This window comes from Sinorhizobium sp. KGO-5, from assembly GCF_036245905.1.
GTDB lineage: Bacteria > Pseudomonadota > Alphaproteobacteria > Rhizobiales > Rhizobiaceae > Sinorhizobium > Sinorhizobium meliloti_A.
In genome coordinates this window covers 55,689-111,705 of sequence record NZ_BDIZ01000011.1, presented here as the reverse complement: position 1 = coordinate 111,705, position 56,017 = coordinate 55,689, and the positions used below count along the sequence as shown (strand labels likewise).

Here is a 56,017-nt window from a genome sequence, read left to right as displayed (position 1 = left end):
ATGTTAGCGTCCATGGCGAAGCCGGGCCCCGATCCCCACAGCGCCAGCGCAGTCTGCTTGCCGTAGTGATAGACCATCACGCCGTGGCCCCCATCGAGCGTTCCTTCGGAAACCGCGTCGAGCAGTCCGAATGCCGGCACGACGGCACCGGCCGGAAGCACCTCTATCTTGAGGTCGCCACCAGTCATATCGTTGACCTTCTTTGCGAAGTCGAGCGCGAACTCGTGAAAGATGTCCTTGGACGGCCACGTGCTTTGCCAGCGCATGCTGACCGGCCCTTGTGCCCTCACGATGCTCGGCGCTGCAGCCATGGCCGCCCCGGCCGCTGCGGCGCCGCGGAGAAATTTGCGGCGCGATGGCCCCCCGCTTTCGGCTTTGTGTTTCATGCTTTCCTCCCAAGGCTGCGCGCGAACTCCCTCCCCTTTTGGGAGCGGACTTTTTCGCGGGCATTCACAATCGCTGAAGAGGCACAAGCATCGTCTGGAGACGCGCTGCGCCCCGATTTTTTTCTTGCTGCAGGAGAGAATACTCCCGAATGCGCCCCTCGCAAAGATTGCAGGGAACGAGCGGAGAACGCTGCCAGTCGGATGCGGAAGGGAATAGTATGGCACAGCGTTCTGTCTCACTGCGAGAGCGGCCGATCTCTTCGGGAGGGCATGGCATGACTACCGTTCCGCGAAACCTGATCGTCATCACCATGGCCGGTGCGCTTATGGCCGGCTGCGCCGGCGTTTCGGCCCGAAATGCGGCTCGCACGACGGGCCTGGTCGGCTACGGCCCGAATCCGACTTTGCCGAAGCCGAACCCCACGGTGATCCCGACCGTCAACATCGCCGACGCAAAAGGCTGGCAGGAAGGCGCCACGCCGACACCCGCAAAAGGGCTGAAGGTGAACGCCTTCGCTGCGGGCCTCGATCACCCGCGCTGGCTGCATGTACTGCCGAACGGCGACGTGCTGGTGGCCGAAACCAATGCACCGGCCAAGCACGACGAAGGCTTCAGCCTCAAAAAGGCATTCATGAAGCTGGCGATGAAACGAGCGGGTGCCGCACCGCCAAGCGCCAACCGGATCACGCTTCTGCGCGATACCGACGGCGACGGTATCGCCGATCTTCGCAGAACCTTCGCGGAAGGCCTCAATTCTCCCTTCGGCATGACGCTTTCCAAGGGCAAGCTCTATGTCGCCAATACCGACGCGCTCGTCGCATTCCCCTATTCCCGCGGTCAGACTCGCCTGGGCACGCCGGAAAAGATCATCGACCTGCCGTCGGGAAATCTCAATCACCATTGGACGAAAGACGTGATCGCGAGCCCGGACGGACGAAAGCTCTATGTCACCGTCGGCTCCAACAGCAATGTCGGGGAAAACGGCATGGCTGCGGAAAAATATCGCGCGGCCGTTCTGGAGGTGGACAAGGCAAGCCGCCGCACCCGGGTCTTCGCTTCGGGCCTGCGCAATCCCAACGGCCTGTCCTGGAACCCGGAAAGCGGCGAGCTCTGGGTCGCCGTCAACGAGCGTGACGAGCTCGGCGACGATCTCGTTCCGGACTACATGACCTCCGTCAGGGACGGCGCCTTCTATGGCTGGCCCTACAGCTACTTCGGTCAGAATGTCGATACGCGCGTCAAGCCGCCGCGCCCGGATCTCGTGGCGAAGGCGGTAAAACCCGACTACGCTCTTGGTTCGCACACCGCTTCGCTGGGGCTGACATTCTCCGAAGGCGCATCGCTCGGGCGCGCCTATGCCAACGGTGCCTTCGTAGGCCAGCACGGCTCCTGGAACCGCAGCGTGCACAGCGGGTACAAGGTGATCTTCGTTCCCTTTTCCAAGGGCAAGCCGAACGGCCGACCGAGAGACGTCCTCGCCGGCTTTGTCAGCCGGAGCGGGAAGGCGATGGGCCGGCCGGTCGGCGTTGCGATCGACGAGCAGGGCGCCCTACTCGTCGCCGACGATGTCGGCAATGTCATCTGGCGCGTCAGCCGTAGATAGCGGTCTTCGCCCCGATAGACTTGCCGCTTCCCCATTGCTACTCTCCCACTCGAGGCGATCGCAATGCGATTTTTCATGGAGTCCGCGGCTCTTTGGAGCGGACCGGAAAGTACGCACGAATTACCGCTCACACATGTTCAACCGATCGGTATTTTCGCTCACGACATCGCCGGGAGACGGACGGCATGAGGCGGCTGGCAGCGATCATGGACGCGGACGTCGTCGGCTATAGCCGGCTGATGGGGCTGGATGAAGCAGGCACGTACCGGGCGGTCAAGCAATGCCGTGATGCCTTCATTCTACCTTTGGTCGCGGCCCATGGCGGAAGGATCGTCAAGCAGGCGGGAGACGGGACGCTCGCGGAATTCGCAAGCGTTCTCGATGCGGTCGCCTGCGCGGTCGCGATCCAGCGAACGATGCATGATCACGCCGGAGGCGCCGAAGCGGAGCGTCTGGAGTTGCGCATCGGCGTCCATCTCGGCGATATCGTCGCTGACGATGGCGACATCCATGGCGAAGGCATTGCCGTTGCCGAGCACCTGCAGGAAATGGCGCCGCCCGGCGGCGTGTGCGTGTCGCAGCAGGTCTATGACCAGATCGGCTTGAAGGTGGATTTCCCCTTGACCGAAATCGGCTGCAGGACATTCGCCGATCTTCCCGGTCCGCTGCGCGCCTGGCGCTGGCAGCCGGGCGGCGCGGCAGGGGAAGTGCCGCCGGCGCCGGCGCAAACCGACCCCCTGCCCGGTAAGAAGCGCCCATCGATCGCGGTCCTGCCCTTCGTGAATCTTTCGAGCGCCGACGAACAGGAACATTTCTCCGACGGCTTTACCGAAGAGTTGATCGCCACGCTCGCCCGATGCCGGTGGCTGCGCGTCGTCGCTCGCAACTCCTCCTTCACCTTCAAGGGGAAGGCGGTCGACGCGAGGAGAGTGGCGGAAGACCTGGGTGTCAAATATGTGATCGAAGGCAGCATACGTCGCGCGGCCAACCGCATCCGCATCACGGCGCAATTGCTGAGCGGCGAAACCGGCATGCTGCTCTGGGCAGAACGCTACGACCGCATGCTGGACGATGTTTTCGTGCTCCAGGACGAGATCGCGGGGCAGATCACCGGCACCGTGGAGCCGGAACTCGGCTTCATCGAATTCGCTGCGCTGCGCGGCCACACCGCGACGGACATGGATGCCTGGAACATTTACCTGAAGGCGCTATGGCATCTTTACAAGTTCGATCTGGAAAATCTGAGGATATCCAAGACGCTCTTCGAGCGGGCGGTCGATCTCGAGCCCGCCTTTGCCCAGGCCCATGCGCGGCTTGCCTATGTCCATATACAGCTCGGCTGGTACGGCCCTCTGGAAGAGCGGGCCGAGCGGATCGCCGACGCGACGGCGCTCGCGGAACGCGCAATCGCGCTCGACGACCGTGAGCCGGCCGCCCATCTTGCCCTCGGCCGGGCACGGGCGCTCGGCGGCCAGCCGCAGCGTGGCATAGACCACCTGCGGAATGCGCTGAGGCTCGATGCAAGCTTCGCCCAGGGCCACTTCGCCCTCGGGCAAGCGCTTTGCTATGTCGGCCGCCCGGAGGAAGGCATTGCCGCGATCAACGAAGCCTTCCGGTTGAGCCCCCGTGATCCGCATTTGTGGACCTTTTACAATATGGTGGCTATCGCCCACTATCAGTCGGGTCGCTTCGCGCAAGCCGCCGAAGCGGCCCGTGCCTCCCTGCGCCAGGAGAACGCCACCTTCTGGCCGGCAATGGTCCTGGCGGCCTCGCTCGGCGCCATCGACCGGACCGACGAAACCAGTTCGGCCGTGGCGAACCTTCTTCGCCGTCGCCCGGACATGACCGTGAAAACGGCCCGCGCCGAATTCTACTTCGGCAGCGTGCCGGTCATGCCGGAAGATTTCATCGCCCGTTTCGTCAGCGATCTGCGCCGCGCCGGCCTGCCTGACTGATATCCAGCTGCTGCCGAATGGCCCGCTCGAAGGGACATGCGGCGGCGCCTGTCCACCACAGCGTAACCGCAAATAAAATCGCCCACGTGGTGCACGTCCCCTCTCCCCGCTTGCGGGTAGAGGGCCAGCGTGAGGGGCAAACTGCAGCAGGGTTGTGTTCCCTGAAACCCCGCCCCCGTTCGTCACTTTCGTGACATCTCCCCCGTACGGGGTATCCCCCGGGTCGCCCTATCCTATTGCAGCGTGCGCGAAGGAACGGCGGCCGCCTGGCCGTTCATGGCCTCCGGCGCCGTCGCCTGAGTTCCGCGGTTGCTGTCGAGGCCGGTCGCGACGACGGACACGCGGAAAGTGCCGTCCAGGCTCCGGTCGAAGATCGCACCGACGACGATGTCGGCTTCGTCGTAAACTTCCTCGCGGATTCGGGTCGCCGCCTCGTCCACCTCGAAAAGCGTCATGTCCATTCCGCCGGAGATCGACACGAGCACGCCTTTGGCACCGCGCATGGAGACTTCGTCGAGCAGCGGGTTGGCGATCGCCGCCTCCGCCGCCAGCATCGCGCGGTTCTCGCCGGTCGCTTCGCCCGTGCCCATCATCGCCCGGCCCATGCCCTTCATCACCGTCTTGACGTCGGCGAAGTCGAGATTCATCAGCCCCTCCTTGACGATCAGGTCGGTGATGCAGCTGACGCCCGAATAGAGGACCCGGTCGGCAATCATGAATGCGTCGGCGAAGGTCGTCTTGGCATCGGCGATGCGAAAGAGGTTCTGGTTGGGGATGACGATGACCGTGTCTGCACTCTCCCGCAGCCGCTCGACGCCGAGCTCCGCCGTCTGCATGCGCCGCTGTCCCTCGAAGCTGAAGGGCTTGGTGACGACCGCGACCGTCAGGATTCCGGCCCGCCGCGCCGCTTCCGCGATCACCGGCGCCGCTCCCGTACCGGTACCGCCGCCCATGCCTGCCGTGACGAAGCACATATGCGTGCCGCCGAGGTGGTCCATGATCTCGTCGATCGATTCCTGCGCGGCCGCATTGCCGATGTCGGGCACCGAACCGGCGCCGAGACCCTCGGTGATGGCAGCGCCCAGCTGGATCCGCCGCTCCGCCTTCGACGTCGCCAGCGCCTGCGCGTCCGTGTTCGCGGCGATGAAATCGACGCCCTGGAGGTTTTCGGCGATCATGTTGTTGATCGCGTTGCCGCCGCCGCCACCGACGCCGATGACCGTGATCTTCGGGCGCATCTCGGTAATGATCGGCTTCTTGTATTCCGTCATGGTTCTTCTCCTTGGGCAGTTCCCCGGCCGCCTGAAAACTCGGAACACGGAGAGCGAATGCGGTGCGGCGCGAATCAGGCGCCTTCATTCTAGGAATTCAAAAAAGCCACAGAGAAGGCAAGAGCGACAAAATCATGGCAGTCCACAACTACCTTCGTCGGCAGGGGAACAAAGAAATATCCGGGCACGTTCAATCTGGGTTTCGCGCAAGGAGGAATGGCTGCCATGGGTACCGAACAAGCCCCGACGGCGAAGGGCAAGCAATCCAGCACCGGCCTGCACAAAAGCGCCGCCAAGGAAGAGAAAAAAACCGAAGCACAAAAGGGATCCGACCTTAGAAAAGGCGCCGATCGGTTCGACGAACGTTCGAAAAGCTCCGACGGCCGCAGCGCCGCCTCGAAGCAGAAGCCGAAAAAGTAAAGAGACGTCTCTTCAACGCCCGCCGCGGGCGCCGGCTCAACCCGCTTCGGATGCGGGCGCGGTATAGCGCCGGCGCACCGCCTCGGCCAGCCTCTGCCGGCTTTCGGCAGGCGAGAGCGAACGATCCTCTTCTATGCCCGCAGCCTCCTCGGCCAACTCCTCGTCGCCGATGCGTTCCTCGAACCACTTCGAGTAATCGCCGTGGCGCAGATGGTGCTCCCAGGTCGTGTCGTCTATGCCTTCGGCGATCTGCAGAAACATCGTCAGATTGTGGGCGCGCAAATTCATCTCGTTCTTCGGACCGCGGAAATAGAAGCTTGCCTCCTCGCCCAGGCGGCCCTCCGCATATTTGCGCGTATGCCGCTTGCGGGCTTCCCGAGGTTGCTCGCTCTTGATCCGCCGAACCGGCGTGCGCGGCGTGCGCCGCCAGAAAAGAACCTCGTCTTCCCCGAAAGAAGCATCCAGCCCGTCCGGCAACGCCTCACCCAAGACGGAGCAAACCGTCGCGATTACATCGCGCGCCTTGGGACCGAGCGCTGCGACCGCAGTGATCTCCTTGAGAGCATCGGGCGAGACCGAGTCCGGATGGACCGTGATCATGATCATGCCGGAGCGGTCGTCGGAAAGCGCGAGCGAGGCACTGTCGCGCGCTGCCGGCATGAGATGATGGGCCTCGTCGATAATCAGCCAATGCGGCCTGCCGGTCTTGGCACGCAGCGCCGACAGGTCTGGCATCAGGCCGGCGAAGAACTCGGGCCGGTCGTTGGGCTCGACGCCTGTTGCGCTGACGACGACGTTATCGTCCGGATTGGCCAGGAGCTCCAGCACCTCCCTGCCCGTAGGCGCGACAGACCCGTTCCCCACGGTCACCGCGCCTTCAAGCCCCTCATAGTCGCCCTCCGGATCGAATATGCAGAGCTGGAAGCGCCGTTCCCGTAATCGCTCCGCAAGGGCGGTCGCCAGTCTCGACTTGCCGATGCCGGAACTCCCCGCTATCAGCAGCACGTCCTGCGGTCCGATCTCCACCGGCCCTTCGTCATCCTCACCGATCGGCACCTGGTGGCGGGCACTCGCGCACAACGCATAATCGGACTCCATGATCCGGTTCATCAGTTGCTCGACGCCGGCCCCGCGCACACCCTCGAGGATCACGTCGGCCGTCTCCTTGAGCGCCGGCAAGGCGTTGGCCACGGCGGCTCCGCAGCCGCACATCCTCAAAAGCGCGTGATCGTTCTCGGCATCGCCCACCCCCACCACGTTGAGAAAGGAAAGCCCCATCTCCTTCAGGGCCGCCTTCAGCCCCGTGGCCTTGTTCACACCCGTCGGGAGCACCATGACGGCGCCCTTGTTGAAGATGATCTCGAGTTCGAGGCCGAGCTCGTTGATCGCTTCGAGCGCGGCTGTCTGGAACGGCTCCCAGGTGGCGACGATGGAACGGCCGACCGACATCCTGTCGACGCCCTTCTCCTTGAGGCGCTCGATGAAGGCCTCCGGCGGCGAGGGTGCAAGCAGCCGCTCCTCGCCGGTTTCCGGCGTATAGAGCAGCGCACCGTTCTCGACGACGACCTTGTCGAACACATCGATTTCGGGAAATACGCTCTTGAGGTCCGGCAGTTCGCGCCCGGTCACGAGCAGAAGCTTGCGCCCGCTCTCCTTCAGCCTCTTCAAGGTCTCCAGAGTTTCCGGACGGACGGCACCGTAATCGGCCAGTGTACCGTCGTAATCCGTCGCAAGAGCCATGACATACATCTGCGTGCCGCCTCCTTCTGTTACCGGCCGCCGGATCCGCTCGATCTTTAGCCGCCGCTATTGTCGTGCTGCACGGTGGAACGTGCAAGGCCAAGGCTGGTTCCGGCCCGCAAAGCCGCCTGTCGCCGCAAGCTTTGTCTAAAGCCGCCAGCCTCCACGCACGACGAAAGGAACGCGAGCACCGTCGCAGAGCGGCACGCTGCTATAGGCTTTGAGGCTTTGCCCGTCGGGCAGCGCGAGTGTGAGTGCGGAGCGTTCGCCCTCGAAGACCGAGGAGAGAACCCGCATCGGGATGCCTTCGCCATCCCGATGAACCTGCTCCGGACGAATGAGCACGTCGCAAAGCGGCCCCTCGCCTGCATGCGGTTCGCCTGCATGCCCTTTGCCGCCGTGCCTGTCGGCAAGCGCAGCGCGGAGGAGCGGCCAGTCGAGCGCACGCCCCGCTCCCTCCGGCAAATTCAACCGCACGATCGCGCCGCGACCGATCAGACCCCCCACCACCCGACCCTCAGGCCGCGCATAGATATCCGCCGGCGGCGCCACCTGAAGAAGCTTGCCTTCCGACATCACCGCGACGTCGGTCGCAAGCGCCATCGCCTCGGCCTGGTCGTGAGTCACATAGATCATCGTGGCGCCGGAGCGCTCGTGAAAGGCGCGGAAGGTCTCCTCCATCGACTTCCTCAAATGCTGATCGAGATTGGCGAGCGGCTCATCGAGCAGCACCACGTCCGGTTCCGTGACCAGGCAGCGCGCCAGCGCCACACGCTGCCGCTGGCCGCCGGAAAGTACAGCCGGCCGCCGATCGGCGAAATCGGTAAGCTTCACCAGCGAAAGCGCGTCGCCTACCCGCTTGCGCCAGGCCTCGCCGGAAAAGCCGCGGACCTTCAAGGGGTAGCCGACATTCTCCGCCACCGTCATATGCGGCCAGAGCGCATAGGATTGGAATACCATCGCCATGTTGCGCTTCTCCGGCGGCAGCACACGGGCTGCATCCGAAAGCCGGCGCTCGCCGAACTCGATCGAGCCGTCCGTCGGCTGCTCGAAGCCGGCGATCATCCGGAGCACCGTCGTCTTGCCACAGCCGGAAGGCCCGAGCAGCGCGAGAAATCCCTGCTTGCGCAGCGCCAGCGACACGTTCGAAACGGCCGGCCTCACCTGCTCTACACCTTTTCCACCGAAGTTTTTGGTCAGGTGGTTGAGGATCAGTTGCGCCATGGCAGCACGCCCTCCGGCAAATATTTCGCGAAGAATTCCAGCGCCGCCATCAGCCCGATGACCATGACGACGACGAGCACCGAGAGCGCCGAGGCGAGATCGGAAGAGCCGCTGTCGTCGAGATTGAAGATTGCGACGCCGAGCGTCTGCGTGCCGGCGGACCAGAGGAGCGCCGAGACGGTCAATTCGTTCGCCGCGATCAGGAAGACGAGGATGACCGAAGCGCCGGCGGCCGGCGCCAGAAGCGGCAGCAGCACATCGCGCATGCGGCGCAGGAACCCCGCGCCCGCAAGCCGCGCCGCCTCCTCGAGCGAGGGATCTATCTGCAGGAAGGCGCTCATCACCGGCTTGAGGCTAACGGCGAAGAAGGAGGAGAAATAGGCGGCAAGAATGATCCAGATCGTACCGTAGATCGAAACGCCGATCAGCGGCAGCGGTGCCGCGAAGGCAAGGATGAAGGCGACGGCGAGCACGATACCGGGCAGCGCATAGGGGATCTCGATCAGGATCGCCATAAGACTGGCAAGCCGCCCGCGCCGCGTCACAAGCAGGTAACCGGCCGGTACGGTGACCGCAAGCAGGCCGACTGCAGCGGCGGAGGCGAGGAAAAGGGAATTCTTGAGCGCCGTCAACGTCATCGACTGGCGGAAGAGTATTTCCCCATAGGCGTTCAAGGTCATGGTGTCGAAACTGAGCGGCACGCCGTAGGCCGGCACGAGGGAACTTGCGACGAGCGCCAGGAGCGGTGCGACCAGCAGCAGCGCCAGGATTGTCCAAAGCAGCGCCTCCGCGGCGAACCGCATGCGCCCGAGCGTGAAGGCGGCCCTCGCGCCGGCAAGGCCGATCAGGCGATAGTCTCTGCGCTTGAGCGCTCGCTGCTGCAGAAGCAGCCCTGCGGCGGAAATCAGGGCGATCAGCGTCGAAAGCACCGCGATTTCGCCGAAGGTGGACGAACCGAAACTCGCAAACCGGCTGAAGATCAAGGTCGGCAGCGTTTCGATCGAGGCGGGAATGCCGAGTATCGCCGGGATACCGAAATTGCCGATACCGGATACGAAGGCGATCGCCGCTCCGGCGATGAGCCCCGGAGAGGAAAGCGGCAGAACGATGTCGCGAAGGACGCGCCAGGGCGAGGCGCCGCAAAGCCGCGCCGCCTCGACCCCGTCGCGGGGCGCCGCTGCAAGTCCGGCCCTGATCGCCAGGAAGACGAGCGGCGCATGCTGTACGCCGAGAAGCAAGGCGATCCCCGCAAGCGAATAGAGTGGCTGAGGGCTGCCGAGCGGCGGTGCAAGCCCCAGCGTCTTGAGAAGGGGGCTCGATGGACCCGACATCTCCACCCAGGCGAGCGCCGTCACCTGTGGGGGGATCATCATCGGCAGCATGAAGGCGAAGCTCAAGGCAAGCTTGCCACGGATGTCCGTAAGCGCCACGACAAAGGCGAAGAGTGCCCCCACGAAGAGCGAGATCGCCGTGCCGCCGGCCGCCGTGATCAGCGTATTGCGGAGCGCCGCAAAGGTCGCCGCCTCGAAGAGCACCCCCACCGCCTCGCCTCCTTCGAGGCCCTTGATACCGGCCCATCCGAGTCGGATCAGCGGCAGCGCCGAAAGCAGAAAGACTGCGCCGAACACCAATGCCAGCAGCCATGCGGGCTCCCCGCCCGCAGACATGCGCGGGCCACGGAGCCGGAAATATGCCGCTCGCCACCCCGTCCCGGCCTTCGAGGAGTTCGCTCTAGGTGATCGACCCTCCGTCACGTAAGGCGACGGCGGCACCTCGAAGCCGCGCAGCGTCCTCGTCAGCGGTTTCGGTAGCGGAGCCCGGCTCGGTTCCCTGCTCCGGTCTGCCGCCTCGTCCATCGCGCCGCCGAATGCGAACCAAAGCCACAGCCAGGACCGCGCCTTCGACAGAACGCTCAGCGGGCGCTCCAGCTTTTTCAAGCCGGAACCACCCTCGGCACTCCGGTCGGCAGCCGGCGCGCAAGATATCCGGCGCCCGCTGCGGGCGATCTCGTCAGTGTCCGGCATCGAGAGGTCAGTTGGTACCGAAAATGCCGGAGAAGGTTTTCAGGTCCGCCTCGGAGTTCTTCACGGCTTCGGCAGCATCGACCGGCAGCACCTTGATCGTCTCGCGCGCCGGGAAGCCCTCCGGCAAGGCCATGCCGTCGCGCGCCGGGATATAGCCCATTTTCACCGCCACTTGCTGGCCCTCCTCGGAGAGCAGGAAATCAACGAATTTCTTTGCTGTCTCCGGGTTTCTTGCGGTCTTCAGGATGGCGACCGGCTCGGTGACGGCGGAAACGCCCTCGGCCGGGAAGACGAATTCCACCGGCGCACCCTTGGCCTTCTCGCGGATGGCCATGAAATCGACCACCATGCCATACGCCTTCTCGCCGGTCGCGACCGCCTTCAATACGCCGCCATTGCCGCCGGCGGCCGTCGCGCCGTTTTCGGCGAGCGCCTTGTAATAGTCCCAGCCGAGCCCGTCGATGCCGGCAAGCGTCTGGGCATGGATCAGCGCCGCACCCGAGGTGAGCGGGCTCGGCATGGTGACCAGACCCTTGGCCTCGGGTTTCGCAAGATCCTGCCAGCCGGCCGGCTTCATCGAAGCGGAAGCGTTGTAGACGATGCCGGTCGTGATCATCTTCGTCGAATAATAGGCGCCCTCGGCATCGAAGAGCGAGGCGTCATAAGCCGCCGCTTCCGGAGATTTGTAGGGCATCAGATATCCCGTTTCCTTCAGCCGTTGCATCGTCACCGTGTCGGCGATCAGAAGCACGTCCGCCACCGGGTTCCCCGCTTCGATCTCCGCCATCAGCTTGGCCATTATCTTCGTCGTCCCGTCCCGCACCCACTCGACCTCGACACCCGGATTCGCGGCCTGAAACGCGTCCACCGTCGCCTGCGCGTCCTCGTTCGGCTGGCTGGTGTAAAGCACGAGGCTTTCCGCGAAAGCGGCAGTGGACAGGAGGCCGGCGACGAGCGCTGCGGCGACGGCAGGGAGAAGCGTTTTCATGAATTTGCCCTCGGTCGGAGAAAGATCGCGCCGAGGGATAGAGCGGGTGTTTTACAGGGATGTGACAGCGAAAAGCCGGAAAACCCTCAGCTCGTCGGCCGACCGGAGTATTCCACGAATGTTCTCGGACGATCTCTCTAAAATATTATTGGCGATTCAAATCAGCGGCTTGATCGTATTTTCGGGACGGGGTGAGTCCCTCGCACAATTAAATTCGGTTCATCCATTGCATATCTCGAAGCAGCGTTTATATATAGCTCATCGAAACTTGCTTGTGACCTTTGTCTACGCGCCGAAGCGCTTCGTCAGATTTCCTCTCAATATCGATCAAACCGGGCTGATATTCGTCCGGGAACTCTAGCGATTGAAAGGAAATCGTTATGAACTCAGGCACCGTAAAGTGGTTCAACAGCACCAAGGGCTTCGGCTTCATCCAGCCCGACGATGGCGCCACCGACGTATTCGTGCACGCCTCCGCCGTTGAACGCGCTGGAATGCGTTCGCTCGTAGAAGGCCAGAAGGTTACCTACGACATCGTCCGCGACAACAAGTCCGGCAAGAGCTCTGCAGACAATCTGCGGGCCGCATAAATTCGTCATTCGCCTCCGCTGACCACGGATGTACTGGCAGGGAGCGTTTGAATGACGGGGCGCCCCAGCGCGTCTGGTAAAGACGCGCGGCGCTCAAGAGGAGGTCGGGGTAACGCCCGGCCTTTTTTGCTTGTGCCGCCCCCGGGGTGGCACGGACGAAGGAGATGGCCATGGGCCGGAACACCTACAGCGTTGGCGACAGTGTCGTCCTGAGAGCCGATCTCACGCGCACGGCCGCTGCGGACCGGACCTGCCGCATCGTGTCCATCCTGCCCGCGGCCGAACATGGGGAAGCGCAATATCGGGTGCGGTTCGGAACGGAGAACTTCGAACGGCGAATCTTCGAACACGACATCGATCCTTCGGAAACGGCTTCGCCGGTCCAGGAACACGGCCAGACGGCATCGGTCGAAGGCAAGCCCTGGTTCAAACCCTTGAACATCAGGACGCCGAAATAAAGAACCCAATCAGCAATCCTATAAAAACGGAAAGGATATACTTTGCAGGTACTCGTCAGGGACAATAACATCGACCAGGCTCTTCGCGTTCTCAAGAAGAAGATGCAGCGTGAAGGCGTCTTCCGCGAAATGAAGATGCGCAGCGCCTACGAAAAACCGTCCGAAAAGCGCGTCCGCGAAAAAGCAGAAGCTGTCCGCCGCACCCGCAAGCTGGCGCGCAAGAAGCTTCAGCGCGAAGGTCTGCTGCCGTCGCCGAAGAAAGTAGCCCGCGCGCGCTGAGGCGCGCCCTGCGGCTGCACAGCAGCTACGGCGATCCTCGCACGTCTGATGAGCGCGCGGCGCTGTAGGCTGGTACCACTTTGCGACGCGCCCTTGCGCGTCGTTTTCATGCGTGAATTCGCTCGGTCCCCTCTGCGGCGTTTCCTTCGACCCTGCGATCACGGTTCCTGCGCCTTTGCATCCGCCAGACCCACAACGCGGCCGCGCAGATCGCAATTTCCGCCGCAAACGTCCAGTGCAGTATGAAATTGAGGTACCAGGGCTCAAAGCGCGCCGGCACCTCGACGAGGTTGAAGCGGGTCCCCGAAAGGGGATGGAGCCAGCGGATGTCTGCGGCGATCGAATCGAGAAGAAGGTGCATCATCACGTTGGCGAGCGCGACCCAAACGAGAAACATAGAGTGCCGCTTCCCGGCAAGGATCAGCGCCGCGGCCGTGAGCGCCGCAACCCCCAGCCAGAAAATCGGCAAATGGGTCCAGTAGTCGTGATGTGGCGTACGCCGGCCGTCTCCGAGGTAAAAATAAAGCAGATCCAAATCCGGAAGCACGGAGAAGATCAGCCCGACCGCGAGCGCGCGGGATCGGATGGTTTCATTCTTTCGAGCGATGCAATGGGTGAGAATGTAACCGGCGGGAAGATGGGCAATGAACATCGAGCGGGATCCTGGGCGGCTGCGTGCCGGATGCAGACCATCAGGGCATCCCGGCATTTTCATGGCAACCGCCGGTTAGGATTATGAGGAATTTCCACCCTAAAGGGCACTGCAGAGAAGCCTGCTTTTCCCCTCCCGAATCCGCGCTATAGTCACTGGGGCCGGCCCAAGGACATGTCGCATGACACTCACCCTCTACCTTCATCCGCTTGCTTCCTTCTGTCACAAGGTGCTGATCGCGCTGTACGAAGCCGGCACGCCGTTCACCCCGCAGGTCGTGGATCTCGGAGACCCGGCGGAGCATGCTCGCTATCTGGAGGTCTGGCCCGTCGGCAAGATTCCCGTGCTGCACGACGCTGCACGCGACAGGACGGTGCCGGAAACCTCAGTGATCATCGAATATCTCGACCAGCATTACCCCGGTGAGCAGCCGCTGATACCGCACGACGACGCCCTGGCGCTCGAGGCGCGGCTCTGGGACCGCTTCTTCGACCTCTACGTCCAGGTCCCGATGCAGAAGATCGTGACCGATACGCTGCGCGCCTCCGGCGAGAACGACCGGCGCGGCGTCGCCGATGCGCAAGCGGCGCTGGCGAACGCGTATGACCTTGCCGAACGCCACTTCGACGACCGGCGCTTTGCGGTCGGGGAAAGCTTCTCGATCGCCGACTGCGCCGCCGCGCCCGCCCTCTTCTACGCCGGTATCGTGGCCCCGTTCGACGGCACCCATCCGAACCTCGGCGCCTATTTCGAGCGCCTGCTGGAGCGCCCCTCCTTCCAGCGCACCTTGGCCGAGGCGCGGCCTTACTTCCCGCTGTTTCCCTATAAGGACGCGATACCGACAAGATTCCTCTAACATCCTATAGGCGACCAACAACACAAGGAGCGAGACAATGGAATATCGTCGGCTCGGCCGCTCCGGGCTCAAGATCTCGACCATCACCATGGGTACGATGACGATCGGCGGTGGCGGAAAGTTCTCCCAGGTCGGCGATGTAGGTGTCGCGGATGCCCGCCGCTATGTCGACCTCTGCCTGGATGCGGGCGTCAATCTGATCGATACGGCGGACATCTATTCGACCGGCACCTGCGAGGAGATCATCGGCGAAGTTCTCGGAGGAAAGCGCAAGGACGGCGTGCTCATCGCCACCAAGGCGCGCTTCTCGATGGGCCCCGGCCCCAATGACGGAGGCCTGTCGCGCCATCACCTGGTCCACGCCTGCGAGGCGAGCCTGAAGCGTTTGAAGACCGACGTAATCGACCTTTACCAGGTTCATGAATGGGACGGTCAGACGCCGCTCGAGGAAACCATGGAAGCGCTCGATACGCTCGTGCGCCAGGGCAAGGTGCGCTACATCGGCTGCTCCAACTATTCCGGCTGGCACATCATGAAGGCACTCGGCATCAGTGCGCTCGAACACCGCCAGCGCTTCGTCAGCCAACAGATTCATTACACGCTCGAAGCGCGCGAGGCCGAGTACGAACTGGTCCCGATCTCCATCGATCAGGGTCTCGGCATCCTCGTCTGGGGCCCGCTGGCGGGCGGCCTTCTGTCAGGCAAGCACAGGCGCGGACACTCGCCGGAAGGCACCCGCCAGCTTGCCGGCTGGAACGAGCCGCCGATCCGCGACGAGGAACGGCTGTGGAAGATCGTCGACATGCTGGTGGCGATCGCCGCCGAGCGCAACGTGTCCCCGGCGCAGGTCGCGCTCGCCTGGCTTATCGGCCGAGATGCCGTCACCTCGGTGATCATCGGCGGGCGCACCGAGGAGCAGTTCCGCGACAATCTCGCCGCTGCCGGCCTGAAGCTCACCGACGAGGAACGCGAGCTCCTCGACGCCGTCAGCCTGCCGCCGGTCATCTATCCCTATTGGCATCAGCTCTGGACCGCCAAGGACCGCCTCGGCAAAGCCGATCTGTCGCTGCTCGGGCCGCATATTTGAGCGACGACAGCTCTTTATGAACCCGCGGCCGCCCCTCATCCGCCTGCCGGCACCTTCTCCCCGCTATTGGGGCGAAGGAGACTCGCGGTAGCCGCTCGATATCTCTCCGCAACCGTTCATTGGAACTGAGTGCATGCCGCTTGTCCCTTCTCCCCGATTTGCGGGGAGAAGGTGCCGGCAGGCGGATGAGGGGCGAAAATCGTCAGCCTGCCGCGACTTCCACTCAGGCCGCCTGCGCGACCTCGCCGCGAATGAGATCGGCCAGCCGGCGGATGCCCTCGTCGATCATCCTGTCGTTGGCGCAGGAGAAGCTGAGCCGCAGGGTGTTTTCGCCGGACCCGTCGGCGAAAAAGGCGCGGCCGGGGACGAACGCCACCTTGGCCGTCTGGATCGACTTGGCCAGCAGCTCAGCGCCGTCGCTCCCCTTCGGCAGCGTGACCCAGATGAACATGCCGCCTTCGGGCTTCGTCCAGGTGACGCCGGCGGGCATGTATTTTTCGAGCGCCGACAGCATCGCGTCACGCCGCTGCCTGTAGGCCTTGTGGATTTTCGCCACCTGCGCCTCGAAGCCCCGCCCGGCGACGGTCGCGATCGCCATCTGGTTGATGGTGGAGGAGTGAAGGTCGGCGGCCTGCTTCATCAGCACCAGCTTGCGGATCACCGGTTCGGCGGCGCAGATCCAGCCGACGCGAAGGCCAGGCGCCAGCGTCTTCGAGAAGCTGCCGCAATAGATCGTGCGCGTGCTGTTTATGTCGCCTTTGCGGGCGATCTCGAGCGCAAGGATCGGCGGGATCGCCTCGCCGTCATAACGCAGCGACTGGTAGGCCGCATCCTCGATGATGGCGATGTCGAGCTCCTCGGCAAGTGCTAGGACGTGCTCGCGCCCGGCACGACCCACCGTCTCGCCGGTGGGGTTGGCGAAGTCGGCCGAGAGATAGGCGAACTTGACGCGCCCGCCCGCTTCCGCTGCAGCCTGGGCATAGGCTGCCGGCGTCCGGTTGCCGGCGGGGTTCAGCTGATCGTAATTGGGTTCATAGGCGTTGAAGGCCTGCAGCGCACCTAGATAGGTCGGCCAGGTGACGAGCGCCGTGTCTTTCGGCGACAGAAACAGCTTGCCGAGATAGTCGAGCCCCTGCTGCGAACCGGAGGTGATGAAGATGTTGTCGACGCTCGCCGGAATGCCAAGTGCCGCCATCTGCCCGGCGAGCCACTCGCGAAGCGGCCGATAGCCCTCGCTCACCGAATATTGCAGCGCGGCACCGACCGACGGCCCATCGAAAATCTCGGCGTAAGCTTCCCTGAACGCATCATTCGGAAAAAGCTCAGGATCGGGAATTCCGCCCGCAAACGAAATGATGTCGGGACGATCGAGCAGCTTCAGCAATTCGCGGATTTCCGAAGCCTTCATCCGGCTCGAGCGCGTGGCGAAAGTGCTTTCCCAATCCAGCATGGAGGTCCTCCCGGTTGCATCCGAGGGACATGAACACAGTCCATTATTTAAGTCAATATTCCTGACCTATTTTGCCTCAGCTGTCGCCTGCGCCGTTACGGGCAACCGTGGAGCTACAGACATTCCGATACGCTCGTTGGAAAATGGGAGGCGTTGGGAAACGCGGCATCGAAGCACACGGGACTGTGTCGCCGTGGCCGTCGGCACCGGCAGGCAACGATCGGCTAGCCGCTTCGGCTCGAGACGCCGAGGGCCGGACCGGGTAGGTTCCGGTCGGCAGGAGGCCGCGAACACCTCCTGATCCTCAGGCCTCACCCTCGTCGAAATAGCTGCAGATCAGAAGAAAAGAGATCCCAGCTAAGATAAACAAATCGAAAAGAGCGAAGTGCTGTATGATCGTGGACATAGTGCTCCTCCTACCCACAAGGGTATCAGAACACAATTTCTGAATTTTTGGAAGAAAATTCTCCGGATGACTTCCGAAGGAGAACTCTATTCTTTAATTTTTATGCGGCGCAACATTTATACTGCGCCGCAAAAGCGAACCGGAAGAGGCGTTTGTTTGCATCCGCCGTCTTGAATACCTATGCCGGCTGGACCGACCTCACGCTGCCGCTGCTGTCCACGATGCAGGTAAACTTGCGACCGGCGGCATCGAGGTCGACGCTGTAGCTCGTCGCATCGAGCTGTCGAGAACTCATCGGCAGGACCTTGGCGCCGCCGGCTTGGGCGACCACGGCATTGGCGCACAAAAGCTGCAGGTCGGCGGGGGCTGTCTGGAGGCTCGTGCGGGCCATTTCCTGAGGTTCCGGGGTCGATTGGCATGCGGCAAGAAGAAAGACCGCAGCCATCACGGACGCTTGAATTGGACGGCTTCCCAATTTACTCGTCGACAAATCCACATCCTCCGGTCTTGGCCTATCGCCCGTATCTTCGCGCTCTCGCCCGTGCGGCCGCGTTTCGGCCGGTCACACGCCCTTATAGAGAGCAGCCCCCTGCATCAGCACGATGACCTTCGCGCCCACGCTGACGCGCGAATGCAGGTCGATAATGTCTTCATTGTTCATTCTTATGCACCCGGAGGAAACGTCCAGCCCGATCGTCCAGGGCTCCACCGTACCATGGATGCGGTAGATCGTATCGTTATCACCTTCGTAAAGGTAGAGCGCGCGAGCGCCTAGCGGATTGTCGGGCCCGCCCGGCATGCCGCCTGCCCATTTTGCCGCGTTCGGATCGCGCGCGACCATCTCGGCCGGCGGCGTCCAGGTCGGCCATTCGGCCGTGCGCCCTACCCGAACGATGCCCGCCCAGCCGAAACCTTCGCGGCCTACACCGATGCCGTAGCGGATCGCCTGACCGCCGGGCTGCACGAGATAGAGGAAATGCTGGTTGCCATCGATGATGATCGTGCCCGGAACTTCTGCCGTGCGGAACGGCACCATCTGCCGGCGAAAGGCCTCGGGAACCTGATTGTTTCGCGCGAAGTACTGTCGCGCTTTCCTCTTGTCGTAGTTCACCCATTTCTTCGTCTTGGAATCGTAGATCTGGGTTTGGGCAAGCGCTGCAAGCGGAACGAGGCAAAGACCGAGGAGAAGCAGCGCCTTGCCGAATTTACGCCGGCCTGCCTGTCTTTTCGAGAGCGTCTGGAGCATCGTCATTTCGCCCATCCGTCGATCCGTTCCGCGTGGCTTTCAACCCATTTCCTGGCGTAGTCCGCAGGCGCCTGCCGCTCGACTTCGAGCGCATAGCTCATCGCCGTCACTTCATCCGGCGAGAAATCTACCTTCTGAAGGAACTGCGCGACTTCCGGATGCTTCTTTGCGAAGGCCGTCGCATAGCCGATCTGAAATTGTCCGGCGTCCCAGGCCGTGGCGGCGCTCGATTTGCTGACCCATAGCGGGTCGTTCGGCGGCGCGATCTTCCATTTCGCCGGGTCGTGAGGCGGCTCCTCGAGTCGGGAGATCTGGTGCAGCTTGAAAACATGGTGCGGAGCATAGCAGTAGAAGACCATCGGGCGCGCGGTCGCGATCGCCGCGTCGACCGCCGCCATCGCCACTTCCTCCTTGGCCTCGACGAGCGTCAAGTTCGCCGCATAGCCGTAGCCCGCCGCCCGCGCCCGTTCGATGCCCGTCGAAAGCCATTCGGTGGCGCCGATCCACATTTCGCCGCGCCCGTCGCCGTCGGTATCCAGTATCTTGGTCTTGGCCGGATCGCCGAGATCCGCGACCGATTTGATCGTCGCAGCCGCTTCCGGCGTGGCGCAAAGCCCCTGCCATGCAGGCACCGCACGCTCGCTGAGCGTCACGACGCCTTTTTCGGTCACGAATTTGCGGACGAGTTCGTCGAAATTCGGCCGCCAAACCTCCGGCTGGATATCGACCTCGCCCTTTTCGAGGCCGATGAAGGCGGTCAGCGTCCCGAGTTCGCGCACCTCCGCCTCGAGGCTGAACTTCTTGGCGATGCCGAGCTTGAGAATGTTCGCGGCTGCCTGTCCGGATGGCCAGGGCGGCATCGCGATCACCAGATCCGCCGCCGCTGCCGGCGCAGCCACGGCCAACGCCAGCGCCGCCGCGCAAAGGAACTCCCGGCCTCTCCTCACAGTGCCCCCCCGAAAAGATTTATCTGAACGTCGTTCCTATGCGAATGCCTGCTGAGCTTTATCTTCCTTGGGGGCACAATGCACGGCTTGCCGAGTCCCGTCAACTTCCGGTTACACCGCATGCATTTCGCCGCTTAACCTATGCGAGCCGGTGCTCACCGTCCGGGACGGTGCGTGACCCACCGAAGTCCCGCCGCCACCGCAATTCCAAGCAGAGGCCATACCGCCCACAATCTCCCCTCCCAGGAAAGGAGATTGACCGCAAGGACCGCAAATCCGGCTGCCCCGAGCAGGGCCAGTCCGCGGTCGAGCCGCGTGGACGTCCATAGGCCACCGAGCATCGCGATCAAGGCCAGCGCAAACAGGGGCCATCTGGCCCAGAACGTTCCCTCCCACGACAGCAGATTTATGGCGACGACCGCCGCTGCGGCTACGGCGAGAACGCCGAAAAGGCGACGGCCGGGCGCTGCGCGTCTTACGATCGTCGCTCGCCCTGCCCCGGTCTCGGCGGCCGGGGTCCCGCGGTCCGGAAGTGCACCCGGCCTCCCCCAGTCGCGGCCCCGTTTTTGCGACACCGCGCCCTCGGCCGTTCCGATCTGGACCACATAACTCGGAACGCCCCCGTCGATGTTCTTGACCGTCAGCGCGCCAAGGAATTCGAAGCCGACGGCCAGCTTGTTGCGAACCTGATCATAGACGGTGCTCGAAATCACGATGCCGCCGGCCGGCGCCGAGGCTTGCAGGCGGGCCGCGATATTGACGCCGTCGCCGTAAAGGTCGTCGCCGTCAGCGATCACATCGCCCAGATTGAGGCCGATGCGATAATCCATCCGCGCCTCGCCTTGCCGCTCGGCATTCAGTCCGGCCAACTCGTTCTGAACGTCTATCGCCGCCCTCACCGCCTCGACCACGCTCGGAAACTCCGCGATCACCCCGTCGCCCCATGTGTTGACCACCCGTCCCTCATGCGCCTCGATCAGGCGCGCCATGGCATCCCGGCTGCGCTTGAGGGCCTGAAGCGTTCCCTCCTCGTCTTTCCCCATCAGGCGCGAATAATCCTGCACGTCGGCGCAGAAAATGGTGGTCAGCTTACGGCGTGTTGGTGACATCGGATTTCGCCCTCGCTCGGAGGCTGGCCGAAGGCCCGCGCCTCGCAGGATAGCGACGCCGTCGCGATTCTCAATGCCGGACGCATCTGCGGCGCGTCACTGCGTGCTTAGAGCACTCCAGGAAAGTGTGTGACGGCTTTGCGTACGGGAGCACCGGCAGCTTGCGGCAAGGAACTGATCGGTCCCTCGGTGGTTTGGAGCCGTGTATCGCATGAAGCGACGAAACTGGAGGTTACAGATGTTGAGAAAAATGTTGGTTGCAGCCGCGATATCCGCCGCTTGCGTGTCCCCAGCCTTTGCCCAGGCCGATATGGTTTGCGACCAGGCAGGCATGACGAAGCTCGAGACTGACGTGGGCCAGATCACCGACACGGGTCGGAAGGAGATGGCGCAGAAGGAACTCGCCATGGCCAAGGAGGCACTGGCGGCGAACGATCAGGAAAAGTGCAAGTCCCATATGGCGAATGCCATGAAGGGTAAGGATCCGATGTAAGCCGCTGCATATGAAGAAGCCGGAGCGTGGGCTCCGGCTTCCCTTTTGTTCATTGCAGGCAGATCTTAGTTTTTCGCCTTGTCGACCAGCTTGTTCTTGCCGATCCAAGGCATCATCGCGCGCAGCTTCGCGCCGACTTCCTCGATCTGGTGAGAGTCGTTGACGCGACGGATACCCTTGAAGCGGGCGGCACCGGAGCGGTATTCCTGCATCCATTCCGAGGTGAACTTGCCGGTCTGGATGTCCTTGAGGACCCGCTTCATCTCGGCCTTGGTCTCTTCGGTGATGATGCGCGGTCCGGTGACGTATTCGCCCCACTCGGCCGTGTTCGAGATCGAGTAGTTCATGTTGGCGATGCCGCCTTCATAGATCAGGTCGACGATCAGCTTCACCTCATGCAAGCACTCGAAATAGGCCATCTCCGGCGCATAACCCGCCTCGACCAGCGTCTCGAAACCGGCGCGGATGAGTTCGACCAGGCCGCCGCAGAGAACGACCTGTTCGCCGAAGAGATCGGTTTCGCACTCTTCCTTGAAGTTGGTCTCGATGATGCCCGAGCGGCCGCCGCCGACGCCGCAGGCGTAGGAGAGAGCGAGATCGAGGGCATTGCCGGAAGCGTCCTGATGAACGGCGACCAGGCAGGGGACGCCGCCGCCCTTCTGGTATTCGCCGCGGACCGTATGACCCGGGCCCTTCGGCGCGATCATTACGACGTCGACCGAGGCCTTCGGCTCGATGAGGCCGAAGTGGACGTTCAGGCCGTGCGCAAAGGCGATTGCCGCGCCGTCGCGGATGTTTCCGGCGATCTCGGCCTTGTAGATGTCGGCCTGCAGCTCGTCCGGCGTCGCCATCATCATCAGGTCGGCCCAGGCGGCAGCTTCGGCAACCGTCATGACCTTGAAGCCGTCCGCTTCGGCCTTCTTTGCCGTGGCGGAACCCGACTTAAGCGCAATGGCGACGTTCTGCGCGCCGGAATCCTTGAGGTTCAGCGCATGGGCGCGGCCCTGGCTGCCGTAGCCGATGATGGCGACCTTCTTCGACTTGATGAGGTTGAGATCGGCATCACGATCGTAATAGACGCGCATCGAATTTTCCTTCCCTTTGCTTGTCCGTTTCGCTTTGGCAGCCGCAGATACGGCCGCCCTACCTTTTCGCGCCGTAGAGCGTGAGAAAGGCGTCGACCGCCCGCTCCGCCCTGCGGCTGAAATCCTTCTTCAGGCTACCCGGCTCCTCGCCGAGAAGCATGCGCAAATGCCAGTCGGAGACGACGAGCCCGTAAAGAGCGCCATAGGCTTCGTCAGCGTTGTCGAAAGCCAGGAGACCGGCCTTGCGGCCCGCTTCGAGCAGCGCTCCCGCCCTGCGTCCGATCTGCCGGCGGCCGCGTTCCTGCAGCATGTGGCCGAGCTTCGAGCCTTCCCGGCTCGCCTGTCCGATCGCCAGCCGGTTGAGCGCCAGCGACACGTCGCCCGCCAGCACGTCGAGAAGGTCCTTGGCGAAAGCGACGAGATGCACCCTCAAGCTGCCCCCGTCCAGCTTTGCGGCGGAGACGTCGAGCGTGCGAACCTTGCTCGCCTGAAAGGCGATCATGGCCGAAAGGAGCCCTTCACGATCGCCGAACCACTTGTAGAGGCTCTCCTTGGAGCAGTTCGCAGCGCGCGCCACTCCCGCCGTCGTCAGCGCCTTTTCGCCCCCGTCGACAAGCAGGCGCAAAGCCTGTTCGAGCACCGCTCCCTGGCGCTCGGTCAGGCCGTTTGCGGCACCTGCCTCTCTTATCGCTCCGACGCTTTGCACTCGCTTCGCCCTATCAGTACCGTACGGTACGGTTCGTGAGGTTTCTAATTGTCAGATCCGGCGACGTCAAGCGGTTTTGGATATCCGGTTCGTTTCAAGCGCAGCCCCGCACAAAAATGGGAGCAACCCACTGGCGGGACTCCGATTTCCGTGCCTGCGTCGCCCCCGCGCCCGCTTTACCGGTGCGCGCCTCCCTACATTACGAAAATATAATGATCTCAAAGCTTTTCGCTGATTGGGTTGATCTTTATGTTGAATGAAGATGCCTGGATAGAGAAAAACGATGAGCAAGACAGCCAAGACGACGGACGAAGCGTCGCGTTCGACACCGTCGAACGTCACCGTCATCCCGGCTCCGGTGATGCCGCCACGCAAAAAGCGCCCGTCGCGCCGCCGCTGGATCTTTGCGCTCCTGGTGCTCGCTATCGTCGGCACGGGCTACTATGCCTGGAGCCGCCAGGGCGCGCAGCCGGCCACCACCATGATCACTCAGGCGGTCACGCGCGGCGACATCGAAGAGAGCGTGACTGCCGTCGGCACGCTGGAGGCGGTCAAATCGGTCGATGCCGGCGCACAGGTCTCCGGCCAGTTGAAGTCGCTGCATGTCGGGATCGGCGACAAGGTCGAACAGAATCAGCTCATCGCCGAGATAGACCCCGCCTCCATCGAGAACAGGATCGAGATCGACGAGGCGGAACTGGCCAATCTTGAAGCGCAGCTCGTCTCGAAGAAGGCCCAGCTCGTATTGAAGCAGGCCAACATCGAGCGTCAACGCAATCTCGTCGCCACGAAAAGCGTTTCGCAATCGACGCTCGACCAGGCCGTCGCCGATCATGCGGCCGCTGGAGCGGATGTGCAGGCGATCGAGGCGCAGATCCGCAAGCAGAAGGCCACCCTTGCCGGGGACCGGGTCGATCTCGGCTATACCAAGATCTATGCTCCGATGGCCGGCACCATCGTCGACGATCCCGCCAAGGAGGGACAGACCCTCAACGCAAACCAGACGACGCCGACGATCGTCACCATCGCCGATCTTTCCACGATGACGGTCAAGGCGCAGGTCTCCGAAGCCGATGTCGGCAAGCTGAGGCTCGGCATGGATGCGTATTTCACCCTTCTCGGACAGCCCGGAAAGCGCTTCACCGGCAAGTTGCGTCAGATCGAGCCGATGCCCGATACCGAGAACAACGTCGTCCTCTACTATGCCCTGTTCGATGTCCCCAATCCCACGGGCGAATTGATGATGTCGATGAGCGCGCAGGTTTTCTTCGTCCAGGCGGCGGCCAAGAATGTGCTGGTCGTCCCGAGCACGGCACTCCGCACCATGGAGGCGGCGGCCTCCGACGGGCCCGCAAGAGCGGAAGTGACCGTCGTCGCGCCGTCCGGTGCGAGGCAGACGCGCACCGTCGGGGTCGGTGTCCGCAACCGGGTGAGCGCCGAAATCCTCCGCGGGCTGGAGGAAGGTGAGAAAGTCGTCGTCGACGCTGCCTCCGCCACGAACGGCAACCGCGGTCCCAATACCAACCGGCGCGGCATGCGCATGCCGCCGATGTTCTGAGCACGCCGATGGCCCCGCTCATTTCACTCCGGGATGTCAGCAAGACCTATTTCAACGGCGACATCGCCGTCGACGTCTTGCACCATGTATCCCTCGACATCGAGGCCGGCGAGTTCGTCGCGATCATCGGCCAGTCCGGTTCCGGCAAGTCGACGCTGATGAACATTCTCGGCTGCCTCGACCAGCCGACCTCGGGCAACTACTTCATCGAAGGCGAAAGCGTCTCCGGCTTCGACAGCGACGCGCTCGCGGCGTTGCGCCGCCGCACCTTCGGCTTCATCTTCCAGTCCTACAATCTGATCCCGACCGCAAGCGCCCGGGAGAATGTCGAGGTACCCGCCGTCTATGCCGGCGTTTCCGCCCGCGACCGGCACGATCGTGCCGAGGCGCTCCTGCAGTCGCTCAAGCTCGGCGAACGGCTCGATCATCGTCCGAACCAGCTTTCCGGTGGCCAGCAGCAGCGCGTCTCGATCGCCCGCGCCCTGATGAATGGAGGCCGCGTCATCCTTGCCGACGAGCCGACCGGCGCGCTCGACAGCCAGAGCGGCGAAGAGGTGATGCGCCTCCTTCGGGATATGAACGAAAACGGCCACACCGTCATCGTCATCACCCATTCGCGCGAGGTCGCCGCACAGGCCGACCGGCTGATCGAGATCAGCGATGGGCGGATCGTTGCCGACCGCTCCAAGAAGGGACGCAGCAATCCCGACGCAGCCATCGGTCTCGCCCAAAGCACGCGTGAGGGCTTCGCGGCGATCGCGGACGTCTCGGAAGCGGTGAAGATGGCACTGCGGGCGCTGCGGGCAAACCTCTTCCGTACGATCCTGACGCTTCTCGGCATCGTCATCGGCGTCGGCTCGGTTGTCGCCATGCTCGCCATCGGCACCGGCGCGCAGAATTCGGTACTCGACCGCATCTCGTCGATGGGGTCGGATCTTCTCGTCGTCCGCCCCAGCATGGCGAATTTCCGCGGCAGCGCCGGCGGGACGAATGTTACCCTCGTGCCGGCAGATGCGGACGCGATCACGGAGCTTGCGAATGTCGCATTCGCCGTCCCGGAAATGACGAGCACCGTGACGCTTCGGCGCGGCAACATCGACTATCAGACGACCGCTAACGGAACGGTGCCGCAGTTCACGGAAGCGAAGTCCTGGAAGATCGGCCGCGGCGAGTTCATCAACCGGAACGACATGGAAACATACGCACCGGTCGCCGTGCTCGGCGAGACCGTCGTCAAGACGCTCTTCCCGGAGGGCTCCGACCCGATCGGTCAATACGTGCTCGTGAACAAAATTCCCTTCCAGGTGATCGGGGTGATGAGCGGGATGGGCGCCAGCGCCGGCGGCAACGATCAGGACGACGTGGTCCTCGTGCCGCTCACGACCGGCAGCATGCGCCTCTTCGGTCAGCGCAACATCCGCACGATCACCGTCAAGGTGCAGGATGCCGCGGCAATAGACCTGACCCAGGAGAGAATTCAGGCACTGCTCAACGAGCGCCACAGGAAGGACGATACCCAGATCACCAACATGTCCTCCGTGCGCGAGGCCTTTACCGAGACTTCGAACACCATGAAGTTCTTCCTGGGATCGGTCGCAGCGATTTCGCTGCTCGTCGGCGGCATCGGCGTGATGAACATCATGCTCGTCAGCGTCAGCGAACGCACACGCGAGATCGGCGTGAGAATGGCGACCGGAGCGCGCGAGCGGGACATACTCGTGCAGTTCATCGTCGAGGCACTGGTCGTTTCCGCGATCGGCGGTGCGATCGGCGTCGTGGCGGGTCTATCGACCGGTTACGCCGCTAAAGCCTTCGGCATGCCCGTCAGCTTCACGCCCGGCCCCGTCGCGCTTGCGTTCGCCTGTGCATTTCTCACCGGCCTGCTCTTCGGCTATCTGCCGGCCAGAAATGCATCGCGCCTCCAGCCGGCGGTGGCCCTCGGCGCGGATTAGATCAATTCCACGCAATACGGGTTTTCCCGCCCTGCAAAAGCGCCCATTCAGTCGAAGTCAGATATTTTGCGCGCCTGCGATCAATTCCCAGCGCTTACCGTTCGACTGGGACTGTCGGGCGAAGTAATTATAAGGAGTGCGTGACCAATCTCTGACCGAGTTGGTCCTGTTGTCGAGCACAAGGTCGCCTTCGCTCGTGCGGACGGTGAGAACCGTGTGGCCCTCCCCGCGATAACGCGCAACCGTGAGTAGCAGAGCCGAGGCCGGCCACCCCCGTTTCAGAAGTTCCCGCTTCTTCAGAATTGCAAAGTCCTCGCAGTCTCCGTAAGCGGTCGGCACGCGCCAGTCATCGTCCTTGCCGACATTTGCGCGGTCGCTGCGTTCACGGATGCTTGCATTGACGGTGCTGTTGATCTGTTTGAGCTCGCTGATCTTTTCCGGGGCGAGAACGACGGCCTTCTTGCCGCCGCCAGTGTTGCAGAGCCGCGGCTCGCGGGCGCAGAAGGATGCGAAGGCCGGCGGCGCGAAGGCCTTGCCGGCGGTCCTCATAGTTGTACCGGCATCGGCAGCCCCAGGGGCCGCGATCAGCAACAAAAAGACTGTCTGCGCAATGAAGCGTTTCACGAGGCGTTCTCCAACGGCGGGCATAAGTCCCCCGGTTCGCCGTAGAGACTAGCTAAGATAGATTAAGCCATGGTTGATAACCCGAAATGAGGCAGTGATATGGCCATCTACTAACAATTCGTAAGTTGACCACAGGTAATTTTAATTCAATTCTAAAAAGTATTTTTAAAGTTAATGTTTTTAGGAGTATAGAAATGAAAAGAATTAATAGATCGATATTTCGGACATTTTTCATACTATCCACGGCCACGATAGGAGCCGTAATCGTTACGACGGATGCGGATGCAGTACAGCGCCAGCGCATGACTGCCCGTCAGTGCAGTCCGCTTTCGGAAGACAACTTCGCGGCATGTTGCGTTGCAATAAACCGGTCGAAGATTCTCACCCCCGCGCAGATTAAGATGTGTCCGCCCCTGACGACGGCGACCATTGGTGCGGGCACCGGACGCCACGATCGCAGTGACTCCACTGCAAGCGGTCCGACGAGAGGCAGCGGCAAGAGCGGTGGCAACAAGGGCGGCGGCGCTGGTGGCGGCGGTGGCGGCGGTGGTGGCGGCGGCGGCGGCGGCGACAACGGCGGCGGTGGTGGTCAGGATCCCGGCAAGGGTGACCAGGATAATGGCAAAGGTGATCAGGACGGCGGTAAGGGCGGCCAGGATAACGGGAAGGGCGGCCAGGACGGCGGCAAGGGCGGCCAGGACAACGGGAAGGGCGGCCAGGACGGCGGCAAGGGCCACCAGGACAACGGGAAGGGCAACCAGGACGGCGGCAAGGGCAACCAGGACGGCGGCAAGGGTAACCAGGACGGCGGCAAGGGCAACCAGGACAACGACAAGGGTAACCAGGACGGCGGCAAGGGTAACCAGGACAACGACAAGGGTAACCAGGACGGCGGCAAGGGTAACCAGGACAACGACAAGGGTAACCAGGACGGCGGCAAGGGTAACCAGGACAACAATAAGGGCGATCAGGACGGCCAAGGCAAAGGCGGGAAGGACAAGGGCGATAAGTAAGCAGCCGCGGCCATGGCCGCGGTGACGGAAGTCCCTGGCATCAGCGAGAACAGCGATCGCGACCGTCGACGGCTTACGGCCGGACAGGGAAAGTGACAAGCCGGGGCGCTTGTCCAGCAACGTCGACGGTAACCCTTGAAGGGCGGCTCCCGCAGGTGCCGCCCTTCCCTTTTGGCAGCGGTGTCGTCAGAGCGGGATCAGGAAGAGTGTGTAAAACTGAAATGATTTGACCCGTGCAGCGACGACAACCTTTCACTAACCCCTGGTCCCGATAATGCCGCCGCAATCGAGGACCGAATCCCATGACCAAGGCAAATTCCAAAAGACGAAAGCGCAGCACGGCCCGCAAGAGCAGCCGGAGCGGTATGGGCCGCTGGTATCTGGCGGCAGCAGTCATCGTCGGCGGGATTGTGGCCTACGAGCACCGGGGGGAGTTAGGACATCTCCCCGGGGCATCGAAGGTGACGGCACTGCTCTCGCACGCCGAGAAACCGTCCGAGAAAAAAGCGCAGGCGAAGATGCCGGCCGAGAAGAAACCGCCAAAAAAGGTGGAACTGGCGACCATTCCGATCCCTTTCCGTCCGAAGGATCAGACCGGGTCGATAGCGCCGAAGTCCGCATTGATCCCGCCTGCACCCGTCGAACTACCGGTTAGGCAGTCTCTCGAACAGGCGAACCTGCGCCCGGCCGAGAGCGGCACCTTCTATTTTTGCGGCATCCGCCATGATAACTGCGTTCTCGACGGCGATACCTTTCTTTACCAGGGCCAGAGAATTCTCATCGCCGATATAGACGCGCCGGAAACGAAGCTCGCGAAATGCGACGAGGAACGGTCGCGCGGCTCTTATGCCAAGGCACGGTTGCGAGAGTTGTTGAATTCGGGAAACTTCGCCCTCGTTGCATCCGAAGCCACCCTGGGCGACGAGCCCGGCAAGCGGCGGCTCGTCGTCAGGAACGGCAGATCCCTCGGAGACATCCTCATATCGGAAGGGCTCGCCAGAAAGCGAACCGGGCACCCACAGTCGTGGTGCGGCCAGTCCACCGCGCGCGTTTCCGGTTGAACCGTGTCGGCCACAGGACGCGGGATTGGAGTTCGCTACCCATAGCGACGGTGATCTGACAGAACCGCATCGATGACCCGCCGCGATTTTTCGATCTCCCGCCGATCGGTGCCCGGCATCTCGGCGGCAACGATCAGGGCCTTCCACAAGGTCCATCCACGGCCACGCGCCCAGGTCTCTTCGTCGAGCGGAAGGGCGTCCCGGAATGCGGCGCGGCTTGTTTCATCGAACATCGTCCAGGAGATCGACAGGTCGCAAGCCGGATCGCCGACGCCGGACGTGCCGAAATCGATCACGGCGCTCAACTGGCCGTTTTCGACCAGGAGGTTGCCGGAGGCGACATCGCCATGGAACCAGACGGGAGCATTGTTCCATGCGGAGCCAAGCGCCGCCTCCCACACCACACGTGCGGTGGCAACGTCGATCCTGCCCTCGAGCGCTTCGAGTGCCCAGCGCGTTTCGTGGTCGTAGACGGCCAAAGGACCGCCTCGGAAGAAATTGTGTTGCCCGGGCGGCGGACCGCTCCGCGCGTCGATCCGTTGCAGCGCAGCCAGGAATTCACCGAGGGTCGTCGCAAAACTGCCGAGGTCGGCGATGGGCGCATGGGTCGCGGTCTCGCCCGGGAGCCATCGATAGACGGACCAATGCCACGGATAGCCCCTGCCCGGCCGCCCGATGGCCAAGGGCGCAGGAATACGCAACGGCAGGTACGGCGCAAGACGAGGCAGCCAGTGCTGCTCCTTTTCCACTTGAAGCGCGTAATGGGCGGCGCTCGGCAACCGCACGTTCATATCGTCGCCCAGATGAAAGGTCCTGTTGTCCCACCCACCGAACTCGACCGGTCTTATCGGCAGGTCAGCCCATTGCGGATACTGCTCGGAAATCAACTGTTCGACGAGAGCTATACTGATTTCGGGCGTTTCGGCGGAAGACATCGAATGTCCGCTTCCCTGATCACGGTGATTGGTAGACTGCCGGGAGGAGCAGGATCGCTTCGATGGCTCAATGAGACGGCGGAACGATCCGGCTGAACCGAATTAAGATCATGAAACGTGACGGTTTCCAAGTTCCGCCCGGAACCTGCGCTCAGGCATCGACCTGCAACAGCCCGAGAACCCGCGTTACGGCGGACGGGATAGGGCCGATGACGGGCACATCGAATAGCGGCTGCAGCTGTTCGGCCGCCTGTCCGAGCGGGCCGCCGCCGATGATGACTGCCTCCGCCCCATCCAGGTCGACGGAGGCGCGAACTGCATGCCAGAGCGAGGACCGCAGGCGCTCCTCGTCTCGGGATACGGCGAGCGGATCGCCGGGCGTGCAGCGGATGCCGGAGTAGAGATGGGAAAGCCCCAGATGCCGTGCCCGCTCTGCGATCGCATCCGCGAGGTCGGGCGTCGTGGTTGCAACGCCGAACCGTCGTCCATCCCGCGAAGCCTCCAGCATCGAAGCTTCGCAGATGCCCACGACGGGAATGCCGACACGCTCCCGAAGCAGGGCAAGGCCGGGATCGCCAAAGGCGCTGACGATGATCCCGAGGCAGCCCGGCTCGTGCCTGGTGCCGATTTCCACCACCTCGTCGGCGGCGGCTGCCAGTTCGTCCGGCTTCAGGATCATCCGGGGACTGCGCCTGGCCGTGGCGCTTGCCACGGCCAGGCGTCCATTCGCAGCCTTGTGCGCGATGGAGGCCATCATCTCGCTCGTCGCCTGCGAGCTGTTCGGGTTGATCAGCAGAAGATGGAAGTTCACGTTCTGAGCTCCGCGACGACTGGCCCCTGCTGCGCTGCCTTGGGCTGATCGGCCTCCGCCGGCAGCGAGAGATCCTCCATCGATCGGCCGTAAGTTTCCGGGCCAAGCTGGATGCAGAATGCGAAGACCGCATACATTCCCGCAGCAAGCCCGAAGACGCCGATCATTCCGTAGCTGTCGAACAGCATGCCGGAAATCGTCGGCACGAACGAGCCGGCCGCCGATCCCGTTGCCAGAATGAGGGCCACCCCGAAGGCGCGAATTCTCGTCGGGAACAGTTCCGGCGCATAGATCCAGATCGACGTGTTGAGCAGCAGGACGAAGAACTGGAAGATGGCTCCGAACAGGAGAACGAGGTAGATATTGGTGCCGAGAGCGACGATCGACACCGCCGCAAGGCAGGCGAGCGCCGCACCCACGGTCAGCACCTTCTTGCGCGGCAGATAGTAGCCGAACATCGAAGCGGCGATCGCACCGAGGACGCTGCCGCTCTGGATGATCATGCTGTAGAGCAGGCTGCCGGAGAGCGTATAGCCCATCGACACGAAGATGACGGGCATCAGCGTCAAGACCGACAATTGCGCGCCATAGCTCATGAGAATGGCGATCGCTACCGGTATGGTCCGCCCGATGAAGGGTGCGCGGAAGAGTTCCCGCCAGTCGCTCTTCTCGGTTGCCTCGTCCGTCATATGGTCTGTCGTCAGGTATTCCTGCACCACGAGATTGCGCGGTTTCAACGAGCCTGAGGCCAGGATGGACAGTACCTTGTTCGCCTCGCCGATCCTGTTCTTCGAGGCGAGGAACCGCGGCGTCTCGGGTACAAAGCGGCGATAGAAGACGACCAGAAGCGCCGGCAGCGCCAGCGACGCAAATAGCCAGCGCCAGCTGTTCTCTCCGGGGAAAAGCGTGAATATCAGCAGGCCGAATGCCGGCGCCAGGAAGTTGCCGAACCCGCCGGCGCCGACATTCACGAGACCCGCCGCCGTGCCGCGAAACTTCGGCGAGCAGAATTCCGAGAGCATCGTCACCGCCGTCGAGATTTCGCCGCCGACGCCGAAGCCGACGATCGCGCGGGCAAAACAAAGCATGGTGAAGTTCGGCGCCATCGCGCAGGCCGCCGAGCCGATGGTGAAGAGCAGGAGATTGACGGTCAGCATCACCCGCCGGCCGTAGCGGTCGCCGAGAATGCCCGACAGCAGTCGCCCGACCGCGGCGCTGCCGAAGGTGATCGTGTTGAGAAATCCGATATCCGTGCCGGTAAGGCCCCAGTGCTCCTTGAGAATGGGGCCGGCGACGCCGATCGTGTTCTGTTCGAAGCTGTCGAACAGACAACCGATCAGGACGAGAGCGAGAATCTGCTTGTGCGCGCCGGTAACGCCGATTTTGGTGAAAGCCGATTCCAGTTGTCGAATGACCGGCGAACTCCCGCCGGTCGGCACCATATTTTCCGCTGCCATTGTTGTTCCCCTTGTGGTTGAACGAGCGTGAAAACTTAGTTTCTCAATCATACATCAAGAAACTACAGTTTCATAGTCCCGAATCCACAGGGGCGACGGAGAGGAATTCCTGCCCTTCCCGGCAGGCTTGGCCTCCACGAACATGGCGTTCCGGCCGGGGCCTATCGATGGCGAGCTTCGTGCGCCAAGCCGTTGCGATCCGTACTGCGCGGGCTCACAGCTCTTCCAGCGTGTCGTTCAGTGCCTCGATACCGCGCAGCCGGTTCCGGCCGGCAACGCCTGCGGTCTCGATGCAGCGTGTGGTCAGGAGATGGCAGAGCGCCATCACGGACACATGGTTGAAAAGCGGCCCCGGCGCCAGGGTCTGGCAACGGAAGTGCCAAGCCGCACCGCTCAGGAGAGGCACGCCTTCGTCGGTGATGTAGAGCAGCTTCGCCTTGGTTCTTTCCACCTGCGCCATGAGTTGCTCCATCAGAGCGACGCGGCGCCGCAGGCCGAAGAGAACGACGACGTCGTCGGGCGCGATGCTGACCAGATGCTCGCCGAGCGTCTGCCCGCCTCCGGGAATGGCAGCGATGTTTTCGATCACCTGCGTGAGCTGCCATTGCAGATAGGTCGCAAAGGAATGGCTGGCGCGAAAGCCGATGACCCACACCTTGCGGGCCCCCAGGATGGCTGTGGCAGCCGCATCGATCTCAGCCTCGCCGATCGCGAGGAACGTGGCCTCCAGATTGGCGACGCCCTGGGCGACATGCGCTGCGACCGATTGCCGGCCGTCGGCATCGGTGGCGGTCGCGAGGAAAAGGCGCGACCCGGTCTGCTTGTCCGCGCGCGCGTGCCGCCGCGCTTCCTCGTAGTTTTCGTAGCCGAGGCGCTGAACGAAGCGTGACACGGTCGCTTTCGATACATGGGCCAAAGCCGCCAGCTCCTGCGCGGAATAGCTGGCTATCTCCCCCGGAAAATCACAGAGGAAATCGCCGAGCCGCCGCTCGGCCGGGTGCAATTCGGGTAGAATTTCGCGGACGCGAGCGAGGAAGGATCGTTCTTTGGCGGCCATTGGCACTCCCATGAAACTGTCGTTTCACGGGACTGTCCGATTTTCGTCCGGCCTTGGCAATAGATGGAAGATCCACCCCGCGGTCACCTCTCCTCCCGAAGCGTATCCTTCTGCGTTATCAGTCGGGCGCTGTGCTGACCGCTCAGATATGTCCATAGCCAGCTCCAGGCCACGGCAAAGCGGCTGCGGGTACCGATCAGGAAATAGATGTGGGCAATGCCCCAGATCCACCAGGCAAGCGACCCCTTGAGCTTGATCCGGCCGAAATCGATGATCGCCGCGCGCCTGCCGATGGTGGCCAGGCTTCCCTGGTGCCGGTAGCGGAACGACCCCGGCGCCGGAGAGCCCGTGAAGCGGCCACGGATCACCTGGGCGACGTAGGCCCCCTGCTGCTTGGCCGCGGGCGCGATGCCGGGCACCGGCTTGCCGTCTTCCTGGATGACGGATGCCGTATCGCCGATGACGAAGATGTCCGGATGGCCCGGCACGGTCAGATCGGGCCCGACCTTAACGCGGCCGGCGCGGTCCGCGTCGGCGCCGATCCATTTGGCGGCGGGCGAGGCCTGGACCCCGGCCGCCCAGACGAGCGTCCGGCTCGCGACGAAGCTCTCGCCTATCGTGACCCCCTCCTCGGTGCAGTCGGTCACCGGCGTGCCCGTCAGCACCTCGACGCCAAGTTTCTCCAGTTCGCGGGAAGCATAGGCGGAAAGCTCCTCGCTGAAGGCGGGAAGAATGCGCGGGCCGGCTTCGACGAGCACCACGCGGGCCAGACGGGTATCGATCCGGCGGAACTCGCCGGGCAGCGTTCTATGGGCCATTTCGGCAATGATGCCCGCAAGCTCGACCCCGGTCGGTCCTGCGCCGATGATCGTGAAGGTCAGCAGTGCGTCGCGCCTGGCGGGGTCCTCCTCCACCTCCGCCTGCTCGAAGGCGATGAGCACGCGGCGGCGAATGGTCGTCGCATCCTCCAGGGTCTTGAGCCCAGGCGCGACCGCCGCCCATTCGTCATGTCCGAAATAGGCGTGCGTTGCGCCGGTCGCCAGGACCAAGGTGTCGTAGGGGATCGATTGCCCATGCACGAGCGTCACTTCCTTCGCAGTCGTATCGACGCCCGCTACCTCGCCGAGCAGTGTCGTCACCTCCTGTCGGTCGCGGTAGAGCCGGCGGATCGGCCATGCGATCTCGGAGGTTGCGAGCACCGTGGTCGCCACCTGGTAAAGCAGCGGCTGGAAAAGGTGATGATTGCGCCGGTCGATCAGCGTGACCCTGACCGGCGCACCCTTGAGGTCGTTGACGAGTTGCAGCCCGCCGAAACCTCCGCCGACCACGACGACATGATGTCTTTCCTGCATGGTCTTCCGTCCTGTTCCTCATCCGCTCACATCGAGCTGGCAACACTGTTGAACTCCACACGCGGGAGCGCAAGCCGTTGCCCGGCATGGCTGCATTGCATCCGCGAATGGTCTTCGCCGGACGTTTCGGCGGCCTATTCCGCATAGCCGACGGGCACTGCGGTACCACTTTTCAGGACTTCCATCGAAATCGACGCGGAAACGTCGAAAAGCTCCACCTTCCGCACGATCTGCTTGTAGACGACGTCGTAGTGTTCGACCCGCGGCAGAACCACCTTGACGATGTAATCGTAATTGCCGGTCAGCCGGTGCGCCTCGACGATCTCCGGAATGTCGCTGATCGCCCTGCGGAACTTTTCGATCCAGTCGTCGGAATGATGCGCCGTCTTGATCAGCGCAAAAACCGTGGTCGGCACGCCCATCCTTTCCCGGTCGAGGACGACGATGCGCCGGGTGACATAGCCGGCCTCCTCCAGCCGCTGAATGCGCCGCGAGCAGGCGGAAAGCGAAAGACTCACCCTCTCGGCAAGGTCGCCCATGGCGACGCTCGCATCCTGCTGCAGAAGCATGAGCAGCTTCCGGTCTCTCTCGTCAAGCACGCTCCGACTCCTTGCTCTTGCCATAGAGTGCGCCGAAATTTTTCGCGGCATCTGGATTCGGGCGCAAACGGCTTGCTAAAATTTGGCCAAGCGCCGATCAAAGCAAACACATGCAACCGGGCCCGCACGATAATCTAGCAATGGAACGGGGAACGTGGCGAAGCGTTCCCGACGGCCAAAGGGCAGCAGCAGGAATGACGATGGAAATGCGGAAAATCGGCCTCATCGGCGGCATGAGCTTCGAAAGCTCGGCGGTCTATTACCGCTTGGTCAACGAGGCCGTGCGCAAGCGACGCGGCAAATTACATTCGGCGGAAGTGCTTCTGCATTCCGTCGACTTCCAGCAGATCGTGGACCTGCAGAGAGCCGGCCATTGGGACGACGCCGCCCTGCTTCTCTCCGATGTCGCGCGCGGGCTCGTCGCCGGCGGCGCGGACTGCATCCTGATCTGCAGCAATACCATGCACATCATTGCCGACGCGGTGCGTGCCTCCGTCGACGTCCCGTTGATCAACATCATCGACGAAACGGCCTTGCGCCTGAAGGCCGCCGGCAGCCGCAAGCCCCTGTTGCTCGCCACACGCTACACGATGGAGCACGGCTTCTATGCCGAGCGCATGAAGACACATGACATCGACCTGAAGGTACCCGATGCCGATGGCCGGACACTCACCCACAACGTGATCTTCGACGAGCTCTGCGCAGGCCAGGTGCTGAACGTTTCGCGCTCCGCAGTGATCGGGCTCGTCGAGAAAGCAAAGGCGGAGGGTGCGGACGCCGTCATTCTCGGCTGCACCGAAATCTGCCTGCTTCTCGATCCGGCCGAATTGCCGCTCCCAGGCTTCGATTCCACTGCCATCCATGCGGAGGCGGCGGTCGAATTCTCGCTTGGCGACCGGCAGTAAGCTGCACCGCCGAAAGGCGCTGATATAGCAGGCCCGCCGCAGCACCGAGAGCGATACCGATCGCATGGGTGTGGCGACAATCCGCCTATGGCGTGTCGTCGTACTCGGCCCGCGCCTGCCGGATAGCCTGGTGGTTCTCCAGCGACCAGTCGACGAAGACCCTTAGCACGTCAAGAAACGAGCGCCCGAGATCCGTGAGGCCGTATTCCACGCTCGGGGGCTGCGTCGGGTAAACGGTACGGCGCAGATAACCGTCACGCTGCAGATCGCGTAGCGTCTGGGTCAGCATCCGCTGTGAAATGTCCGGGATGAGCCGCCTGAGCTGCGAGAAGCGCAAAGGACCGTCGGCGAGCGATAGAATCATCAGCGAATTCCACTTACCGCCGATATTGTCCATCACGTCCCGCACCGAACAATTGTCGATGTCCATAGGCATGCCGCAGACGACTGCCACCCGCTCGCCCTTCAACGTGCCCGACGCCCTGGTCATGGCGGTACCCTTTCCGTAACCACGGCAGAAAAAACTGCCTCCTTTACAGCTCTTAGCAGATCACGGGATAAGAGCAACTCTCAAAAAGAGACCAGCTTTCGGGATGAGCTCATGTCGACAGGACATGCTGAACAACGCGCTGGAGTGGAAACGAAAGGAAAAACATGTCTGGAAGACTGCTCGTAACCGGCGCCGCCGGACAGTTCGGCAAACTCGTGCTCGATGCGCTCCTGACCTCCGGCAAGACGAAGCCGGCCGATATTACCGCCACCAGCCGGGACATCGCCAAACTGGCGGACTACGCAGCGAAGGGCGTCGAGACCCGTGCCGCCGACTTCGACGATCCGGCCTCGCTCGAGCGGGCCTTCGCCGGCGCCGACCGCATACTCATCATTTCGACGAATGTTCTCGACGAACCGGGCAAGCGTCTGAAGCAGCACCTTGCCGCCGTCGAAGCGGCCAGGAAGGCGGCGGTGAAGCACATCCTCTATACGTCGATGCCGCTGCCAGAAACCTCGGTGATCCCTTTCGCGTCCGATCATCTCGGCACCGAAGAAGCCATCAAGGCGACGGGAATTCCCTACACGATCCTGCGTAACGCCTGGTACATGGAAAACCTCCTCCTGTCGCTCCCGCACGCACTCGCGGCAGGACAATGGTTCTCCTCCGCCGGCGATGGCCGTATTTCCCACATCGGGCGCCGTGATCTTGCCGCCGCCGCCGCTTCCGCTCTCCAGTCAAGCTCGACCGAAAGCCGCACTTACACCTTGACCGGACCGCAGGCCCTTACAACCGGCGAGATCGCCGCCCTTGTTGCCAAGGCCACCGGCAAGACGCTCGAGGTCGTCCATGTCACTGACGAGGCATTGTCGGGCGGTCTCAAGAATGCGGGTCTCCCGGACTTCTTCGTCCCGATCCTCGTCTCCTTCGACGCCAATACCCGCAAAGGACATTTCGACATCGTGACCGACGACACCGCCGGGCTTACCGGAAGGCCCCCCATCGACCTCGCCTCCTTTCTGGAGGCGAATAAGTCAGCACTCGTCCACTGATCATGAGGAAGCGGGAGGCCTGGCATACGGCCGGGCCTCGTTTAAAGCGGGAGCAGGAAGAATACGCAGCTTTCCGGTAGGAATTGCGATCCGGCTAATCGAGGGTGGAGGTCGGCGTTCAGCGCAAGGCGGTCTCGCTCGAACTCTGCGGCGCGGACGCTGCGGCCCGGCGAGCTACCCTGCCCTCCTCGGCCTTGTAGAAATATTGGCTCGCCACCAACCAGCCCTTTAACGGCCTCAACGGCGGAATACAGGTCAGGAACATGAACGGCCCGGTGACCAGGAGATGGACCCAAAGGGGGGCGTTGTATTGCACCTCCAGCCACACGCCGAGAAACACGCTCGGCACGCAGGCAAAGCATATGACGAAGAAAGCAGGACCGTCCGCGGGATCGGCGAAAGAATAGTCCAGGCCACAGACTTCGCATCCTTGCCTGAGCTTCAGGAAACCATCGAACAAATGTCCCTGGCCGCAACGGGGGCAGCGACCTCGTAATCCCGTATGCAGCGGCGACAGAGGCGGCCACTCATGATCCGACATCGTTCTTCCTTTCAGTCTTCTGCATGCCCCGGCAAACCCGCAAGCCTGCGAGACGTTCCCGTCGACCAGGCACCGGCCGCTTCGGCGACCCCCAAAAGATGACATACAAACCATACAAGAACAATAAATTGTATGCATACGGGGGCGCGGCAATTCCACGCAGTACCTTCGCACGGGAGTATCACCGCTAAACGATGAGGTTTCGGGCCGCCGGCGACTGAGCGAGGAGACCGGCGATGACCTCCAAGCTGTGCCGCAGTTCATCGCGTGTCCGCGCAGACCCCAGACCGAGCCGGACGGCTTCCGGTGGGTCGGAGATCGCGAAGGCATCGCTGGCGACGACGCCGATCCCCGCCGTTCGCAGCTGCGCCGTGAACTCGCCGCGATTCCAACGGGGGGGCAGCTTCAGCCAGAGATGAAACCCCTCGCGATCGGTGAGAAGATCGGCGTCCTCGAGGCTCTTGATCGCGATCTGCTGGCGCGCGCCGGCTTCCGTGCGGATCGCTCCCAGAACCGCTTGCGCCGTTCCTTCCTCCAGCCAGCGCGTGGCGATAGCCGCCGAAAGCGGTGACGTCATGCCGACTGTCGCTCGGATCGCGCCTTCGAGGCGGACTGCCGCCGATCGATCGGGCGCGACGAGATAGGCGATGCGGAGCGCCGGCGAGAGGCACTTGGCAAGCCCCGCTATATAAAAGACGAGGTCCGGCGCGAGCGCGGCCAGTGGCGGAACGGGGTTTGCGGGCAAGGCGCCGTAGGCGTCGTCCTCGATCACGGACACGCCGTAACGGCGTGCAATCGCCACGATCGCCTCGCGGCGCTCGAGCGGAAGCGTCGCGGTCGTGGGATTGTGAAGGGTCGGATTGCAGTAAAGCGCCTTCGGCTTGTGCCGGGCGCACGCCTCCTCGAACGCGTCGGGCAATATCCCGTTTCGGTCGATCCGGACGCTCACGAGCTCGATACCCATATGCGCCGCCAGTGAGCGGAGGCCGGGATAGGTGAGCGCCTCGGCGCAGATCCTGTCGCCCTTCGTCGCCAGCACCCCGACGCTCGCAAGCAGAGCCCCTTGCGCTCCTGTACAGACGACCAAGCGGTCGGCTCGAAGGTCGCCGAGCCGCGGCTTGAGCCAGGCTGCACCGGCAGCCCTGTCCCGCTCCGTGCCGCCGACGGGCTGATAGCGCATCAGCAGTTCGGGATCACGCTGGTCGAGAGGCGCAACATCCGTCCACATTCTCTCCGACAGGGCGGGGTCGTCGAAGAGCGGCGGCAGGTTCATGCTCATGTCGACGAGACCGCCCAGCAGGCCGCCCGCCAGACCGCCCGAGGAGGGACGTGCGGCGCTCCGGCGCCGAGCCGTGACGTAGGTACCCTGCCCCACGCGACCCTCGACCAAACCGCGCCGGCGCGCTTCGTTGTAGGCGCGGCTGACGGTTGTAAAGTCGATGCCGAGCGCGGCCGCCAGCGCGCGCTGCGGCGGCAGGCGCACTCCACCCTCAAGTCGACCCGCCGCGATGTCCGCGGCGATCTCGTCGGCAATTGCGAGATACAGCGGTCCTCGCGCTTGACCGAGCGCCGGCATCCAGGAAACCTCCACGCGATCCACGTCCATCGTAGCCTTTCGAGTCTTACAATGTATGGATATTGCATGGACGGAGTTTGGCGCGCAAGATCGTCCTGGTAGACAGCGCTGGAGCGCGCGGCTTTCCGGCGATACGACTAACCGGGCCTGAGCCGACGATTGGTGTCGCTCGGCATGAGATCCTTGAACATCCTCGGCACGATGGTCATCGCACCGTAGACGCTAAGGTGGTCGTCGTCGGAATATAGGGGAATGCCGTTCTTCTCGACAGCGCAGACCGGATTACAGAGGAGCGGCACTGCACTGACGCGCTGTACGCCCAGGTCCTCGTCGGCAATGGCCAGGACCGAATTGGCCTTCGCGCTGCGTGCATCGACCGCCTGCCGCGTTGGCGGAGGCGGCAGGTCGGCGTCGATGAGGCGGTGCAGCCCCAACGCGTGCGGAACAGACCAGCCGATCTCCGGTATCCCATCCACGATGACGACGCGCCGGCCGGTGTCGCGGATCTCCCGAACCGTCCTCAAAAACTCGCTCTTGAAAATCGCGTAGTTTCCGGCGGTGCCAAGGCTCGCCTCCTCGAAATCCAGACGGTCGAGGATTGCGGGGCGTCCCGTCTCCCCGGGATATCGTTTACCGTTCGCTGCGAGCGGCCAACGTGCGCTGAGGACGACGATCGGAAAATCATCGCTTTGTTCCAGCATCGCCATGATGGCCGCGTTGAAGGCGACGCAATCTCCGCTGTGTTTCTGATCCACCCGTTGCACGCCGAGGATCGGCGGGCATGCGCCCTTGAAGGCGACCGCGCCGCCTCGTTTCCGGCCGTCCATCAGGAAATCGAGGCCCGACAAAAGCGCCCCTGCATGGGAGTCACCCCATAGGAGCACGTCGTTCCTCCGATCCGAGGGCGAACTTGCTTCGCCTTCGATGCGGCACAGTCCGTCCTTAGGCAGCTTGCCGTCACACCGCCCGCGGCGCGCGTCGATATCGCGACTGCCGGCATAGGCAAGTCGGACATCCTGCGGAAGGCGTTCCGGAAAACCCTCCCGCAGGTCTACGACTGCTGAAACGACCGAGAGGACGGCAGCGCCGGCGAGCGCGGAGGCGAAAATGCGTTGCCGCGAAATTCCAATCGGCGGCCGACGACGGAAGGGCCTTTCGACCAGACGCCAGCTCGCGAAGGCACAGGCGAAGGAAAGGCCTATCGCAAGCGAAGCCTGCGCGTAAGGAAGGTCCAGCGTACCGAGGGTCAAACGAAAATAAACGATGATCGGCCAGTGCCAAAGGTAGAGCGAATAGGAGACAAGGCCGATCGCCACCGGCACCGGGCTGGACAGAATGCGCGCTACGGCCGTCTGCCGTTGCTCGCCCGACCAGAGCAACGCCAGGGCTCCGAAGCATGGCAGCGCGGCGGCAATGCCTGGAAATGGCGTCGCGGCGCTATAGAGCGCGACGGCGATGAAGATTGCCGCGATCCCCGACAGCGCGATCGCCTCGACCAGATACGCGTTCCGGCAGGCCGGAAACACGCCGAGCGCCAGCAGCACACCGAGCCCAAGTTCCCAGGCCCGTGTCGGAGCAAAATAGAAACTCTCCTGCGGATAGGGACCCGTCGCCCAGACGGAAAGCAGGAAGGAGAAGATACAGAGACCGACAAGCGCACCGAGAACGGCCCTGCGCGGCCTCCCGTAGAGCCACCAGAGGAGCAGCGGCAGGACGATGTAGAACTGCTCTTCGACGGCCAGCGACCAGGTATGAAGCAGGGGTTCCAGATCCGCACTTGGAGCGAAGTAGTCGGAAGTGGAGAACCAGAACCAGACGTTCGAGGCGAACATCATCGTCGCCAGTGCCGAACGCGCAAGGCCGACCAGCATGTCCGGCAGAAGGAGAAGCACACCGGCAGCAAGGCATGTCGCCACGACGACGAAAAGCGCCGGCAATATTCGCCGGGCACGCCGCTCGTAAAACGTAGCAAGCGAAAAGCGACCTTCGGCAAGATCCTTATGGAGTATTCCCGTGATCAGGAACCCCGATATCACGAAAAAGATATCGACGCCCACGAACCCGCCGGAAAAACCCGGAATGCCGGCATGATACAAAACTACCGGCAGGACCGCGATCGCTCGCAGCCCGTCAATATCCTTTCGGTACTCCATCTGAGCAATCCTCGAGCACCTGCAATAAATTTATTCGAAATAACTTGATCGATAACGCTGTAGTGTGACCTCTATAATACAAGTGGAGCCCAAACTGAACTCAATTGCGTTGATCCGTTGCTTTTTTTGGCCTCAGCTGCCCGCAGTCGGCGCGCGCAGCTTCACATCAAAAGAGGTACGCGCGAAAATCCCTCGTCAAAGCGACACGCAACAAGAGGCGCGCCGAGCTACTAATCCGTCGCCCTAAGCCGTCTCGCCACAGGAGCGGCGGAAGCGTCGTACGGTCTCGGCCATTCCGTATTCGAGCGCATCGGCCGTCAGCCCGTGTCCGATCGAAACCTCGGCGAGTTCGGGAATGTGTTTGACGAGCAATGGCAGGTTGGCGACGGTCAGGTCGTGGCCGGCATTGACGGCCAGACCAAGGCCGATCGCGATCTCCGCGGTGCGGCCCAGCTCGATCGCGATCCGCTCCGCCTTTTCCGGATCGTCGTAACAGCCGCCATAGGGTCCGGTATAGAGCTCTATACGGTCGGCCCCGGTCTCCTTGGCAAGCTTCAGCGCCTCCGGGTCGGGAACGCCGTCGGCAAACAGCGAAACGCGGAAACCTCTCTTTTTCAGCCGCCCGACGACGTTGCCGAGCAGGTTATGGCTCTTGCGAAAATCCCAGCCGTGATCGGAGGTTGCCTGTGCCGGATCGTCCGGCACCAATGTCACCTGCTCGGGTTCGTGCCGCTCGACCAGTTCGAGGAACGCCTCGTTCGGAAAGCCCTCCATGTTGAATTCCGCAGCCGGAAACTCGTCGTCGATCAGGTCGCGGATCGGCTGGAGATCGGAAAAGCGGATATGCCGCTGGTCCGGGCGCGGGTGGACGGTCAGTCCGCTCGCTCCCGCCTGCAAGGCGGTGCGGCCGAGGCCGGTCACAGACGGCCAGGGGAGATCGCGCCGGTTGCGCAGCATGGCAATGGCATTGAGATTTACGGAGAGCTTTGCAGGCATATCGGAACTTTCGGACGAAACGCCCCAATTGAACGAGGGGCCGAATGATGGCTACGCTGCTGTTCTACCGCAGTTTTCAGGAAACCGAAATCGCTCTTTGCCCGGCCCCATCACAGGACGCCTCTTTGACAGCGATCAGATAGGTTGATATCAACGTTACCGCCGATGATTGATTGATGCCGCAGCAACCGGAGGAGAGTGATCATGACGATGCAGACCACCGCTACGGAACTGGCAGCGCGTAACCGCGCCCGCTTTCCCAACGAAAGTCCCGACTACCGCCGGGCGCGTAACGCGCTTCTCGCCGAGGAGATCGAATTGAGGCGCCACATCGAGCGGGTGTCGGAGCTGCGCAGGCGATTGCCGCCGGGCGGCGAAGTGACCAAGACCTACCGTTTCGAGAGTGAGAGCGGAACCGTCACACTTGCCGATCTCTTCGGCGACAAGGATACCCTCATCATCTACAGCTATATGTTCGGGCCGCAGCGCGAAAGACCCTGCCCCATGTGCACCTCCCTGATGGCCGGCTGGGAGGGCAAGGTGCCCGATATCGAGCAACGCGTGGCACTCGCCATGGTCGCCCGTTCGCCCGTGGAGAGACTGCTCGCCGCAAAGAAGGCCCGCGGCTGGACGCAATTGAAGGTTTATTCCGATAGCGACGGCGCCTTCACCCGAGACTATGTCAGTGCTGAGGATGAGGACGTTCCGGGCTATACCGTCTTCACGCGGAGAGACGGAAAGATCCGGCACTTCTGGAGTGCGGAGATCAGCGGCGAGATGGCCGATCCGGGCCAGGATCCGCGTGGCGCACCCGATCCCGACCCGTTATGGACCCTGCTCGACACCACGCCAGAGGGACGAGGTGCCGACTGGTACCCGAAACTCGAATATAGCAGCGGCCAGTGATCGCGCCGTTTTAGGCGCCCTCGCCTGCCCGTCCATAGAGGACCGTGCAGGCGACGGCCTTGCGCGCCCGCCAATCCACGCATTTCTGCTGCGGAGCCCGAGAACGCGCACTTTTTGACGCGCGGCCTGACAACCACCATCTTTGGGCCTAAGTTTCGAATCAGGCTAAGGTTGCTTATGTTCTAAAACAATTTGAGCCGCATCTTTTATTGGAGCCATCGATGACGCCAGCCGAAAGGCCATGCAATGAGACGATCCGGCGAGCGCTCGCCCGGATTCTCGATAGCAAGGGCTTTCAACGCTCCGAGCGGCTGCGCGCGTTTCTCGCCTATGTGGTGGAAAAGGAGATCCTCGGTGAAGGCGCCCAGTTGAAGGGCTATTCGATTGCCATCGATGTTTTCGGACGCAGCCAGACATTCAACGCGGACAGCGATCCGCTTGTCCGCGTCCATGCCGGCAAGCTGCGCAAGCTGCTAAAGGCCTTTTACGAAACGGACGGCGCAGACGAAGAATGGCAGATCGCCATGCCGAAGGGGACCTATGTGCCGGAGTATCGTCGGCGGTCGTCCAGTGTGCCTGTGTCTTCAGGTCACGATACCGCAGGCGCCCGCAGCCGGCAGTCCGGGCGCAGGCCGCCCTGGCAGCCCGCCCCCTTCTCCTCTCCCTGGGCCGTGCTCGCGGTGCTGCCGCTTCTCCTTTTCGTTCCTCTGCCGGCGTCGGAAATGTCGCTCGAGATCGATGCCGAGGCCAAGCTCGTCAATGGTCCTATGGCCGCCGTCAGGGGCCTTCCCTCTGTCAGCATCAGCGTGACCGGCCCGCAGCACAAGAGCACCCGACGGTTTGCCGCGCAGTTGCGCGAGGCGGCGCTTCGTCACGGAACGCTCGGGCAGGCAACCGCGTCCGACGGCGGCCGTGCGTCGGTTTCGGGCAATCAGGCGCTTGCATTCTCCATAGCGCTCACCTGGTATGATGCGCCTGCGGCCGGCATCCGGGTCACGCTTTCCCATGACGGCGAAGGCATCCCCCTGCGCCAGGACTTCATTACAGCGGACCGGCTCGATAGCGAGGCCGACATTCTCTACGAAAGCACCTCGCTTGCGGCACAGCTTTTTGCCCTGGACGGCGAAATCTATGCCCATGCCGCACTGGAAGGCCTGCAAAGCACGCTGATGCGATGCATGTCGGCGACCGCTCAATACCGCAAGCTGCTGACGCGCGAGAGCTTCCAGGAGGCGTGGAACTGTCAGCAGAAACTAAAGCCGCTCAAGGGCGACGAGCCCTTCTTCATCCTCTCGGTCAGCAGTCCGCACAAGATCAACGGTCACTGAACTCTTCACAGGGCGTTCTTCATCCGGTGGGACGCCGCTGAGCGGGAATATGACCCGGCATAATCACGGCCCACATCATATGTTGCCATTGGTGATCGGTGGTCAACTGGCCCGAGAGTTGTTTTCACGCATAGGCAGCGGTAGTATTTGCCGTTAGTCCGCACGTCTTTCCGGATGGACCGCGTGTTCTGCCGAAGGGCAGCTTCCGATGGAACAGAAGAACCCTCTTCTTAGGAAGGAGTTATTCGGAAGCCCTTTTCCATTCGACGCCACTCGATGGCGCCTCCTACGATCTGTACTTGATACGGGCGAAATGCTTGGAGGAAGAAATGAAGAATTGCACGATCGCTCTCGCTCTCGCAGCCTGCTTCGCCTTGTCCGGCTGCCAAACCGCCTCGATGACCGGGGGGCGGACCGGTGAGTTCGGCTGCATCGCAGGCACCGTCGGTGGCGCGGTCGTCGGTGGTCTGGCCGGCGCGACCATCGGATCGGGAACCGGACAACTCTGGGCCGTGGGCGGCGGTGCCGTACTCGGCAGCGCGGCGGGCAGCGCCCTGACCTGCACCTGACCCAAAGGAACGGGGTGATGAAGAGACCAGTCCTCGTGGCGGTGTTCGCGCTTTGCCAGGTGATTGCAGCAGCGGCGCAGGATCAGCCGCTGGCCATGAACCAGGGTCAGATGAATCGTCTCGACCGTGACGGGAACGGCGCCGTCGACCGGCCGGAATACCAGGCCTTCATGGCCTCGGCCTTCGCGAACCTGGACAGGAACAAGGACGGAAGCCTGCGCTCGGAAGAAGTGGCGCAGGTTCTGAACGCGCAGCAATTTGCCGCGACCGACGCCGATCGCGACGGGAAGCTCAGCCGAACCGAGTTCCTCAACAGGGTCATGGCCGACTTCAAATCAGCCGACAGAAGCGGCGACGGCAGCCTCCAATAGGGCAGCGCCGCCGCTCGGCCAAGGATGCTCAGTCGCGATGCCGTTGCGGAGCCAGCGCCATGACCTGCGCATAGGCCATGGGCGACCGGCTGCCGGGCATGTTCTCGTCGAGCACCAGGGTCTTCACGTCGTCGGAGCGGACGTCCAGCGCAATGACGCGCTCGAGCTTGTCGATCTGCCATACGGCGTAGCCGAGTTCGGGAACATATCCGCAGTCGCATCCGCAATCCCCGCCGAGGATCTCCCGCGGCTCTTCCGGCAGATACATGATCTGCGGCTTCGGCAACTTGTAACAATGCCCCTCATAGGCATAGCCGTATATCACGCCGATGCTCTTGATGTATCGTTCGCCGCCCTTTTCGAAATTCTTCGCCGGTATGTTGACGCTGACCGGAAGCTGACTGAACTTCAGCTCATCATCGAAAATGGCGAGGACGATCTGCTGCTTTAAGATACCGGCGAGAACGTCGTTGTCGACCGTTCCGATCGCCGCCTCCTTTACTATTCTCACCAGCGTATTCAGGTCTTCGTCCCCAAGCGAAGTTTCGCGCAGCGACGACTTGATTCTTTGCCGGATCTGCTCGTCCGTGATCTTGAATATCTCTTCTCGCGTTGCCGGTCGCCCGTAGAGACGTACTTCGCTCGGATTGTAGGTATCGTAGATTGGTTTGGACAGGCCGTCCGGCTCTTTGCCCACCCCGGGATGGCTGCTGCAATTGCTCATCTTCCTCTCCTTTTCTGTCCCCTATCTCGAGCTGATGATTTCACGCCATGCGAAATTCGCCTCCAGAACTCCGGCGGCCGTTCCATCGGCAGCCGCGACGACAGCGGCCGCGGCCTGATCCAGCCGCAAGGTGTCCGGATTGACCGACCGCAGCGAGGCTGCCAGCGCCTGCCCAACCGCGTCGCGGGCCGACCGCAGCGCAAGTCCGAAGATCATCGGCTTGATCCGGAAAGCCTCTGCCGTTGCCTGACGGAACCGGTCGAAATCATCCTGCTCCAGATGCCGGAGGTCGATATCGAGCAGCCGTATGTCGGCACAGTCGCGTGCCACAAGCTCGCGATGATAGAGCTCGACGATCGAGTCGAAAATTGCGCCCACGAACGGCAGTGCGCGGTCATGCACCTCGCGCGTGACCTCTGACATGCGGCGAAAATTCGTGGCGAGACGGATCTGGGTTTCCGGACTCGTCTCGGCGAAGCGGTTGAGCTCGTTATAGAGAAGGAGGTTCCCTTTCGTCCGCCTGAGCAGCCTGTCGATCGCGGAATCGAAGTGCAGGAACGAGATCAGCGACACAAGGTCTGAAAAGGCCTCGGAAAAAGCGAAGAAGTCGCCTCCATGTGACACAGCCGTCGGAATGCCGGTTTCAGAAAGGAGAATGAGATGTCCGGTCTCGTGAGCGATGGTGTCCAAATTGAGCGCATAGGGCCGCCTTATTCCGTCGATGTCGGAACAGCCAAGCTCCAGGAAGCCGTAGCCCGCCTGGGCATTGTCCCAATTCACGAAGGCAACGATCTCCAGCCGCGGAAAGGTCTGATCGAAGAACCAGCGGACCGGTCTGCCCAGATAGCTCTGCCAGATGTTGAGAACGAAGTGGACACAGGCATAGGCATGCACAGGCAGGAACGCCCGGGAGTCGGGAGACAGGTTGTCGAAATGGCGATCCGGACCCGGTCCCACCGGTGCGCGAGCGGCGCCGTGAAACGGCGGCAGCCGGTCGAAGCCGTAGGGTTCCTTGTCATCGAGCGGATCGACGACATACATCGTCGCGTCGCTCGGGCCTTCGCCGATCTCATCCCTCGGTATGGGCAGCCAGACGCGGTCCGGTTTTTCATAGCCCGGAATGAAGGGTGGCTGAGGGAAAATCCAGAACCGCGTGCCCAGACGGGAATCGCCGGACTCGAGGGCTTCGTCTCGAAGCAGACGCATCGCACACTGCCCCCCGGATGAAAATGCCTAAATTATGGTTTCAATTTATAGGTGTTCACCAAATTCGAGTCAATGCCGCCTGCTTCCAGGTCGCGGAGGAAGGTGTTTGTCGCGATCCAGTCGCCATCTTGCTGCGTGCCGCGATGCTGCTCCAGAAGGCTTGGCGCTTGCTGTAGTGCATGGATCGCGTCGTGCCTCTTCTGTCCGATCATCTGCTCCCGCAGTTCCTTGCTTCTCTCCTGAGCCCAGCCCGCGGCATGCAAGACCGCAGAAAGCGAGCGCTCCCGGAAGTTCAGATTTCGCGCAAACGTTGTAAGTCTCTCGCGTTCCGAACGGCTGACGACACCCAGGCGCCACCACGCGGAAAAGGTTCGCTCCAGGTCGACAAGTGCATCCGTCAAAGGCGGAAAGCCGAGTTCCGGCGGCCCCGAATGTACCGCGACCGCATCGTCGGGGGCAGGGTTGGAAAGTGGACCACGTCCGAAGCGACGATACCACCTGTAGACGAGACCGAGACCGATCATGCCGAAAGCGTCAAGCTCCGCGGCTCGGAGCGCGCCCATGCTGGCGGCGCCGATAACGACGATCCCTTGCGCCATGGCCCAGAGAATTTCCTTGTGCCGGACAGCCGGTCTGTCTTCGAACTGGCCGTCGATCAAAATCATGGCCCGCGGTCGAAAGGCATGTGCCGCAAGCAGGACATCCCCCTGGGCGGCCGGCTGCAGATAAATCGCGTCGAGGATTTTCTCCGCCTCGGCAAGACGCAGCGTCGGACCGAGAAACACTAGGATCGGATTGTCGCCTCGGCCGGCCATCGCACACTCATCGCAGGACGAAAAAGGGAGAGGCTCCGGGAAGAACCGTTCGCACGCAATGGACACCCGCCTCCTCGGCGGCGCCCACGGGAATGGCCAGCACAGGTCCAAGACCGGCTTCGACCACCCGGTCTACCAATGTACCGGGATCCGGAGTCGCCGCGGGCGTCGGCTCTGCCGGCTTGGCCGCCGCATCGGCGAGGACGAGCTCGCGGGCCTTCGCCACCGCGGCATCGGTGCTCCTGCGGTAATGTTCCCTCGTCTGGTCGTCACGGGCGCCGGAGATCGCCCCTGCCCTTGCCGAGAGCGCCTCCAGCATTGCGCTCGCCGCCGCCATTTCGATGCTGGGCCCGGCGGCGTAGCCTTCCGTCGGCAACGCAAGGATCGGTTCCCCGAACCCGGCCTCGACCGTCTGACACCAGACGACGGCAACAGCCGCCGGCGACGGAGCGCGCCACAGTGCAAACGATATCCCGCGAGCGCCCGCGAGCGATCGGATATGATCCACCCCGTCACCGAGTCCGTGGGGCGCAATGCGCCACCGGTCGAAGAAGCCGTGTGTTGCGAATGCGCGTGCGATGGCGTCCCGTTCAAGGCATTCCCATAATCCGTGCAGGAAAGCACCATGGGGGCTCGTATGGCAGGCAAGCCCGGTGGTTGTTCGCAGAAAGACGCCGTCATGGGACGGCTGCGGTTCGCTGTAGCACGTATGCACAAGTTCCAGCGGCACCGGGTGCGCCGAGCCGCCGACGACATCGATACCGTCGATCCACGCAATTGTCCTTTGCCGCCATTTCCCGCGCCACTGCGGAACCACGAGGTTGTCAAAAAGGTCGTCGGCGATTTCGAGCTGGTCGGCCGTCGCCAGAAAGGTCCGCTCCGCCGGAATGGTCTCGGCGAAATAACGCTCGAGCGATTCCATCAGAGCGCCGACTGCCGCCTCCGCTCTCGACAGGCCCCGTCCGAGAGACGTGACCTCTGAAAGCGCGGCGGGGCGGACAGCCTGCATCACCGGCAGGCCGATGCGGTCGAGCCCCGTCAGATCGCCGAGGCGGGTGATGCGCGCGCGGCGGCAGAGTGGCGGCAGGGCGGCGAGACAGCGCTCCAGGCTCCCCTCGACCAGATCATCCGAAAAGGGCGCCTTCCGCGCGGACACGAACGAGGCATAGAGATCAGCGAGGGGGCCGCGTGCGCCCTCGTTCGACTTCGCACCGTTTCGTTCAACGCCCGATGGCAATGCCGAACTCCCGCATCGAATGCCTCGCTCGCCTGATGAGCGCCGTCGCCCCTTGGCTTTCCGCGATTTCAACGGCGCACCGCAGGTCTGTGGCGACGGCATCCTTACGCTCGCCTGCCCGCGCCCGGAGAATGGCGCGGCATCGGTGCAACTCCGCCAGCCAATAGGCATGGCCGGTTTCCTCCCCCCTACCGATCGCTTCGTTAACGACGTCGATCGCCGGCTCGATCTTGCCGGCGAGACCCAGCAAGGTAGCGTGCATGCAGAGATAGATCGGCAGATCCGCCACCGTCCCAAGTTCGCGCAGAAGCGCCAGGCCGTTTTGAAAGGTGGCATGGCCACTCGCAAGGCTCGTGCGGTGCGCCTCGGCCCACCCGCTGAAGAGAATCGACAGGCCGGACAGGGACTGCATCTTGTGCCGCTTTGCGAAATCCGCCATTCGTGCCGAAACCTCGACGAGCCTTTCGAAATCGTCCCGGTAAAAAGCAGACACCGCTTCGGTATCCAGGGAGTGTGCCTTGCTGTGGGCATGCGCTATCCGGTCCGTGAAAGCGATCATTCTCGATAGCGCCGCGTCCGAGGCTTTCGTGCGCCCCGTGAGCCATAGGGAGAGCGCGAGTTGGCCGAGGCCGCAAACCTTCGCATCATGCCCGCCGAATTCCGTTCGGCTCTCTTTGGCGCGCTTCTCGTCATAGAGCGCCAGGCCGGCCTTGATCGCCTCCTGCGTTTCCCGATGGCGGCCGAGATTGAAATCGATCGCCCAAATGCAGTGGTTGACCTGGAGCTGGATTTCCGGTTCGTTGGCCTTCGACAGCATCGACCGCACCTCCAGGGCACGGTCGTGCATGATACGGAAGTCCTGTCCGGTAAGCCACCAACCCCAATATATCGGAAACCATTGGGACTGCTCGGACATCGGTCGTCGCCGGGCGATCTCCACCGCGTCCTCATAAAGCCTTCGCGCGGGGTCGGAACTCAGGCCGACCGTTCCTAGCAAAATCGGACCGAGGGCCGTCAACGCCGAAAGCTTCAGAGGTTCGGCTGTGTCGCTCTCGCTCAATTGGCCGCAAAGATCCAGGGCATGTTCCAGAAATTGCCTCGCCTCTATCATTGCGGACCGGCTCGAACTCTCCTTCCCTGCGGCGATGAACAAGGAAACGGCCTCTTCGACAAGCCCCGCCCTTTCCGCATGCTCGGCAAGCGCGCCGGTATCGATCCAGGCCGCCATGCCACGATTTTGGTCGACCGCTGTGAAGAGCCGCCGATGCAGCACCTGCCGCTGCTTGCGCAGCACGGCATTGTAGATCGTCTCCTGGATCAGCGTATGCCGGAAGCCGTAGGCGGTGCGCCCCGGCACCCTTATCCGCGTCAGGAATCCCGTCTCGCAGAGAGTATCGGCCGCGTTCGCAAGCGCGCTCTTGCCGAAATCGGGTAACAGAGCCCGAAGCAGCGGCAAGGTCACCTGCGTGCCGGCGACTGCCGCCGCGCGCGCGACCTCCCTGGCCGTGCCGAGCTGCTGCAGGCGGGATTCCAGTATCGACTCGAACGCCGACACATGCGACGGGTTGGCGCTCTCCGACAGGCGCATCGTGTCGGGCTCGACATTTTGCGACACCCATTGACAGATCTCCTCGATGAAGAGCGGAACGCCACCGGATATCCGTTCGGTCGCATCGAAGAGATCGGGAAGCAGCGCCAGGCGGTGCTCCGGCCATTTTGCCTTTATCGCCAGCCTGGTTTCATCCGAATCAAGTGGCCGCAACGCAAGCCGCGTCGGGTTGGCGGCGTCGAGCCATTCCGAAGCATAGGAAGGACGCGACGTCGTAACGAGCAAGACGGGGAATTTTGCAATGATCCTCGCAGCTTCGCCAAGCAGGTCACGGGATGTCGGATCGATCCAGTGGACGTCCTCGACAGCCACCACCACCGGCCCGCGTCGGCACACGGCTTCCAATGCACGGAGCATGGCGCGATGAGCCTTCTCGCGGATCGCCTTCGGATCTTCGTTCGACTGCAGACGGCTGCCCTGCGCCCCGAGCAGGTAGGAGAAGACATCGACGACCTCGGCGTCCCTGATACCGTTGCGTTCGAACAGCGCCGCCACCGCAGCGGCCGTCGGACCCATCTGCCCTCCGCTCGCCGACACCGCCTCGGGGAGATTGTTCAAGAGAGGATGAAGTGTCGAGCGGAAACCGCCGGGCAGGCACTGGAAGAAGAGAAGCTTGGAACGCTTGGCGCGCGTCCGCCTGCGAATTTCCCTGAGAAGACGCGATTTGCCGATGCCGGCGTCCCCCTGGATCAGGACCACGGAGCCTTGTCCCGCAAGAACGCCATCCCAAAGTTGTCCGATGGTATTCAGTTCGTTCTCGCGGTTGATAAGGGGCCCGCCCATCCGTCCGAAGGCATAGAAGCGGTCCACTCCCAATTTATGACCGAGCGCGCGCCAGACTTTCTCGGGCGCCGCAAAGCCCTTGAGCTCCTTGCTGCCCTGAAACACGAAGGCATGGGATCTGCCGGCAAGGTGACGTGTCTCCTCGCAGACCAGAACGCTGTTCGGGGCCGTGATGGCCTGCAGCCGGGCAGCCATGGCAAGCGCCGCGCCTGTGACCGGTTCCCGAGTCCAGCCTTCGCGGGATCCTTCGCGAACGAGGGCTACCGACGTGGCGATGCCCACGCGGACCTGGAGATCGTCCTGCCCCGCCTCGCGGCCGACGCGCTTGCAGGCCTCTACGATCCCGAGCCCAGCGCGGATTGCGAGCGAGGCGGCGTCCTTCGCCTCGAGTTCGATCGGGAAGAGCGCAACACCGCCGTCGCCGGCCTCATGCTGCATCACGCCGGAATGCGATGCGATCGCTTGTTTGGAAGCAAGCTGAAAGGCCGACATCAGTTCCTGATAGTCCTCGATATCCATCACGTGCATCAGATCGGTCGACCCGACCAGGTCATAGCAAAGCGCCGTGACGATACGCCGCTCGCCGCCACGCACGGAAGAGCCGCCCGGGCGCTTCCCACGCTCGGCCGCTCCTCGTGGTGTTTTGGTCCGGCTCTCGCGCAGCATGCACCACTCCCGCATTCGCCTGCCAGGTCCGCTCAGATACGCGGCGCTGCCTAAGGGCGACCTGTCTGTCTCGCATTTTTCCGACGTGATCCCGACCTGAGTGCGGAAAATATCACCCCTGACTGCACGCGGTGTCGGGACCGACTCGGGGAAGGCTGATTGCCCGTCAGGGCAATGTCAATCGGCGGGCAGTTGCAAAACGCGCAGCCGGGCAACCTTTCCCCTTCGATGAGCGTTAAGACGCGCCTTCTTGTGCTGCAACCCACGCCGGAACCGCAGGCGCTACTGGATTGCCGCACGGTTTGAGCGCAACCTTGCAAGAGAGGCGGCGCAGGCACCCGGCGCCTGGAGGATGGTTTTTCGTCACATCTGCATCAGGAGACGATCGATGGCACGCACTCCCGCGAAATACTGCGATCTCGTCATGAAGGGCGGCATCACCAGCGGTATCGTCTACCCGAATGCCGCTCTGGCGCTTGCGCGGGAGTACCGGTTCAAGAATATCGGCGGCACGTCGGCCGGGGCGATCGCAGCTGCGGCTTGTGCGGCGGCCGCGGTCGGAGACCGGCGGAAGCAGATGAAGGCGGCGATCGCTCAACCAGAGGAGCACGTCGGTTTCGAAGGCCTTGCGAAGGCATCGTCGAACCTCGCCTCTCCCGGCTTCATCAACGGCCTCCTCCAGCCTGCGGCCGGCGCAGGTCAGGCATTCCGTTTGCTCGTCACACTCGCCGGCAACGCCGGCGTTCCTCGCAAAGGCCTTGCGCTTCTTGGAAGCGTCGTGCTCATCGCACCCGTCGAAACGCTGCTCCTGCTCGCGGCACTCACGGGTCTTGCCTATGCTGTCGGGGGGCAAACCGGCATGATAGCGGCGGCTCTACCGGCTGCTGTCTGCGCCTATCTGGGAGGGGCGGTGTTCTCGGTATTGCGGATCTCTCGTGTCCTGCGCCGCAATCTGATGGGCCTCTGTACCGGCACGGCACCGGATCAGCCCGCCCGCCCAGGAAAGATGGTCTTGACCGATTGGCTCCACGAAACCCTGCAGGCACTGTCCGGCAAGGCTTCGGGCCAGCCCCTCACCTTCGGCGATCTTTGGACGGCGGAGCGCTACCCCGGCGAACCCGGCTCCGACCGGGCCGTCACCCTGAAGATGATCACGACCGGCATATCGCACCAGGAACCGCGCAGCCTGCCGTTCGAAAGCGCGCTTTTCTGGTTCAGGCGCACGGAATTCGAAGCGCTTTTTCCGAAGATCGTCGTCGACTGGATGGTAGAGAAGGCCGGGGAGCCGGTCACCGTGGCGGGTGAGGATTACTATCTGCTACCGCATGGCGCCGACATGCCGGTGCTCGTCGCAACGCGCATGAGCCTCAGCTTCCCCCTCCTGATCAGCGCCGTGCCGCTGCATGAGCCGGCCCGCCGCGAAAGCCCGCCGGAATCCGACGGAGAAAACGAAGCTGAAGATACGACTTCGGACGAGGACGAACAGAAGACCGTATTGGACAGCACGGAAGCGCTGACCACCGGCGGCAAGAAGCGCAGGGCCAGGCCCGCCGCGTTCCGGATCTGCTGGTTCTCCGACGGCGGCATCAGCAGCAACTTCCCGATCCACCTCTTCGACCGGGCGCTGCCGCGATGGCCCACCTTCGCCATCAATCTCGTTTATCCGGGAACCTCCGATACCGGCTCGCGGCCGGAGGTCTTTCTGCCGGAGAACAACCGGCAAGGATGGCAGCGGCACTATCAGCCGATTGCACACAAGTCGGCAGTTCACGAACTCTGCGCCTTCGTTTTCGCGATCGTCGCGACCATGCAGAACTGGCGCGATCTCCTCCAGTCGCGCGCGCCCGGGCATCGCGAACGCATCGTCCATGTCTCGTTGAGCCCACAGGAAGGTGGCCTGAACCTCGCCATGTCGAAAGAGGTCCTCGCGACCGTCTCGAAAAAAGGCACGGCCGCCGGCGAGGCATTCGCCCGGTTCTCCTTCGAGAACCATTACTGGATCCGCTGGCGCAATCTCGCCTCGGCACTCCAGCGCTATACAATCGATATTGCCGCGAGCGACGCTTATCAACCGAAGATCCCCGGCTACGAGACCGCCTACGCTCTCGCCCGCGACCCTACGTCGAAGCCTCCCTCATACCGGTTTGCAAGCAAGGCGGAGCGCGAAGAGGCGGCGCAGCTTCTCGAAAAGCTGATCGGCGAGGGAGAGAAATGGAGCGGTGAAGGCCCCGACCTGACGAAGACGGCGCCGCGGCCGCTGCCACAATTACAGATAGCACCGACTTATTAAAGGGTGAACGACCGAAAGTTTGAAACTACAATTTCCGCTACAGCATCGCGCGTTATCGGATGCGCCGAGGTCAGGAGCGCGTGACAGTCCCTCATCCGCCTGCCGGCAGCACCTGCTCCCGGCAAGCGGTGCGAAGGACTGGCTACATGCGTCCATGCCAACAGACTGCCGGCGATTTGCGGGGCAGGTCTCCTCTCCCCGTCAAAAACGGAGAGGGTTTAAGGCGAAGGGCAAACCGCTGGAGGCATAAGGAAGGCCGAGACTTCACCGGACTATCGTCAACCGCTCGGCCGCGCGTGTGATCGCCGTGTAGAGCCAGCGTTCGCGCGTATCGCGGAAAGCCCAGCTCTCATCGAAAAGCACGACGTTGTTCCATTGCGAGCCCTGGGCCTTGTGCACGGTCAG

At 62.9% G+C, this 56,017-nt stretch carries 52 protein-coding genes (2 of these 52 only partly in view); 20 read left to right on the top strand and 32 right to left on the bottom strand.

Translation table 11 applies throughout. From position 1 onward, the window contains the following. A protein-coding gene (locus BHD07_RS28260; protein WP_275597723.1) for a TRAP transporter substrate-binding protein crosses the window boundary here: on the bottom strand, positions 1-386 show its 5' portion. 754 nt of this gene lie to the left of the window's left edge; 386 of the gene's 1,140 nt are visible here — the first part of the coding sequence; the start codon lies at positions 384-386; the stop codon falls past the left edge of the window. 275 nt (positions 387-661) lie between these two features. On the opposite strand from BHD07_RS28260, the gene BHD07_RS28255 reads away from it, so the two are divergent. Then, entirely contained in the window at positions 662-1,990 is a 1,329-nt protein-coding gene (locus BHD07_RS28255; protein ID WP_338283958.1) for a PQQ-dependent sugar dehydrogenase, read from the top strand. A gap of 185 nt (positions 1,991-2,175) precedes the next feature. Continuing rightward, on the top strand, positions 2,176-3,945 hold the full coding sequence (locus BHD07_RS28250; RefSeq protein ID WP_338283957.1) for a tetratricopeptide repeat protein: 1,770 nt from the start codon (positions 2,176-2,178) through the stop codon (positions 3,943-3,945). A gap of 233 nt (positions 3,946-4,178) precedes the next feature. Here BHD07_RS28250 and ftsZ read toward each other — a convergent pair whose 3' ends face one another. Beyond that, complete coding sequence (ftsZ, locus tag BHD07_RS28245; RefSeq protein WP_275597720.1) at positions 4,179-5,216, bottom strand: cell division protein FtsZ; 1,038 nt, start codon at positions 5,214-5,216, stop codon at positions 4,179-4,181. A gap of 225 nt (positions 5,217-5,441) precedes the next feature. Here ftsZ and BHD07_RS28240 point away from each other — a divergent pair, with 225 nt between their 5' ends. Continuing rightward, positions 5,442-5,636, top strand: coding sequence for a hypothetical protein (locus BHD07_RS28240; protein WP_018095335.1), 195 nt, complete (start codon positions 5,442-5,444; stop codon positions 5,634-5,636). A 36-nt stretch (positions 5,637-5,672) separates the two neighbouring features. Here the strand turns inward: BHD07_RS28240 and BHD07_RS28235 are convergent, their stop codons facing one another. The 4 genes from BHD07_RS28235 to BHD07_RS28220 all read right to left on the bottom strand — a co-directional run bounded on the left by BHD07_RS28235 (position 5,673) and on the right by BHD07_RS28220 (position 11,612). Continuing rightward, on the bottom strand, positions 5,673-7,385 hold the full coding sequence (locus BHD07_RS28235; RefSeq protein WP_338283956.1) for an HAD-IIB family hydrolase: 1,713 nt from the start codon (positions 7,383-7,385) through the stop codon (positions 5,673-5,675). Positions 7,386-7,523: 138 nt separating this feature from the next. Beyond that, complete coding sequence (locus BHD07_RS28230; RefSeq protein WP_338283955.1) at positions 7,524-8,600, bottom strand: ABC transporter ATP-binding protein; 1,077 nt, start codon at positions 8,598-8,600, stop codon at positions 7,524-7,526. Continuing rightward, a complete protein-coding gene (locus BHD07_RS28225) occupies positions 8,588-10,624 on the bottom strand; it encodes an ABC transporter permease (RefSeq protein ID WP_338283954.1) in 2,037 nt (678 codons plus the stop codon). The genes BHD07_RS28230 and BHD07_RS28225 overlap by 13 nt, the downstream gene beginning before the upstream one ends. Before the next feature lie 7 nt (positions 10,625-10,631). After that, the gene (locus BHD07_RS28220) at positions 10,632-11,612 is read right to left on the bottom strand and encodes an ABC transporter substrate-binding protein (protein WP_275597716.1); all 981 of its coding nucleotides are present in this window, start codon (positions 11,610-11,612) and stop codon (positions 10,632-10,634) included. A 380-nt stretch (positions 11,613-11,992) separates the two neighbouring features. Between BHD07_RS28220 and BHD07_RS28215 the strand changes: the two genes are divergently transcribed. The 3 genes from BHD07_RS28215 (at position 11,993) to rpsU (ending at position 12,939) form a co-directional block, all read left to right on the top strand. Continuing rightward, the gene (locus BHD07_RS28215) at positions 11,993-12,202 is read left to right on the top strand and encodes a cold-shock protein (protein ID WP_018095341.1); all 210 of its coding nucleotides are present in this window, start codon (positions 11,993-11,995) and stop codon (positions 12,200-12,202) included. 170 nt (positions 12,203-12,372) lie between these two features. After that, on the top strand, positions 12,373-12,660 hold the full coding sequence (locus BHD07_RS28210; RefSeq protein ID WP_100674880.1) for a cold-shock protein: 288 nt from the start codon (positions 12,373-12,375) through the stop codon (positions 12,658-12,660). 42 nt (positions 12,661-12,702) lie between these two features. Continuing rightward, on the top strand, positions 12,703-12,939 hold the full coding sequence (rpsU, locus tag BHD07_RS28205; RefSeq protein ID WP_003537123.1) for a 30S ribosomal protein S21: 237 nt from the start codon (positions 12,703-12,705) through the stop codon (positions 12,937-12,939). Positions 12,940-13,045: 106 nt separating this feature from the next. Here rpsU and BHD07_RS28200 read toward each other — a convergent pair whose 3' ends face one another. Continuing rightward, a complete protein-coding gene (locus BHD07_RS28200; protein ID WP_338283953.1) occupies positions 13,046-13,591 on the bottom strand; it encodes a metal-dependent hydrolase in 546 nt (181 codons plus the stop codon). A gap of 181 nt (positions 13,592-13,772) precedes the next feature. Here BHD07_RS28200 and BHD07_RS28195 point away from each other — a divergent pair, with 181 nt between their 5' ends. Further along, positions 13,773-14,447 (top strand): glutathione S-transferase family protein, encoded by a 675-nt coding sequence (locus tag BHD07_RS28195; protein ID WP_275597714.1) that lies wholly within the window; start codon positions 13,773-13,775, stop codon positions 14,445-14,447. 37 nt (positions 14,448-14,484) lie between these two features. Further along, positions 14,485-15,534 (top strand): aldo/keto reductase, encoded by a 1,050-nt coding sequence (locus BHD07_RS28190; protein WP_338283952.1) that lies wholly within the window; start codon positions 14,485-14,487, stop codon positions 15,532-15,534. A gap of 223 nt (positions 15,535-15,757) precedes the next feature. On the opposite strand, the gene BHD07_RS28185 is transcribed toward BHD07_RS28190, so the two are convergent. The 5 genes from BHD07_RS28185 to BHD07_RS28165 all read right to left on the bottom strand — a co-directional run bounded on the left by BHD07_RS28185 (position 15,758) and on the right by BHD07_RS28165 (position 20,692). Continuing rightward, complete coding sequence (locus BHD07_RS28185; RefSeq protein ID WP_338283951.1) at positions 15,758-16,984, bottom strand: aminotransferase-like domain-containing protein; 1,227 nt, start codon at positions 16,982-16,984, stop codon at positions 15,758-15,760. 584 nt (positions 16,985-17,568) lie between these two features. Continuing rightward, the gene (locus BHD07_RS28180) at positions 17,569-17,835 is read right to left on the bottom strand and encodes a hypothetical protein (RefSeq protein ID WP_018095348.1); all 267 of its coding nucleotides are present in this window, start codon (positions 17,833-17,835) and stop codon (positions 17,569-17,571) included. 117 nt (positions 17,836-17,952) lie between these two features. Further along, positions 17,953-18,651, bottom strand: coding sequence for a L,D-transpeptidase (locus tag BHD07_RS28175; protein ID WP_411926051.1), 699 nt, complete (start codon positions 18,649-18,651; stop codon positions 17,953-17,955). Further along, entirely contained in the window at positions 18,639-19,583 is a 945-nt protein-coding gene (locus BHD07_RS28170; RefSeq protein WP_324761959.1) for an ABC transporter substrate-binding protein, read from the bottom strand. Before BHD07_RS28170 ends, BHD07_RS28175 begins: the two co-directional genes overlap by 13 nt. A gap of 155 nt (positions 19,584-19,738) precedes the next feature. After that, on the bottom strand, positions 19,739-20,692 hold the full coding sequence (locus BHD07_RS28165) for an adenylate/guanylate cyclase domain-containing protein (RefSeq protein WP_338283949.1): 954 nt from the start codon (positions 20,690-20,692) through the stop codon (positions 19,739-19,741). A gap of 238 nt (positions 20,693-20,930) precedes the next feature. Here BHD07_RS28165 and BHD07_RS28160 point away from each other — a divergent pair, with 238 nt between their 5' ends. After that, the gene (locus BHD07_RS28160; RefSeq protein WP_018095352.1) at positions 20,931-21,185 is read left to right on the top strand and encodes a hypothetical protein; all 255 of its coding nucleotides are present in this window, start codon (positions 20,931-20,933) and stop codon (positions 21,183-21,185) included. Positions 21,186-21,250: 65 nt separating this feature from the next. Here the strand turns inward: BHD07_RS28160 and ilvC are convergent, their stop codons facing one another. Next, positions 21,251-22,270, bottom strand: a complete 1,020-nt coding sequence (gene ilvC / locus BHD07_RS28155; protein WP_018095353.1) for a ketol-acid reductoisomerase — start codon at positions 22,268-22,270, stop codon at positions 21,251-21,253. A 58-nt stretch (positions 22,271-22,328) separates the two neighbouring features. Further along, positions 22,329-22,976, bottom strand: a complete 648-nt coding sequence (locus BHD07_RS28150) for a TetR/AcrR family transcriptional regulator C-terminal domain-containing protein (protein WP_018095354.1) — start codon at positions 22,974-22,976, stop codon at positions 22,329-22,331. A 283-nt stretch (positions 22,977-23,259) separates the two neighbouring features. Between BHD07_RS28150 and macA the strand changes: the two genes are divergently transcribed. Beyond that, positions 23,260-24,534, top strand: a complete 1,275-nt coding sequence (gene macA, locus BHD07_RS28145; RefSeq protein ID WP_338283948.1) for a macrolide transporter subunit MacA — start codon at positions 23,260-23,262, stop codon at positions 24,532-24,534. 8 nt (positions 24,535-24,542) lie between these two features. Continuing rightward, on the top strand, positions 24,543-26,486 hold the full coding sequence (locus BHD07_RS28140; RefSeq protein WP_338283947.1) for a MacB family efflux pump subunit: 1,944 nt from the start codon (positions 24,543-24,545) through the stop codon (positions 26,484-26,486). 57 nt (positions 26,487-26,543) lie between these two features. Here BHD07_RS28140 and BHD07_RS28135 read toward each other — a convergent pair whose 3' ends face one another. Beyond that, complete coding sequence (locus BHD07_RS28135) at positions 26,544-27,134, bottom strand: transglutaminase-like cysteine peptidase (RefSeq protein WP_100675112.1); 591 nt, start codon at positions 27,132-27,134, stop codon at positions 26,544-26,546. Between the two features lie 170 nt (positions 27,135-27,304). On the opposite strand from BHD07_RS28135, the gene BHD07_RS28130 reads away from it, so the two are divergent. Together BHD07_RS28130 and BHD07_RS28125 are read left to right on the top strand one after the other, a co-directional pair. Continuing rightward, a complete protein-coding gene (locus tag BHD07_RS28130) occupies positions 27,305-28,123 on the top strand; it encodes a hypothetical protein (protein WP_338283946.1) in 819 nt (272 codons plus the stop codon). Between the two features lie 302 nt (positions 28,124-28,425). Then, positions 28,426-29,184 (top strand): thermonuclease family protein, encoded by a 759-nt coding sequence (locus BHD07_RS28125; RefSeq protein WP_338283945.1) that lies wholly within the window; start codon positions 28,426-28,428, stop codon positions 29,182-29,184. A 35-nt stretch (positions 29,185-29,219) separates the two neighbouring features. Here the strand turns inward: BHD07_RS28125 and BHD07_RS28120 are convergent, their stop codons facing one another. From BHD07_RS28120 to BHD07_RS28095, 6 genes are all read right to left on the bottom strand, one after another. Next, the gene (locus BHD07_RS28120) at positions 29,220-30,119 is read right to left on the bottom strand and encodes an aminoglycoside phosphotransferase family protein (protein WP_338283944.1); all 900 of its coding nucleotides are present in this window, start codon (positions 30,117-30,119) and stop codon (positions 29,220-29,222) included. A gap of 151 nt (positions 30,120-30,270) precedes the next feature. Beyond that, on the bottom strand, positions 30,271-30,930 hold the full coding sequence (locus BHD07_RS28115; protein ID WP_338283943.1) for an aspartate/glutamate racemase family protein: 660 nt from the start codon (positions 30,928-30,930) through the stop codon (positions 30,271-30,273). Further along, entirely contained in the window at positions 30,927-32,387 is a 1,461-nt protein-coding gene (locus tag BHD07_RS28110; RefSeq protein WP_018095362.1) for an MFS transporter, read from the bottom strand. Before BHD07_RS28110 ends, BHD07_RS28115 begins: the two co-directional genes overlap by 4 nt. Positions 32,388-32,601: 214 nt before the next feature. Then, on the bottom strand, positions 32,602-33,444 hold the full coding sequence (locus BHD07_RS28105; RefSeq protein ID WP_338283942.1) for a MurR/RpiR family transcriptional regulator: 843 nt from the start codon (positions 33,442-33,444) through the stop codon (positions 32,602-32,604). A gap of 83 nt (positions 33,445-33,527) precedes the next feature. Beyond that, complete coding sequence (locus BHD07_RS28100) at positions 33,528-34,796, bottom strand: NAD(P)/FAD-dependent oxidoreductase (protein WP_275597703.1); 1,269 nt, start codon at positions 34,794-34,796, stop codon at positions 33,528-33,530. 134 nt (positions 34,797-34,930) lie between these two features. Continuing rightward, the gene (locus BHD07_RS28095; RefSeq protein WP_003533799.1) at positions 34,931-35,395 is read right to left on the bottom strand and encodes an Lrp/AsnC family transcriptional regulator; all 465 of its coding nucleotides are present in this window, start codon (positions 35,393-35,395) and stop codon (positions 34,931-34,933) included. A 200-nt stretch (positions 35,396-35,595) separates the two neighbouring features. Between BHD07_RS28095 and BHD07_RS28090 the strand changes: the two genes are divergently transcribed. After that, positions 35,596-36,300 (top strand): aspartate/glutamate racemase family protein, encoded by a 705-nt coding sequence (locus tag BHD07_RS28090; protein WP_338283941.1) that lies wholly within the window; start codon positions 35,596-35,598, stop codon positions 36,298-36,300. Positions 36,301-36,385: 85 nt separating this feature from the next. On the opposite strand, the gene BHD07_RS28085 is transcribed toward BHD07_RS28090, so the two are convergent. Continuing rightward, positions 36,386-36,790 (bottom strand): winged helix-turn-helix transcriptional regulator, encoded by a 405-nt coding sequence (locus tag BHD07_RS28085; RefSeq protein WP_338283940.1) that lies wholly within the window; start codon positions 36,788-36,790, stop codon positions 36,386-36,388. 164 nt (positions 36,791-36,954) lie between these two features. Here BHD07_RS28085 and BHD07_RS28080 point away from each other — a divergent pair, with 164 nt between their 5' ends. Further along, the gene (locus BHD07_RS28080; protein WP_338283939.1) at positions 36,955-37,842 is read left to right on the top strand and encodes an SDR family oxidoreductase; all 888 of its coding nucleotides are present in this window, start codon (positions 36,955-36,957) and stop codon (positions 37,840-37,842) included. Positions 37,843-37,960: 118 nt separating this feature from the next. Here BHD07_RS28080 and BHD07_RS28075 read toward each other — a convergent pair whose 3' ends face one another. The 4 genes from BHD07_RS28075 to BHD07_RS28060 form a co-directional block, all read right to left on the bottom strand. Further along, positions 37,961-38,383: a DUF983 domain-containing protein gene (locus BHD07_RS28075; RefSeq protein ID WP_275597699.1), complete on the bottom strand. Its 423-nt coding sequence runs from the start codon at positions 38,381-38,383 to the stop codon at positions 37,961-37,963. A 187-nt stretch (positions 38,384-38,570) separates the two neighbouring features. Then, positions 38,571-39,989 (bottom strand): aminotransferase-like domain-containing protein, encoded by a 1,419-nt coding sequence (locus BHD07_RS28070; protein ID WP_338283938.1) that lies wholly within the window; start codon positions 39,987-39,989, stop codon positions 38,571-38,573. A 107-nt stretch (positions 39,990-40,096) separates the two neighbouring features. After that, positions 40,097-42,112 (bottom strand): acyltransferase family protein, encoded by a 2,016-nt coding sequence (locus BHD07_RS28065; protein WP_275597698.1) that lies wholly within the window; start codon positions 42,110-42,112, stop codon positions 40,097-40,099. A gap of 243 nt (positions 42,113-42,355) precedes the next feature. Next, complete coding sequence (locus tag BHD07_RS28060; protein ID WP_275597697.1) at positions 42,356-43,108, bottom strand: pyridoxine 5'-phosphate synthase; 753 nt, start codon at positions 43,106-43,108, stop codon at positions 42,356-42,358. Between the two features lie 204 nt (positions 43,109-43,312). Here BHD07_RS28060 and BHD07_RS28055 point away from each other — a divergent pair, with 204 nt between their 5' ends. The 4 genes from BHD07_RS28055 (at position 43,313) to BHD07_RS28040 (ending at position 46,282) form a co-directional block, all read left to right on the top strand. After that, complete coding sequence (locus BHD07_RS28055) at positions 43,313-44,014, top strand: DUF899 family protein (protein WP_100671632.1); 702 nt, start codon at positions 43,313-43,315, stop codon at positions 44,012-44,014. A gap of 221 nt (positions 44,015-44,235) precedes the next feature. Beyond that, positions 44,236-45,342: a hypothetical protein gene (locus BHD07_RS28050; protein ID WP_338283937.1), complete on the top strand. Its 1,107-nt coding sequence runs from the start codon at positions 44,236-44,238 to the stop codon at positions 45,340-45,342. 329 nt (positions 45,343-45,671) lie between these two features. Beyond that, on the top strand, positions 45,672-45,911 hold the full coding sequence (locus tag BHD07_RS28045) for a glycine zipper 2TM domain-containing protein (protein ID WP_018095373.1): 240 nt from the start codon (positions 45,672-45,674) through the stop codon (positions 45,909-45,911). Between the two features lie 17 nt (positions 45,912-45,928). Further along, on the top strand, positions 45,929-46,282 hold the full coding sequence (locus tag BHD07_RS28040) for an EF-hand domain-containing protein (protein WP_100671634.1): 354 nt from the start codon (positions 45,929-45,931) through the stop codon (positions 46,280-46,282). Positions 46,283-46,310: 28 nt separating this feature from the next. On the opposite strand, the gene BHD07_RS28035 is transcribed toward BHD07_RS28040, so the two are convergent. From BHD07_RS28035 to BHD07_RS28015, 5 genes are read right to left on the bottom strand one after another with little or no spacing between them, the layout of a single operon-like run. Then, positions 46,311-47,006 carry a hypothetical protein gene (locus BHD07_RS28035; RefSeq protein ID WP_338283936.1) on the bottom strand — a complete coding sequence of 232 codons (696 nt, stop codon included), beginning with the start codon at positions 47,004-47,006 and terminating at the stop codon, positions 46,311-46,313. 21 nt (positions 47,007-47,027) lie between these two features. After that, a complete protein-coding gene (locus tag BHD07_RS28030) occupies positions 47,028-48,212 on the bottom strand; it encodes a hypothetical protein (RefSeq protein ID WP_275597695.1) in 1,185 nt (394 codons plus the stop codon). A 32-nt stretch (positions 48,213-48,244) separates the two neighbouring features. After that, the gene (locus BHD07_RS28025) at positions 48,245-49,027 is read right to left on the bottom strand and encodes a TfuA-like protein (protein WP_338283935.1); all 783 of its coding nucleotides are present in this window, start codon (positions 49,025-49,027) and stop codon (positions 48,245-48,247) included. A gap of 7 nt (positions 49,028-49,034) precedes the next feature. Continuing rightward, positions 49,035-50,264 carry a YcaO-like family protein gene (locus tag BHD07_RS28020; RefSeq protein WP_338283934.1) on the bottom strand — a complete coding sequence of 410 codons (1,230 nt, stop codon included), beginning with the start codon at positions 50,262-50,264 and terminating at the stop codon, positions 49,035-49,037. Next, positions 50,248-53,322, bottom strand: coding sequence for an ATP-binding protein (locus BHD07_RS28015; protein WP_338283933.1), 3,075 nt, complete (start codon positions 53,320-53,322; stop codon positions 50,248-50,250). Before BHD07_RS28015 ends, BHD07_RS28020 begins: the two co-directional genes overlap by 17 nt. 388 nt (positions 53,323-53,710) lie before the next feature. Here BHD07_RS28015 and suhR point away from each other — a divergent pair, with 388 nt between their 5' ends. Beyond that, positions 53,711-55,612 (top strand): RpoH suppressor SuhR, encoded by a 1,902-nt coding sequence (gene suhR / locus BHD07_RS28010; protein WP_338283932.1) that lies wholly within the window; start codon positions 53,711-53,713, stop codon positions 55,610-55,612. A 264-nt stretch (positions 55,613-55,876) separates the two neighbouring features. Here the strand turns inward: suhR and BHD07_RS28005 are convergent, their stop codons facing one another. Next, positions 55,877-56,017, bottom strand: partial view of an ATP-dependent DNA helicase gene (locus tag BHD07_RS28005; RefSeq protein WP_018095382.1) — the final stretch only. It continues 987 nt past the right edge of the window; the window shows 141 of its 1,128 coding nt (coding positions 988-1,128); the start codon falls outside the window, past its right edge; the stop codon is at positions 55,877-55,879.

Excerpts from the sequence above, each read along its gene's own strand:
- BHD07_RS28140 (WP_338283947.1), top strand. The coding sequence starts at position 24,543 with ATGGCCCCGCTCATTTCACTCCGGGATGTCAGCAAGACCTATTTCAAC.
- BHD07_RS28135 (WP_100675112.1), bottom strand. The coding sequence starts at position 27,134 with ATGCCCGCCGTTGGAGAACGCCTCGTGAAACGCTTCATTGCGCAGACA.
- suhR (WP_338283932.1), top strand. The coding sequence starts at position 53,711 with ATGGCACGCACTCCCGCGAAATACTGCGATCTCGTCATGAAGGGCGGC.
- BHD07_RS28075 (WP_275597699.1), bottom strand. The coding sequence starts at position 38,383 with ATGTCGGATCATGAGTGGCCGCCTCTGTCGCCGCTGCATACGGGATTA.
- BHD07_RS28200 (WP_338283953.1), bottom strand. The coding sequence starts at position 13,591 with ATGTTCATTGCCCATCTTCCCGCCGGTTACATTCTCACCCATTGCATC.
- BHD07_RS28105 (WP_338283942.1), bottom strand. The coding sequence starts at position 33,444 with ATGGCCGCCAAAGAACGATCCTTCCTCGCTCGCGTCCGCGAAATTCTA.
- BHD07_RS28160 (WP_018095352.1), top strand. The coding sequence starts at position 20,931 with ATGTTGAGAAAAATGTTGGTTGCAGCCGCGATATCCGCCGCTTGCGTG.
- BHD07_RS28080 (WP_338283939.1), top strand. The coding sequence starts at position 36,955 with ATGTCTGGAAGACTGCTCGTAACCGGCGCCGCCGGACAGTTCGGCAAA.
- BHD07_RS28215 (WP_018095341.1), top strand. The coding sequence starts at position 11,993 with ATGAACTCAGGCACCGTAAAGTGGTTCAACAGCACCAAGGGCTTCGGC.
- BHD07_RS28050 (WP_338283937.1), top strand. The coding sequence starts at position 44,236 with ATGACGCCAGCCGAAAGGCCATGCAATGAGACGATCCGGCGAGCGCTC.
- BHD07_RS28060 (WP_275597697.1), bottom strand. The coding sequence starts at position 43,108 with ATGCCTGCAAAGCTCTCCGTAAATCTCAATGCCATTGCCATGCTGCGC.
- ilvC (WP_018095353.1), bottom strand. The coding sequence starts at position 22,270 with ATGCGCGTCTATTACGATCGTGATGCCGATCTCAACCTCATCAAGTCG.
- BHD07_RS28235 (WP_338283956.1), bottom strand. The coding sequence starts at position 7,385 with ATGTATGTCATGGCTCTTGCGACGGATTACGACGGTACACTGGCCGAT.
- BHD07_RS28125 (WP_338283945.1), top strand. The coding sequence starts at position 28,426 with ATGACCAAGGCAAATTCCAAAAGACGAAAGCGCAGCACGGCCCGCAAG.
- BHD07_RS28190 (WP_338283952.1), top strand. The coding sequence starts at position 14,485 with ATGGAATATCGTCGGCTCGGCCGCTCCGGGCTCAAGATCTCGACCATC.
- BHD07_RS28070 (WP_338283938.1), bottom strand. The coding sequence starts at position 39,989 with ATGGACGTGGATCGCGTGGAGGTTTCCTGGATGCCGGCGCTCGGTCAA.
- BHD07_RS28015 (WP_338283933.1), bottom strand. The coding sequence starts at position 53,322 with ATGCTGCGCGAGAGCCGGACCAAAACACCACGAGGAGCGGCCGAGCGT.
- BHD07_RS28255 (WP_338283958.1), top strand. The coding sequence starts at position 662 with ATGACTACCGTTCCGCGAAACCTGATCGTCATCACCATGGCCGGTGCG.
- BHD07_RS28030 (WP_275597695.1), bottom strand. The coding sequence starts at position 48,212 with ATGCGTCTGCTTCGAGACGAAGCCCTCGAGTCCGGCGATTCCCGTCTG.
- BHD07_RS28090 (WP_338283941.1), top strand. The coding sequence starts at position 35,596 with ATGGAAATGCGGAAAATCGGCCTCATCGGCGGCATGAGCTTCGAAAGC.
- BHD07_RS28185 (WP_338283951.1), bottom strand. The coding sequence starts at position 16,984 with ATGCTGGATTGGGAAAGCACTTTCGCCACGCGCTCGAGCCGGATGAAG.
- BHD07_RS28040 (WP_100671634.1), top strand. The coding sequence starts at position 45,929 with ATGAAGAGACCAGTCCTCGTGGCGGTGTTCGCGCTTTGCCAGGTGATT.
- BHD07_RS28045 (WP_018095373.1), top strand. The coding sequence starts at position 45,672 with ATGAAGAATTGCACGATCGCTCTCGCTCTCGCAGCCTGCTTCGCCTTG.
- BHD07_RS28180 (WP_018095348.1), bottom strand. The coding sequence starts at position 17,835 with ATGGCTGCGGTCTTTCTTCTTGCCGCATGCCAATCGACCCCGGAACCT.
- BHD07_RS28025 (WP_338283935.1), bottom strand. The coding sequence starts at position 49,027 with ATGGCCGGCCGAGGCGACAATCCGATCCTAGTGTTTCTCGGTCCGACG.
- BHD07_RS28250 (WP_338283957.1), top strand. The coding sequence starts at position 2,176 with ATGAGGCGGCTGGCAGCGATCATGGACGCGGACGTCGTCGGCTATAGC.
- macA (WP_338283948.1), top strand. The coding sequence starts at position 23,260 with ATGAGCAAGACAGCCAAGACGACGGACGAAGCGTCGCGTTCGACACCG.
- BHD07_RS28110 (WP_018095362.1), bottom strand. The coding sequence starts at position 32,387 with ATGGCAGCGGAAAATATGGTGCCGACCGGCGGGAGTTCGCCGGTCATT.
- BHD07_RS28225 (WP_338283954.1), bottom strand. The coding sequence starts at position 10,624 with ATGCCGGACACTGACGAGATCGCCCGCAGCGGGCGCCGGATATCTTGC.
- BHD07_RS28240 (WP_018095335.1), top strand. The coding sequence starts at position 5,442 with ATGGGTACCGAACAAGCCCCGACGGCGAAGGGCAAGCAATCCAGCACC.
- BHD07_RS28165 (WP_338283949.1), bottom strand. The coding sequence starts at position 20,692 with ATGTCACCAACACGCCGTAAGCTGACCACCATTTTCTGCGCCGACGTG.
- BHD07_RS28055 (WP_100671632.1), top strand. The coding sequence starts at position 43,313 with ATGACGATGCAGACCACCGCTACGGAACTGGCAGCGCGTAACCGCGCC.
- BHD07_RS28120 (WP_338283944.1), bottom strand. The coding sequence starts at position 30,119 with ATGTCTTCCGCCGAAACGCCCGAAATCAGTATAGCTCTCGTCGAACAG.
- BHD07_RS28065 (WP_275597698.1), bottom strand. The coding sequence starts at position 42,112 with ATGGAGTACCGAAAGGATATTGACGGGCTGCGAGCGATCGCGGTCCTG.
- BHD07_RS28175 (WP_411926051.1), bottom strand. The coding sequence starts at position 18,651 with ATGGGCGAAATGACGATGCTCCAGACGCTCTCGAAAAGACAGGCAGGC.
- BHD07_RS28100 (WP_275597703.1), bottom strand. The coding sequence starts at position 34,796 with ATGCAGGAAAGACATCATGTCGTCGTGGTCGGCGGAGGTTTCGGCGGG.
- BHD07_RS28210 (WP_100674880.1), top strand. The coding sequence starts at position 12,373 with ATGGGCCGGAACACCTACAGCGTTGGCGACAGTGTCGTCCTGAGAGCC.
- BHD07_RS28035 (WP_338283936.1), bottom strand. The coding sequence starts at position 47,006 with ATGAGCAATTGCAGCAGCCATCCCGGGGTGGGCAAAGAGCCGGACGGC.
- BHD07_RS28085 (WP_338283940.1), bottom strand. The coding sequence starts at position 36,790 with ATGACCAGGGCGTCGGGCACGTTGAAGGGCGAGCGGGTGGCAGTCGTC.
- BHD07_RS28220 (WP_275597716.1), bottom strand. The coding sequence starts at position 11,612 with ATGAAAACGCTTCTCCCTGCCGTCGCCGCAGCGCTCGTCGCCGGCCTC.
- BHD07_RS28195 (WP_275597714.1), top strand. The coding sequence starts at position 13,773 with ATGACACTCACCCTCTACCTTCATCCGCTTGCTTCCTTCTGTCACAAG.
- BHD07_RS28230 (WP_338283955.1), bottom strand. The coding sequence starts at position 8,600 with ATGGCGCAACTGATCCTCAACCACCTGACCAAAAACTTCGGTGGAAAA.
- ftsZ (WP_275597720.1), bottom strand. The coding sequence starts at position 5,216 with ATGACGGAATACAAGAAGCCGATCATTACCGAGATGCGCCCGAAGATC.
- BHD07_RS28130 (WP_338283946.1), top strand. The coding sequence starts at position 27,305 with ATGAAAAGAATTAATAGATCGATATTTCGGACATTTTTCATACTATCC.